General features: G+C 64.2%; 45 protein-coding genes and 1 riboswitch (1 of these 46 running past the window's edge). Of the genes, 22 read left to right on the top strand and 23 right to left on the bottom strand.

Annotated elements, in window-relative coordinates:
- The 3 genes in view from EDF58_RS11100 to EDF58_RS11090 are tightly spaced (at most 27 nt apart) and all read left to right on the top strand, a layout consistent with a single transcriptional unit that may run on beyond the window.
- Positions 1-909: the 3' portion of an MFS transporter gene (locus EDF58_RS11100; protein WP_243654190.1), read on the top strand. The gene continues 447 nt to the left of window position 1, outside the view; the window shows 909 of its 1,356 coding nt (coding positions 448-1,356); its start codon lies off the left edge, out of view; its stop codon occupies positions 907-909.
- The gene (locus EDF58_RS11095; RefSeq protein ID WP_132265446.1) at positions 906-2,534 is read left to right on the top strand and encodes a GMC family oxidoreductase N-terminal domain-containing protein; all 1,629 of its coding nucleotides are present in this window, start codon (positions 906-908) and stop codon (positions 2,532-2,534) included. The genes EDF58_RS11100 and EDF58_RS11095 overlap by 4 nt, the downstream gene beginning before the upstream one ends.
- Before the next feature lie 27 nt (positions 2,535-2,561).
- Positions 2,562-4,046 (top strand): aldehyde dehydrogenase family protein, encoded by a 1,485-nt coding sequence (locus EDF58_RS11090; RefSeq protein WP_132265444.1) that lies wholly within the window; start codon positions 2,562-2,564, stop codon positions 4,044-4,046.
- Positions 4,047-4,052: 6 nt separating this feature from the next.
- Here EDF58_RS11090 and EDF58_RS11085 read toward each other — a convergent pair whose 3' ends face one another.
- Positions 4,053-5,285: a LysR family transcriptional regulator gene (locus tag EDF58_RS11085; RefSeq protein ID WP_132265442.1), complete on the bottom strand. Its 1,233-nt coding sequence runs from the start codon at positions 5,283-5,285 to the stop codon at positions 4,053-4,055.
- A 145-nt stretch (positions 5,286-5,430) separates the two neighbouring features.
- Here EDF58_RS11085 and EDF58_RS11080 point away from each other — a divergent pair, with 145 nt between their 5' ends.
- Positions 5,431-6,570, top strand: coding sequence for an acyl-CoA dehydrogenase family protein (locus EDF58_RS11080; RefSeq protein ID WP_132265440.1), 1,140 nt, complete (start codon positions 5,431-5,433; stop codon positions 6,568-6,570).
- Positions 6,571-6,612: 42 nt separating this feature from the next.
- On the opposite strand, the gene EDF58_RS11075 is transcribed toward EDF58_RS11080, so the two are convergent.
- Both EDF58_RS11075 and EDF58_RS11070 read right to left on the bottom strand, forming a co-directional pair.
- Positions 6,613-7,476, bottom strand: coding sequence for a shikimate 5-dehydrogenase (locus EDF58_RS11075; RefSeq protein ID WP_132265438.1), 864 nt, complete (start codon positions 7,474-7,476; stop codon positions 6,613-6,615).
- Between the two features lie 5 nt (positions 7,477-7,481).
- The gene (locus tag EDF58_RS11070) at positions 7,482-8,489 is read right to left on the bottom strand and encodes a LacI family DNA-binding transcriptional regulator (RefSeq protein WP_132265436.1); all 1,008 of its coding nucleotides are present in this window, start codon (positions 8,487-8,489) and stop codon (positions 7,482-7,484) included.
- A gap of 177 nt (positions 8,490-8,666) precedes the next feature.
- Between EDF58_RS11070 and ptsP the strand changes: the two genes are divergently transcribed.
- Genes ptsP through EDF58_RS11050 form a run of 4 tightly spaced genes read left to right on the top strand, consistent with a single transcriptional unit; the run spans position 8,667 to position 15,274 of the window.
- Positions 8,667-11,189, top strand: a complete 2,523-nt coding sequence (gene ptsP / locus EDF58_RS11065) for a phosphoenolpyruvate--protein phosphotransferase (protein WP_132265434.1) — start codon at positions 8,667-8,669, stop codon at positions 11,187-11,189.
- The gene (pfkB, locus tag EDF58_RS11060) at positions 11,189-12,169 is read left to right on the top strand and encodes a 1-phosphofructokinase (RefSeq protein ID WP_132265432.1); all 981 of its coding nucleotides are present in this window, start codon (positions 11,189-11,191) and stop codon (positions 12,167-12,169) included. The genes ptsP and pfkB overlap by 1 nt, the downstream gene beginning before the upstream one ends.
- Positions 12,169-13,860 carry a fructose-specific PTS transporter subunit EIIC gene (locus EDF58_RS11055; protein ID WP_132265430.1) on the top strand — a complete coding sequence of 564 codons (1,692 nt, stop codon included), beginning with the start codon at positions 12,169-12,171 and terminating at the stop codon, positions 13,858-13,860. The genes pfkB and EDF58_RS11055 overlap by 1 nt, the downstream gene beginning before the upstream one ends.
- A 52-nt stretch (positions 13,861-13,912) precedes the next feature.
- Complete coding sequence (locus tag EDF58_RS11050; RefSeq protein WP_132265428.1) at positions 13,913-15,274, top strand: carbohydrate porin; 1,362 nt, start codon at positions 13,913-13,915, stop codon at positions 15,272-15,274.
- Between the two features lie 55 nt (positions 15,275-15,329).
- Here EDF58_RS11050 and EDF58_RS11045 read toward each other — a convergent pair whose 3' ends face one another.
- Together EDF58_RS11045 and EDF58_RS11040 are read right to left on the bottom strand one after the other, a co-directional pair.
- Positions 15,330-16,520, bottom strand: a complete 1,191-nt coding sequence (locus EDF58_RS11045) for a CoA transferase (RefSeq protein WP_243654189.1) — start codon at positions 16,518-16,520, stop codon at positions 15,330-15,332.
- Between the two features lie 81 nt (positions 16,521-16,601).
- Positions 16,602-17,354, bottom strand: coding sequence for a GntR family transcriptional regulator (locus tag EDF58_RS11040; RefSeq protein WP_132265424.1), 753 nt, complete (start codon positions 17,352-17,354; stop codon positions 16,602-16,604).
- A 127-nt stretch (positions 17,355-17,481) separates the two neighbouring features.
- Between EDF58_RS11040 and EDF58_RS11035 the strand changes: the two genes are divergently transcribed.
- The 3 genes from EDF58_RS11035 to EDF58_RS11025 are packed head-to-tail and all read left to right on the top strand — an operon-like array spanning position 17,482 to position 20,844.
- Complete coding sequence (locus EDF58_RS11035) at positions 17,482-18,228, top strand: electron transfer flavoprotein subunit beta/FixA family protein (RefSeq protein ID WP_132265422.1); 747 nt, start codon at positions 17,482-17,484, stop codon at positions 18,226-18,228.
- A complete protein-coding gene (locus EDF58_RS11030; protein WP_132265420.1) occupies positions 18,228-19,157 on the top strand; it encodes an electron transfer flavoprotein subunit alpha/FixB family protein in 930 nt (309 codons plus the stop codon). Before EDF58_RS11035 ends, EDF58_RS11030 begins: the two co-directional genes overlap by 1 nt.
- 37 nt (positions 19,158-19,194) lie before the next feature.
- Entirely contained in the window at positions 19,195-20,844 is a 1,650-nt protein-coding gene (locus EDF58_RS11025) for an electron transfer flavoprotein-ubiquinone oxidoreductase (protein ID WP_132265418.1), read from the top strand.
- A gap of 119 nt (positions 20,845-20,963) precedes the next feature.
- Here EDF58_RS11025 and EDF58_RS11020 read toward each other — a convergent pair whose 3' ends face one another.
- The 4 genes from EDF58_RS11020 to EDF58_RS11005 form a co-directional block, all read right to left on the bottom strand.
- Positions 20,964-22,538 carry a glycoside hydrolase 43 family protein gene (locus EDF58_RS11020; protein WP_132266143.1) on the bottom strand — a complete coding sequence of 525 codons (1,575 nt, stop codon included), beginning with the start codon at positions 22,536-22,538 and terminating at the stop codon, positions 20,964-20,966.
- A gap of 65 nt (positions 22,539-22,603) precedes the next feature.
- Complete coding sequence (locus tag EDF58_RS11015) at positions 22,604-23,359, bottom strand: FadR/GntR family transcriptional regulator (RefSeq protein WP_132265417.1); 756 nt, start codon at positions 23,357-23,359, stop codon at positions 22,604-22,606.
- Between the two features lie 53 nt (positions 23,360-23,412).
- The gene (locus EDF58_RS11010) at positions 23,413-25,905 is read right to left on the bottom strand and encodes a glycoside hydrolase family 2 TIM barrel-domain containing protein (RefSeq protein WP_132265415.1); all 2,493 of its coding nucleotides are present in this window, start codon (positions 25,903-25,905) and stop codon (positions 23,413-23,415) included.
- Positions 25,902-26,189: a hypothetical protein gene (locus EDF58_RS11005; protein ID WP_132265414.1), complete on the bottom strand. Its 288-nt coding sequence runs from the start codon at positions 26,187-26,189 to the stop codon at positions 25,902-25,904. Before EDF58_RS11005 ends, EDF58_RS11010 begins: the two co-directional genes overlap by 4 nt.
- 417 nt (positions 26,190-26,606) lie before the next feature.
- On the opposite strand from EDF58_RS11005, the gene EDF58_RS11000 reads away from it, so the two are divergent.
- From EDF58_RS11000 to EDF58_RS10990, 3 genes are all read left to right on the top strand, one after another.
- A complete protein-coding gene (locus tag EDF58_RS11000; RefSeq protein WP_132265412.1) occupies positions 26,607-29,036 on the top strand; it encodes a TonB-dependent receptor in 2,430 nt (809 codons plus the stop codon).
- Between the two features lie 120 nt (positions 29,037-29,156).
- The gene (locus EDF58_RS10995) at positions 29,157-31,469 is read left to right on the top strand and encodes a glycoside hydrolase family 3 N-terminal domain-containing protein (protein ID WP_132265410.1); all 2,313 of its coding nucleotides are present in this window, start codon (positions 29,157-29,159) and stop codon (positions 31,467-31,469) included.
- A gap of 12 nt (positions 31,470-31,481) precedes the next feature.
- On the top strand, positions 31,482-34,823 hold the full coding sequence (locus EDF58_RS10990; protein ID WP_132265409.1) for a glycosyl hydrolase: 3,342 nt from the start codon (positions 31,482-31,484) through the stop codon (positions 34,821-34,823).
- 157 nt (positions 34,824-34,980) lie between these two features.
- Here the strand turns inward: EDF58_RS10990 and EDF58_RS10985 are convergent, their stop codons facing one another.
- Positions 34,981-35,298, bottom strand: a complete 318-nt coding sequence (locus EDF58_RS10985) for a hypothetical protein (RefSeq protein WP_132265407.1) — start codon at positions 35,296-35,298, stop codon at positions 34,981-34,983.
- 172 nt (positions 35,299-35,470) lie between these two features.
- Positions 35,471-36,181 (bottom strand): TetR/AcrR family transcriptional regulator, encoded by a 711-nt coding sequence (locus tag EDF58_RS10980; protein ID WP_132265405.1) that lies wholly within the window; start codon positions 36,179-36,181, stop codon positions 35,471-35,473.
- Between the two features lie 89 nt (positions 36,182-36,270).
- On the opposite strand from EDF58_RS10980, the gene EDF58_RS10975 reads away from it, so the two are divergent.
- Positions 36,271-36,681, top strand: coding sequence for a DUF1905 domain-containing protein (locus EDF58_RS10975; RefSeq protein ID WP_243654188.1), 411 nt, complete (start codon positions 36,271-36,273; stop codon positions 36,679-36,681).
- A gap of 119 nt (positions 36,682-36,800) precedes the next feature.
- Here the strand turns inward: EDF58_RS10975 and EDF58_RS10970 are convergent, their stop codons facing one another.
- Complete coding sequence (locus EDF58_RS10970; protein ID WP_132265401.1) at positions 36,801-37,532, bottom strand: SDR family oxidoreductase; 732 nt, start codon at positions 37,530-37,532, stop codon at positions 36,801-36,803.
- A gap of 189 nt (positions 37,533-37,721) precedes the next feature.
- Here EDF58_RS10970 and EDF58_RS10965 point away from each other — a divergent pair, with 189 nt between their 5' ends.
- On the top strand, positions 37,722-38,618 hold the full coding sequence (locus EDF58_RS10965) for an AraC family transcriptional regulator (RefSeq protein ID WP_132266140.1): 897 nt from the start codon (positions 37,722-37,724) through the stop codon (positions 38,616-38,618).
- On the opposite strand, the gene EDF58_RS10960 is transcribed toward EDF58_RS10965, so the two are convergent.
- The 4 genes from EDF58_RS10960 to EDF58_RS26110 form a co-directional block, all read right to left on the bottom strand.
- Positions 38,583-38,846, bottom strand: coding sequence for a hypothetical protein (locus EDF58_RS10960; RefSeq protein WP_132265399.1), 264 nt, complete (start codon positions 38,844-38,846; stop codon positions 38,583-38,585). The genes EDF58_RS10965 and EDF58_RS10960 overlap by 36 nt on opposite strands.
- Before the next feature lie 169 nt (positions 38,847-39,015).
- Positions 39,016-39,183, bottom strand: a complete 168-nt coding sequence (locus tag EDF58_RS10955) for a DUF1328 domain-containing protein (RefSeq protein WP_132265397.1) — start codon at positions 39,181-39,183, stop codon at positions 39,016-39,018.
- A gap of 141 nt (positions 39,184-39,324) precedes the next feature.
- A complete protein-coding gene (locus EDF58_RS10950; protein ID WP_243654187.1) occupies positions 39,325-40,467 on the bottom strand; it encodes an MFS transporter in 1,143 nt (380 codons plus the stop codon).
- 76 nt (positions 40,468-40,543) lie between these two features.
- Positions 40,544-41,011 (bottom strand): alpha/beta hydrolase, encoded by a 468-nt coding sequence (locus tag EDF58_RS26110; RefSeq protein ID WP_207912921.1) that lies wholly within the window; start codon positions 41,009-41,011, stop codon positions 40,544-40,546.
- Positions 41,012-41,424: 413 nt separating this feature from the next.
- Positions 41,425-41,670: riboswitch (cobalamin riboswitch) on the top strand.
- A gap of 243 nt (positions 41,671-41,913) precedes the next feature.
- On the opposite strand from EDF58_RS26110, the gene EDF58_RS10940 reads away from it, so the two are divergent.
- The 4 genes from EDF58_RS10940 (at position 41,914) to EDF58_RS10925 (ending at position 46,372) form a co-directional block, all read left to right on the top strand.
- A complete protein-coding gene (locus EDF58_RS10940; RefSeq protein WP_132265393.1) occupies positions 41,914-43,947 on the top strand; it encodes a TonB-dependent siderophore receptor in 2,034 nt (677 codons plus the stop codon).
- A 50-nt stretch (positions 43,948-43,997) separates the two neighbouring features.
- On the top strand, positions 43,998-44,732 hold the full coding sequence (locus EDF58_RS10935; RefSeq protein ID WP_132266139.1) for a DUF4198 domain-containing protein: 735 nt from the start codon (positions 43,998-44,000) through the stop codon (positions 44,730-44,732).
- Between the two features lie 405 nt (positions 44,733-45,137).
- Positions 45,138-45,572 carry a MarR family winged helix-turn-helix transcriptional regulator gene (locus EDF58_RS10930; protein ID WP_207912920.1) on the top strand — a complete coding sequence of 145 codons (435 nt, stop codon included), beginning with the start codon at positions 45,138-45,140 and terminating at the stop codon, positions 45,570-45,572.
- An 80-nt stretch (positions 45,573-45,652) separates the two neighbouring features.
- On the top strand, positions 45,653-46,372 hold the full coding sequence (locus EDF58_RS10925) for an SDR family oxidoreductase (RefSeq protein ID WP_207912918.1): 720 nt from the start codon (positions 45,653-45,655) through the stop codon (positions 46,370-46,372).
- A 157-nt stretch (positions 46,373-46,529) separates the two neighbouring features.
- Here EDF58_RS10925 and EDF58_RS10920 read toward each other — a convergent pair whose 3' ends face one another.
- Entirely contained in the window at positions 46,530-48,914 is a 2,385-nt protein-coding gene (locus tag EDF58_RS10920) for a DUF5695 domain-containing protein (RefSeq protein ID WP_132265388.1), read from the bottom strand.
- 632 nt (positions 48,915-49,546) lie between these two features.
- Here EDF58_RS10920 and EDF58_RS10915 point away from each other — a divergent pair.
- Positions 49,547-52,435, top strand: a complete 2,889-nt coding sequence (locus EDF58_RS10915) for a TonB-dependent receptor (RefSeq protein ID WP_132265386.1) — start codon at positions 49,547-49,549, stop codon at positions 52,433-52,435.
- A 79-nt stretch (positions 52,436-52,514) separates the two neighbouring features.
- Here the strand turns inward: EDF58_RS10915 and EDF58_RS10910 are convergent, their stop codons facing one another.
- From EDF58_RS10910 to EDF58_RS10890, 5 genes are all read right to left on the bottom strand, one after another.
- Complete coding sequence (locus EDF58_RS10910) at positions 52,515-52,952, bottom strand: FAD-dependent oxidoreductase (RefSeq protein ID WP_243654186.1); 438 nt, start codon at positions 52,950-52,952, stop codon at positions 52,515-52,517.
- 198 nt (positions 52,953-53,150) lie between these two features.
- The gene (locus EDF58_RS10905; protein WP_207912913.1) at positions 53,151-53,645 is read right to left on the bottom strand and encodes a DUF2938 domain-containing protein; all 495 of its coding nucleotides are present in this window, start codon (positions 53,643-53,645) and stop codon (positions 53,151-53,153) included.
- A gap of 12 nt (positions 53,646-53,657) precedes the next feature.
- Positions 53,658-54,359 (bottom strand): cupin domain-containing protein, encoded by a 702-nt coding sequence (locus EDF58_RS10900; RefSeq protein WP_132265385.1) that lies wholly within the window; start codon positions 54,357-54,359, stop codon positions 53,658-53,660.
- Positions 54,360-54,362: 3 nt separating this feature from the next.
- Positions 54,363-55,109, bottom strand: a complete 747-nt coding sequence (locus EDF58_RS10895) for an SDR family oxidoreductase (protein WP_207912911.1) — start codon at positions 55,107-55,109, stop codon at positions 54,363-54,365.
- Entirely contained in the window at positions 55,109-55,672 is a 564-nt protein-coding gene (locus tag EDF58_RS10890) for a carboxymuconolactone decarboxylase family protein (protein WP_243654185.1), read from the bottom strand. Before EDF58_RS10890 ends, EDF58_RS10895 begins: the two co-directional genes overlap by 1 nt.
- An 85-nt stretch (positions 55,673-55,757) precedes the next feature.
- On the opposite strand from EDF58_RS10890, the gene EDF58_RS10885 reads away from it, so the two are divergent.
- Entirely contained in the window at positions 55,758-56,678 is a 921-nt protein-coding gene (locus tag EDF58_RS10885; protein ID WP_132265383.1) for a LysR substrate-binding domain-containing protein, read from the top strand.
- Positions 56,679-56,771: 93 nt separating this feature from the next.
- Here EDF58_RS10885 and EDF58_RS10880 read toward each other — a convergent pair.
- Positions 56,772-57,671, bottom strand: a 900-nt coding sequence (locus tag EDF58_RS10880) for an AraC family transcriptional regulator (protein ID WP_207912910.1), incomplete at its 5' end; no start/stop codon positions are given.

The following is a 57,671-nucleotide window of genomic DNA, read 5'->3' as shown; positions in this document are numbered from 1 at the left end:
GCGGTGACGTTCGGGGTCGTCTGCGTCTCGATCGGCGGCATCCTCGGCGGGATCGCGGCAGCGGCGGTGCTGCCGGTACTCGGCTGGCGCTGGCTGTTCTATCTGGCGGGCGCCGCGACCATCGCCTTCACCGTGCTGCTCCACTTCATACTGCCCGAATCCCCGCGTTTCCTCGAAAGCCGTCCCGAGCGCCGCGCGCAGTACGAACGGCTGATGCGCCGGATCGGCCATGCACCGCTGCGCAGCGGCCCCGGCACCGCGGAAGCGGGCGAAGCCGCGGGGTTCGGCGCGCTTCTGCAAGGAAAGCTGCTGCGGGACAGCCTCGCGCTTTCGCTGGCGATGTTCTCCGGCATGTTCATGATCTACCTCATGTTCAACTGGTCGCCGACGCTGCTGTTCTCCTCCGGCTTCAGTCTCGCCTCGGCGAGCCTCGGGCTTACCAGCTTCAACATCGGCGGCACGCTGGGCGCCATCGGCGCTTCGCTGTCGATCATGCGCTTCGGCTCACGCCCCACGCTCATCCTGATGGCGCTGGTCGGCGCTGCAGCATGCCTGTTCCTCGCCTTCCTGAAGACGAGCGGGGGCAGCAACGAGATAGCCGTGCTGGCAGGCCTGGGCGCGCTGGGCCTCTTCGCCAGCGCCGCCCAGTCGGCGATGTTCGCCGTGGGCGCCCATGCGTTCCCGACAGCGGTGCGCGCACGCGGTCTGGGCCTTATGGGCGCCGCCGGACGCGCCGGGGCCATCGTCAGCTCGGTCGCGGGCGCAGGCCTTATCGGCGGCGGCAATTTCCTGTTCTTCGGGGTCCTGGCCGCGCTCATGCTCGTCAATGCCCTGGGTTTCATCGCCGTGCGCGGACATGTACCGCCGCTCGGCCGCTCCTCATTCGCTCGCAAGGAAATGACCGCGTGAACGACAGCTTCGACTATATCGTGATCGGCTCCGGTTCGGCGGGCAGCCTGATGGCCAACCGCCTCTCCGCCGATCCCGCCAACCGCGTTGCGCTGATCGAAGCGGGACCGTCCGACCGGAAGTGGCCGGTAAATCTCAAGACCGTCATGCCGGTGGGCAACATCTTCCTGCTGCCGAGCGACCAGACCAACTGGAAGCAGGCGCTGAAAGGCAACGCCGCGGTCGGCAACCGCACGATCAACTTCCCGCGCGGCAAGCTGCTGGGCGGATGCAGCGCGATCAACGGCGGCGTCTACATTCGCGGCCAGAAGGAGGACTACGAGGCCTGGGAAGCCGCCGGCAACGCAGGCTGGTCCTACGATGACGTGCTGCCGGCGTTCAAGGCAGTCGAGAACTATGCAGGCCCCGACAAGCCGTGGCACGGTAAAGGCGGCGAACTCGACGTGCAGAAGCCACGCTCCTTCAACCCGGTGACGGGCGCCATTCTCGATGCCGCCGAACAGGCCGGGCACTATCGCAACGACGATTTCGCCGGAGAGCGCAAGGACGGCTTCGGCCGCTACGACCTCAACCAGCGCAAGGGCACCCGCCTGTCGAGCGCCCGCGCGTTCCTGCATCCTGTGCTGAAGCGCCCCAACCTGACCGTGCTCGACGAGACTCTGGTGCGCAAGATCGTGTTCGATCGTGGCCGCGCGATCGGGATCGAGATCGAGCGTCAAGGCGCACGCAGCATCGTGGGAGCCCGGCGTGAAATCGTTCTTTGCGCGGGCGCGACCAATTCCCCGCAATTGCTGATGCTCTCCGGCATTGGCCCGGCAGACCATCTTCGGGACGTGGGCATCGAGACGCTCCATGACCTTCCGGGCGTCGGCGCGCATCTCCAGGACCACCCCACCGTCCATGTCGCGATGGAAAACCCGAGCGGGGAATCCTACGCTGTCTCAGCCAAGTCGCTGCCGCGCATTCTCGCCAGCCCGCTGCAATATCTCGTCAACCGCACCGGCATGCTTGCCTCGAACGTCGCGGAATGCGGGGGCTTCCTTTGCACAGACGGCAGCGGACGACCGGATATCCAGATCACCTTCCTCGTCGGCCTGAAGCTCGACGCGCGCTCCATTCCGCGCCGTCACGGCTACATGGGGCTGGTCCAGTTGCTGCGCCCGCGCAGCGCCGGATCGGTGCGCCTTGCCAGCAACCGGCCCGAGGACAAGCCGGTGATCGATCCCAACTTCTTCGCCGATCCCTACGACATGAAGACGCTGATCGCCGGCTTCCGCGAAGCGCGGCGCATCTTTGCCCAACCCGCACTCGCGCCCCTCACCGGCGCGGAGATAGAGCCCGGCGCGCAGCTCCAGAGCGACGCCGAGATCGATGCCGCGCTCCGCAGGATCGTCAACACCGCCTACCACCCCACCGGGACTTGCAAGATGGGACCGGATTCCGATCCGATGGCCGTAGTCGACGGCCGCCTGCGGGTGCGCGGCGTCTCGGGCCTGCGTGTGGTCGATGCCTCCGTCATGCCCGAGATCATCAGCGGCAACACCAGCGCCCCCACCATGATGATCGCCGAACGCGCCGCGCGCTTCATTCTCGAAGACGCCGCCCGCTCCAACATCGCCGCCTGACCGGCGCTCCATTCCAAGGAAACCGACATGGAACTGACCTCTATCGCCCGCCCTGCCCTGCTCGAAACGATGGAGCAGGACATGCTGATCGGCGGCCGCCGCGTGGCCGCCGCCTCGGGCAAGCGGTTCGAGACCCGCAACCCGGCGACCGGCGAACTGCTCGCGATGGTCGCGCAGGGCGATGCCGAGGATGTCGACCGCGCGGTCAAAGCCGCGCGCGCGGCGCTGGAGGGGCCATGGCGCCGCATGAAGCCTGCCGAGCGCCAGCGTGTCATGCTGCGCCTCGCCGACCTCGTCGAAGCGCATTACGACGAACTGGCGATGCTCGACACGCTCGACCTCGGCGCGCCGCTGTCCCGTACCGTGCTCGGCAAGACGCGCGCCGCCGCGCTGCTGCGCTACTATGCCGGGCAGGCAACGCTGATCGCAGGCGATACGCTGAACAATTCCGCGCCCGGCGACGTGCTGTCCCACACCCTGAAGGAGCCGGTTGGCGTTGTCGCCGCGATCAATCCGTGGAACGGTCCGGTCGGCATGGCCGTGTGGAAGACCGGCCCGGTCCTGGCGAGCGGCTGCACGCTGGTGATGAAGCCCGCCGAGCAGACCCCGCTTTCGGCGCTGCGCTTTGCCGAACTCTGCCTGGAAGCGGGCGTACCGGAAGGCGTCATCAACGTGGTCACCGGCCTCGGCGATACAGGCGCGGCGCTCTCGGCCCATCCCGGCGTCGACAAGATCGCCTTCACCGGATCGACCGGCGTGGGCGAGAAGATCATCAAGGCCGCCGCGCCGACCATGAAGCGCGTGACGGTCGAACTGGGCGGCAAGTCGCCCAACATCGTCTTCGCCGATGCCGATCTCGACAAGGCGGTACCGGCCGCCGCCATGGCCGTCTTTGCAAATTCCGGCCAGATCTGCAGCGCCGGCACGCGCCTTTTCGTCCAGTCCTCGATCCGCGAGGAATTCATGGAGCGCCTTGCCGCCTTCACCCGCACGATCCGGGTCGGCGATCCGCTCGATCCCCAGACGCAGATCGGCCCGGTCGTCTCGGCCCCGCAGATGGACAAGATCCTGGGCTATATCGAAGGTGCCCGCGGCGAAGGCGCGCAAGCCTTGGTCGGCGGCTCTCGTCTTGCAGGGCCCGGCTACGACGATGGCTTCTTCGTCGCACCGACGATCTTCACTGACGTGCAGGACGGCATGACCATCGCGCAGGAGGAGATCTTCGGCCCGGTACTTTCGGCATTCTCCTTCGACACCGCCGAGGAAGTTCTGGAACGCGCCAATGCCACGCCGTTCGGCCTTGGCAGCGGCGTCTGGACGCGCGATCTTTCGACGGCCCACCGCATGGCGCGGGGCATCCGCGCCGGTTCGGTCTGGGTGAACTGCTACCAGATGCTCGATCCGGGCGTGCCGTTCGGCGGCTTCGGGGTCAGCGGCTTCGGCCGCGAGTCCGGCCCGCATCACATCGAGGAATATCTCGAAACCAAGGCCGTGTGGATCAACCTCGACTGATCGAGACTAGACCCAGCCCGACGCGCGCAAGTCGGGCTGGGTGAAGTCCGAACGGATCTGCCCCGCGCTTTCCTTCAGCAGGTCGAGGAAACGCCGCTGGATCGCGGTGGGCCGCCAACTCCGCCGCGTGGTGATGCCGACGACGCGGCGACTGTGTTCGAGCGGCGCGCCGATCTGGGTAAGAAGCCCGCTGCGTATCTGCAACGCAACCTGATCGGGCGAGAGCAGCGTCAGGAAATCGCCGTCAGTCAACAGGCGGCCGATTATCATCACCGATCCGCATTCGATGGGAGTGGGCGGCAGAGCGCGGCCTTCGAACAGTTCCTGCCACTGCTCGCGCAAGGGCGAGTTGGCCGGCGCGACGATCCAGGGAAATGCCGAAAGCTGCTCCATCGTCGGCCGCTCCACGCCCGAAAGCGGATGCTGGCTTCCGGCCGCGATCACGAGACGGTCCTCCACCAGCGGCATCTGGTAAAGGTCAGCGATCTCGTAAGGCCGCAGCGCGCCGACCACCATGTCGATCACGCCGTCGCGCAGCGGCTCCACCAATTCGCGCCAACTGCCTTCCAGCACCTTGAATGCGGCACGCGGTTCTTCTCGCGCAAGCCCCGCCATGGCGGCAGGCGCAAGATAGGGTCGCGCCAGAGGCAGCGCGCCGAACGCGATCAACTCGCTCCCGCTGCGGCTGTCGAGGCCCAGATCGGCAATGGCGGCGGCGATCTCGGCACTGGCGAGGCGCGCCCCGCGCGCCAGTTTCTTGCCCGCCGGATTGAGCCAGACCACCCGGCCCCGCCGTTCGAGCAGCTTGCCGCCGATCATGTGTTCCAGATCGCCGACCGCGCGGTGCACGGCCGTCTGCGACAGACCGGTGGACTGGGCGGCGGCGGAGAAACTTCCCGCCTCGGCCAGCGCCATGAAAGCGCGAAGCTGCGTCATCGTCATCAACCGTTCGGGATGGGCGAAGACCGCCGAAAGCCCCTTCGCCGCCGTGGAGAGATGTTCGAGCGCCAGGGTCGCGCGTTCGATGACGATCTCCCCCATCGGGGTCATCACCATCCCGCCCGAACGCCGTTCGAACAGCGTGTAACCGAACTGCTGCTCCAGCTTGGCAAGGCCCTGCGTCAGCGCCGGTTGCGAGAGGCTGACGACATCGGCTGCGGCCGTGATGCTGCCATGCTCGCGGATCGCGAGAAGCGCGCGCAAGTGCCGCAGGTTCAGGTCGAACGGATCGGTCGTCATGGACTCCAATGCTCTACGCCATGGGGACTTGCCCACCAAGCCCGTAAAAAATCGCGTGGACGGCCTATATATTGAATGGTACGACCATTAGGTCAATGACTCGTGACGGGCGATGGCCCGTCCAGGCGAAAAGGAGAGGCTTTCCGTGGATTTCGAACTTCCCGAAGACGTCCGGAACATCTGTGACGTCACCCGCGACATCGTCCGCGACCTGCTGCCGCTGGAACAGCAGTTCGTGGAGACCGGCGAAGTTCCGCCGATCGTGCGTCAGACTCTGGTGGAGAACGGCTACTTCGGCATGGCCCTGCCGGAAGAATACGGCGGCCTCGGCCTCGGCGCGCTGGCGCAGGCGGCGGTGCAGATCGAACTGGCCCACCTGCCCCCCCAGTTCTGGACCGAGCTGCGTCCGCTGATGGGCCCAGGCGCCAAGAACATCATCTACCACGCCAGCCAGGCCCAGCGCGAACAGCTCCTGCCCGGCATGGCCAGCGGCGAAATCGGCATCGCCTTCGCGCTGACCGAACCCAACTCCGGTTCCGATCCCGGTTCCATGCGCACGACCGCCGTTCGCAATGCTGACGGCTGGGTCATCAACGGCAGCAAGACCTTCATTTCCAACGGGAAGAAGGCCAAGTACGTGATCGTCTATGCCTATACCGACAAGTCGGCCGGCACGCGGGGCGGTATCTCCGCCTTCCTCATGCCGGCGGACACCCCCGGCTTCTCGGTGACCGGCACCATCGAACTGATGGGCACGGCCACGCCGGGCGTGTTCGAACTGAGCTTCGACAATTGCCAGGTTTCCGCCGACGCTCTGCTCGGCGAAGAGGGACAGGGTTTCCGCTATGCGCTGGAAGGGCTTAACGAGGGCCGCATGAACGTCGGCGCGACGGCGGTGGGCATGGGCGAATTCGCGCTCCAGCTTGCCATCGAAGAATCGAAGCAGCGCCCCGCTTTCGGCGGCGTGATCTCGGACTTCCAGGCAATCCGCCACTACATCGCCACCATGGCGACCGACATGCGCGCGGCGCGGCTGATCCTGCTCGACGCTGCCTGGCGCTATGACCAGGGCGACAAGCGCCGCGAACTTGCCTCGATGGCGAAGCTCTTCGCGACGGAGGCGGGCAGCCGCACGGTCGATACGGCCGTCCAGATCTTCGGCGGCACCGGCTACTGCCGCGGCTTCGCGGTGGAGCGCCTCTATCGCGACATCCGCATCACCCGGATCTACGAGGGCTCCTCGGAAATCCAGCGCAACACGATCGCGAAGGAACTGCTTCGCTGACGATCGGGATGGAACTTCGGAACCGGTGACCTGGTCGCCGCATCAAACGGCGTCGCGCAGCCGCGCGGCGACGTTTGAGCCGTGAGCGAAAGTGGCTGCTTCGATCACCGCATCGGCGTCCGGACGGATGCCGGTGTAGAGCACGAATTGCTCGACGGCCTGAAGCACGATCACTTCGGCCCCCGAGATGACGATTTTCCCTGCCGCGAGCGCCGCCTTGATAAACGGTGTTTCCGCCGGCTGCGCCACGACATCGAATGCCACCTCGCAAGCCGCGATCTGCCCGGCGGTGAAGGCCAGTTCGCTTTCCTGAGCGCCTTCCATGCCGAGCGGGGTCACGTTGATCAACATCGCCGCGCCCTGTTCAGGCAGTTCGGGAAGCCAGCCAAACCCGTATTGCCGGGCAAGCGCCTGTCCTGCCTCGGCATTGCGCGCGACGATCGTGCCGTCCCGGAAGCCGAGATCGCGCAGCGCCGCGGCCACTGCCTTCGCCATGCCGCCGCTGCCGCGCAGCAGGAACGGCGTCGCCGGATCGATGCCGCGCCGGGACACGAGGTCGCGCACGGCGGTATAGTCGGTGTTGTAGCCGGTCAGCACCCCGCCGTCGTTGACGATGGTGTTCACGCTGTCGATGGCGCGAGCGGAATCCTCAAGGCCGTCAAGCAAGGGAATGACAGCTTCCTTGAACGGCATCGAGATCGCGCAGCCGCGAATGCCCAGGGCCCGGATACCGCCGATCGCGGCGGGAAGGTCGGTCGTGGTGAAAGACTTGTAGATATAGTCCAGCCCCAGCAGCCCGTAGAGCGTATTGTGCAGGCGCGAGCCGGCGTTGCCGGGGCGACCGGACAGCGACATGCACAGCTGCGTGTCGCGGCCGATCGATTGTTTTTCGCGGAAGGCAGTCATTGGGATCAGGCTCCGATGGTCTGGTCGGCGGAAGCGCGAGGGCCGCTCGATCCGCGCGTGATCAGGCGTCCGGCCAGCACGACCCTGCGTGCCGGGGCGTCGGGATGTTCCAGCCGGTCGAGCAGCATCGTCATCGCCGTGCGGCCGATTTCCTCGACCGGCTGCTCGATGACGCTGAGGCCGCCGCCGACGAACTCCATCCAGTCGTTGTTGTCGAAACCGGCAAGGGCAATGTCGCCCGGAACGCCGAGTTGCAGGCCGCGCAAGGCACGCAGCACGCTGAGCAGCATGACGCCGTTGCTGGCAACGAGCGCGTCGGGGCGGATGGGACCTGCAAGCAGCTCCTTCACGGCGCGCTCCGCGGCACCGGCGTCGTGCGGCATCTCGAGAGTGGAGGCGTCCATCCCGAGTGCGCGCGCCGCCTGTTCGAAACCGGCACGCCGCTCGGTCCCGGTGCTGCTGGCGCCGAACAGCCCGGCGACCCGGCGATGGCCCTGCGCGTGGAGGTGCGCGACAAGCTCGGCGGCCATGTTGCCATTGTCGAGCAGGACGCTGTCGAGCCCGGCGCTGGGCAGGTTGCGGTCGATCAGGACGACCGGATAACCGGGCTCCAGCCGCTCGCCTTTTTCGATCCACTGGCGGCACGGGGCGAATATCACGCCGGTGACGCGTTCTTCGTGCATGAGTTCGAGGTAGGCCGCTTCCCTGGCCGGGTCCTCGTCCGTGTTGCACAGGATCACGCGCATGCCGCGGGCCGTGGCAAGGCCTTCCACCGCGCGGGAAACGGCCGTGAAGAAAGGGTTGCGGATATCGGCCACGATCAGGCCGATCGTGTTCGTATGCTGCGAGCGCAGGCGCCGTGCGGCAAGGTTGGGCCGGTATCCGGTGGATTTGACCGCCGCCAGCACCCGTTCGTGCATGGCGGGATCGACGCTGCGGCCCGACAGCACCCGCGAGACGGTTGCGGGCGAGACTTCGGCAACCCTGGCCACGTCCTTGATTCCGATAGTCATCAGCGCATCGCCATTTGAGAAATCGTTCTCACATTTCAGGGCGTCTCGCCCTCTCCGGTGACAGACTATGCATCACTCCATCCAAGTCTCGCAAGCCTTCTCTTGACAAACGGCCGGAGAAAACGTTTTCTACAGGAGGTACAGACCCGTCGTCAAAACGGTCAGGAGAGGCCTGAAATGCTCGCAAATGCGCCCGCCTCGAGGATCGAGGATCTTGTTCGAATCGATGCCAGCGCGGCCGACAAGGTCGATGCGATTCGCCAGGTCGGCCAGCTTCTGGTCGCTGCCGGCTGCGTCGCTCCGGGATACGAGGACAGCATGGTCCGCCGTGAGGGCCTGGCGAACACGTTCCTGGGCGCCGGTGTTGCGATCCCGCACGGCCTCGGCGAGGACAAGGGCCTCGTGCGCAAGGACGGGGTGGCAATCCTCCAGCTGCGCGACGCGGTGGAATGGAACCCCGGCCAGCGCGCCCATCTGGTGGTCGGCATCGCCGCCAATTCAGACAGCCACATTGCCATCCTGCGCCGACTGACCCGCCTCATTCAGGACGAGCCGCGCCTTGCCGCGCTTGTCACCACCGACGATCCGGCTGCGTTTTCCCGCGCTCTCTGGGAAGACGGCGAGGCCGCCGCCTCCACCGAGCCGGTCGCCGACTATGCCGAAACCACCGAATGGACGGTCGATTACCCAACCGGCCTCCATGCCCGCCCCGCCTCGGCCTGGGTCGAAGCGGCGCGTGCCTCTGGCGTGCGCTTGCGCGTGCGCCACGGCGGGGAGAGCGCCGATCCTCGCAGCCTCGTTTCCCTCCTCCAAATGGGGCTGCGTGCTGGTGATCGGGTGACTCTCTCCGCCGAAGGGGCAGGCGCGCGTGCGGCGCTGGACAGTTTCGCCGCGGCCGTCCGCCGCCTGACCGCGCGCGAGAAGGAAGACGCCGCGCGCGCCGCGGAAAAGGCCGCCGCGCCGATCCGGGGCTGGAAGCCGGAAGGCGAAGCCCAGATGATCGCGGGCGTGGCCGCCAGTCCGGGCCTCGCCATCGGCAGGGTCCATGTCCTCGCCGCGCAGGCGCTGGAGGTGCCCGACCGGCCGACCGACCTTGCCGGTGGTGGCACCCTGCTCAACGATGCGCTCACCCGTACCCGCGCGCAAATGAAGGTGCTGATCGACGATACCACCCGCCGGCTGGGCGCGGGGGATGCGGCAATCTTCAAGGCGCAAGCCGAACTGCTCGACGATACCGACCTCATCACGCTCACCTGCCAGTTGATGGTGGAGGGGCACGGCGTGGCATGGGCCTGGCATCAGGCGGTCGACCGTATCGCCGGGCAACTTTCCGCGCTGGGCAATCCGGTGCTGGCTGCCCGCGCCGCCGACCTCCACGACATCGGCCGGCGCGTATTGGCCGAGATCGACCCGGCACTGGCGGCCGGATCGCTGACCGATCTGCCCGAGGAGCCCTGCGTCCTGGTCGCGGCGGACCTTTCGCCTTCCGACACGGCCACGCTCGATACCGCGCGCGTGGCCGGGATCGCGACCGCGCTGGGCGGTCCGACGTCGCATAGCGCCATCCTGGCCCGCACGCTGGGCCTGCCCTCCGTGGTCGCGGGCGGCGCGGATCTGCTGAGCCTCGCCGCCGGAGCGACGGCCATCGTCGATGGCGACAGCGGCCGCGTCTGGCTCAACCCGTCCGCGGCCGACCTGGCCTCCGCGCGAAACTGGATCGCGGCGCTGGCCGAAAAACGCGCCGCCGAAGAGGCGGAACGCAGCCAGCCCGCCCAAACGCGCGACGGTCACCGAGTGGAAATCGCCGCCAACGTCAACCGTCCCGATCAGGTCGCTTACGCGCTCTCCCAGGGCGGCGAAGGCGTGGGCCTGATGCGCACCGAGTTCCTGTTCCTCGAACGCAGGGACAGCCCGGGCGAGGAAGAGCAGGCCGCCATCTACCGCGCCATGGCCGAGGCACTGGATAATCGTCCGCTGATCGTGCGCGCACTCGATATCGGCGGGGACAAGCAAGTGCCGCATCTGGACCTGCCGCTTGAGGAAAACCCGTTCCTCGGCGTGCGCGGCGCGCGGCTGCTGCTGCGCCGCCCCGACTTGCTCGAACCGCAGCTTCGCGCGCTCTACCGCGCCGCGAAGGCAGGCGCGGATCTTTCCATCATGTTCCCGATGATAACCTCGGTCCACGAACTGATCGCCTTGCGCGCACGGTGCGAGGACATCCGGCTGGAACTCGATGCACCGACGGTTCCCGTCGGCATCATGATCGAGGTGCCCGCCGCCGCGATCCAGGCTCGCTCCTTGGCCGCTCATGCCGACTTCTTCTCGATCGGCACGAACGATCTCACCCAATATGTCCTCGCCATCGACAGGCAGAACCCTGAGCTGGCGGGCGATGCCGAGAGCCTGCACCCAGCCGTTCTGCGCATGATAGCGGCAACCGTGGAAGGCGCGCAGGCGCACGGTCGCTGGGTCGGTGTTTGCGGCGGCATTGCCGGCGATCCGTTCGGCGCGGCTCTGCTTGTGGGCCTGGGCGTCAGCGAATTGTCGATGACCCCGCGCGACATTCCCGGGGTGAAAGCCCGTATTCGCAGCGCGAGCTTCGATGGCCTGCGCGCGCTGGCCGCCAAGGCGCTCGACATGGAAAGCGCCGCCGAGATCCGCGCTCTGGACGGGTGCGATTTCAGCGGAAGGGAAGACTGATGCGCACGTTCACGGTCACCTTCAACCCGGCCATAGACCAGACCGTCACGCTTGATCGTCTGGTCCCAGGCGACGTTCACCGCGCCCGTAGCGTGCGCCAGAACGCGGGCGGCAAAGGCGTGAACGTCGCCAGTTGCCTGGCCGACTGGGGCATGCCGGTCGCCGCCTTTGGCTTGCTGGGCCGCGACAACGCCGCTCCATTCGACGCGCTGTTCGCCGCCAAGCCGATCGAGGACCGCTTCACCCGCATCGCCGGAGCCACCCGGGTCAACCTCAAGCTGGTCGACGTCGCGGGCACCACCGACATCAATCTCGACGGGATCGCGGTGGACGCGGGCCAGGCCGAGATGGCCGTGGCAAACCTCTGCCAGGCCGTGCGGGAAGGCGATCTGGTCGTTCTGGCCGGGAGCCTGCCACCGGGATGCGCGCCCGACACTTACGCCTCGTTGATCGCCCGCCTGCGCGCCGCCGGATGCCGCGTCGTGCTGGACACCAGCGGCCTGCCGCTCAAGTGCGCGCTCGCAGCCGACGTGCTTCCCGATGTCGTCAAGCCCAACCGTGAAGAACTGGCGCAACTCCTGGGCCGTCCCCTGCCCGATCTGGCTACGCTTGCCGAAGCCGCCGCCGCGCTTCACGCGCGCGGGGTCTCGCTGGTCGCCGTCTCGATGGGAGAGGACGGCGCACTGTTCCTGTCCGAAACGGGCGCGGTAACCGCCCGCCTCGCCGTCGGGCAGATCGCCAGCACCGTCGGCGCCGGAGACGCCATGGTTGCCGGCATCGTCGCCGCCCTGGGCGAGAACGCCGACCTCGAACGCACCGCCCGGCTCGCCACCGCTTTCGCGGTCGCCAAGCTGGGCATGGCCGGGCCGAACCTTCCGGACCTGCCGACAGTCCACGCGCTGGCCGAAGACGTCAGCATTACGCCCGTGATCTCGCGAAGCGGGGCGATAGAGAACAAGATCGAGGCCGGAGAGGAATGATGGGCAAGCTCTACGCAGTTATCGAAGCGGCCGATTCCGCCGTCCAGGGCGTGCTTGCCGGTGAAGCGCTGCGCAAGGCCGCGCGCGCCGGCGGCCGCGATATCGAGATCGAAGTCCGCACCGGGCAAGGCGTGCTCAATCCCTTGCCCGAGGATTTGCAGCCGGGCGACACGCTGCTGCTGGTCGCCGCCAATGACGATGCGGCGGCCTCGCTTCCCCTCGCCCCACATCGCCGGGTGACGCTGGAAGCCGTGCTGGCCGATCCGGAAGCTGCACTTGGGCAGGCCCCGCAAGCGGCAGCGGATACGCCGCGCGTGGTGGCGATCACCTCATGCCCCACCGGCATCGCGCATACGTTCATGGCCGCCGAGGGACTCCAGGAAGGCGCGAAACAGCTCGGCTACCCGATCCGCGTGGAGACGCAGGGTTCGGTCGGTGCCGGTTCGCCGCTGACGCCCGAAGAAATCGCGGCAGCCGACGTGGTGATCATCGCCGCGGACCGTGAGGTGGACCGCGCGCGCTTCGCCGGCAAGCGGGTCTTTGCCTCCAGCACCAAGCCTGCCATCTCCGGCGGCAGGGCGCTGATCGAACGGGCGCTGACCGAGGCGAAAACGCAAGGCGGCAGCCTCTCCACCGAGGCAGGCGCCGCCAGCACCGAACGCGCCGGTCCCTACAAGCACCTGATGACCGGCGTCTCCTTCATGCTGCCCTTCGTGGTCGCGGGCGGCCTGTTGATTGCCATGGCTTTCGCTCTGGGTGGCATCGATGCCAACAGCGCGGCGGCCGAGGGCACGCTGGCGAATGCGCTGTTCCGCATCGGCGCGCAGGGCGGCTTCGCGCTGATCGTGCCGGCGCTCGCGGGCTATATCGCCTATTCCATCGCCGACCGTCCGGGTATCGCGCCGGGCATGATCGGCGGCATGCTGGCCGCCAATCTCGGCGCGGGCTTCCTGGGCGGGATCGTCGCCGGTTTCATCGCCGGTTACGGCGTCGAGTGGCTCAATCGGCTTATCAAGCTCCCGAAGAACCTCGCGGGCCTTAAGCCGGTGCTGTTCCTGCCGCTGCTGGGCACGCTGCTGACCGGCTTGCTGATGATCTACGCAGTGGGCACGCCGGTTGCCGCCGCCCTCGCCTTCCTCACCGAGTGGCTGCGCTCCATGCAGGGATCGAGCGCGATCCTGCTGGGGGTGATCCTGGGCGCGATGTCGGCCTTCGACATGGGCGGGCCGGTCAACAAGGCGGGTTATGCCTTCTCGGTCGGCCTGATCGCCAGCCAGGTCTATACGCCGATGGCCGCGACGATGGCGGCGGGCATGGTGCCGCCGCTGGCCGTGGCTCTTGCCACCCGCCTGTTCCGCGACCGCTTCACCACCGAAGAGCGGGAAGCCGGAGGCGCCGCCGCCGTCCTGGGCCTTGCCTTCATCACCGAAGGCGCGATCCCCTTCGCGGCGCGCGATCCGTTCCGGGTGATCCCGGCGCTGATGGCGGGTTCCGCGATCACCGGAGCGATCTCGATGGCGGCGGGCGTCGAACTCAAGGTGCCGCATGGCGGCGTGTTCGTCCTGCCGATCCCCGGCGCAGTCACGCATCTGGCAGTCTACGGCCTGGCCATCGTGGCGGGTGTACTGGTGAGCGGCGTCCTCGTCGGCCTGCTCAAGCCGCGCCCCGTACCGGCAGACGCTGCCGCCTGAACGACAGCGGCCCGGCACAAGATCGGGCTGCCTCAAGAGAGGATTTCATTCGATGCGGTTCGCACTGCTCAAGGGCGCCTGCTGCGCAGGCGTCGCCGCCCTTTCCTTGTCCGCTGCCACGGCGCAGGAGGTCACGTCCGAAGACCCGCCCGCCGAAGACCGGCCCGCCGAAACCGCGAAGCCTTGGCAGCCGCTCGCGGATGACGGGATCACCCTCGCGCTCAGCTATACCGGAGAGGCGGCCACGAACGTCAGCGGCGGCCTGCGCCGCGATGCCGCTTTCGCGGGGCAGGTCTATGTCGGCGCAGATCTCGACATGGATCGCATCGCCGGCATCGCCGGCGGCACGCTCCACGCCGCGATCACCAACCGCCACGGAGAGAGCCTTTCGGCGCTGGCGCTAGGCAACAACACCTCGGTTCAGGAGATCTGGGGCACCCAGAACACGCACCTCGCTATCCTGACTTGGGAGCAGAAGCTGCTGAACGACCGCCTCATGATCGAGGCTGGCCGCAGCCAGGCGAACATCCACTTCCTGAACTCGCCGATCTACTGCAATTTCCAGGGAAATTCAGGCTGCGGCAATCCGACGTTCGTCTTCAAGAACAGCAATTTCACCTATTTTCCGGCATCGAGCTGGATGATCCGCGCCAAGGCCGAAGTCGTGCCGCATGTGACCGTCCACGTCGGCGCCTATGAGGTCAATCCCGACCGCAAGCGCGCCAATGACCATGGCTTCAACTTCAGCACGAAGAACGCCACCGGCGTGATCGTGCCGTGGGAACTGGGCTATGCGCGCGAGGGCGAACGCGGGGGCGGTGGCGTGCGTCTTCCCGGCCACTACATTGTCGGCGGTTGGTTCGACCGCGGCGACTATGCCGATCCCCTGCGCGACGATCAGGGCGGCATCGCCATCCTCTCCGGGCGCGATCCAGCGGTACACAAGGGCCGCTCGGGCCTTTACTTCCGTTTCGACCAGCGCCTGACGCGCCCCGATCCCCATTCCGAGCGCGGCCTCAGCGTGTTCGGCGTGGCGATGACCAACCTGTCGGGCCGGGTGGAAGAAAGCCGCTTCTTCGATATGGGCGCGGTGCAGACCGGCACTTTCGCCGGTCGCGATGCCGATACCATCGGCTTCATGATCAGCGACCAGCGCTTCAGCGACCTCGCCATGGAGCGCATGCGCGCAGCACGGCTCTCGGCCGGCGGGAACGGCAACATCCACCGGCACGAATACATGATGGAACTGGCTTACGGTGCCCAGCTTGGCCCGGCGATCCGGATTTCGCCGAACATTCAGTACATCCTCCATCCCGACCAGACCGGCGCCCCGTTCCGCACCCGCGACATCAAGGACGCGCTGATCCTCGGCTTCAAGTTCACGATCGACGCCCCGACGCTGCTGTCGCACTAGCTCCTGACCCGGGGGCTTCAGAACGAGAGAAATACCCAGCGCCTTTCCAGCCCGCTCAGAGCAACTGGTTCGATCCGCGCAGGGCGGCCACCGTTTCCTCGCTCAGGCCGAGTTCCTCCTGCAAGACGGCCGCGCCGTGTTCTCCAAGTTCGGATACGAACGGGCGCACCTGCACCCGGCTTCCGCTCATGGTGAACGGCGGGTTCGGCACCAGATAGCTCCCGGCCGCGTCATTGACGTGCGACATCGCCCCGCGCGCCGCAAGTTGCGGATCGGCCAGCACCTCGTCCATCTCGCGGTAGCGTCCGCAAGGCACGCCGTGCCGGGACAGGATCTCCTCCGCCTCCGCGGACGAACGCTGGCTGGTCCACTCCTCCACCAGGCAGAGCATGGTCGCCCAGTTCGCATTGCGGTCGGCATTGGTGAGGAAACGGGGGTCTTCCCGCCATTCCGGATGGCCCACCGCTTCGGTAAGCTGCTCGAAGTTCTTCGGGCTGGTGGGCGCGACCATGACGAAGCCGTCCTGCGTCCTGAGCGGCGTATAGAGCGGCCGCCGCGGGCCGCCGGGGAACTGCGCCTCCTGCGTTTCGAACACCAGCATCCCCACCATCGCTTCCAGCATGGACAGATCGATGTACTGTCCCTTGCCGGTGCGCTCGCGCTGGTAAAGGGCGGTCTGGATAGCGCCGAAGGCGTGGGTACCGCCCAGCACATCGGCCACGAAAATGCCCGAAGTTGCGGGCCGGCTGGCATCGTCCTGGTAATGCAGGTTGACCATGTCGAAGCCGCTGGCGGCATGGATCACCGGGGCATAGGCGGGGAAGTGCGCCTTGGGGCCTTGCTGGCCATAACCGGAGATCGAGCAATAGATCAGGCGCGGATTGATGGCGGCAAGCGTCTCGTAATCGAGCCCGAAGCGCTTCATCACGCCGGGACGGAAATTCTCGACCACGACGTCGTGGCTTGCCGCCAGCCTCTGGATGAGGTCACGCATTTCAGGCGACTTGAGGTTGCAGGCAAGGCTTCGCTTGCCCGCATTGAGATGGCCGAAATAGGCCGAATGACCATCGCGAACCGGCGGACGCGCGCGGACCTGATCGCCTTCCAGCGACTCGATCTTCAGAACGTCCGCGCCAAGGTCCGCCAGCATTCGCGTGGCGAAGGGCCCGGCCATGACCGATGTGAAGTCCAGCACTCGCACGCCTGCCAGAGCGTCTCCGGGCCCGCGTTCCGCCTGTTCGTCCACCCTCACCGCTCCCATAGGTCTATATGTATAATGGTCCTACCTATTGCACCGTTGGGAGTTGCGGTCAATGACCGCCCTGGATCAGGCCTTGCGCGCGCCTCCCGATCCGGCCTGCGCCTTGATGTTCTTGCGGACGTGGCGATAGACACGCTCCAGATGCTTGCGCATTTCCTCCGCGGCGGCCTCGGCATCGCGGGCACGCAGGAAGCGGATCAGCTTGAAGCGGGAGTCGATCAGCGTTTCCTGCAAGGTCTCGTAACCCGGCCCCTGCACGAATTCGTGAAGGACGCCGGACAGGGAATCGACGAAGATCCCGAACATGCGGTTCCCGGTCGCGCGCGCAAGCACGTCGTAATAGGCCGCCGCGCATTCGTAGCGCGCTTCCACCGAGGTCTCCGCGCGCGTACGTTCGGCGATCTGTTCGAGTTCGGCGAAATGCGCCTCGGTCCCCCGCTCGCAGGCCAGGCGCACGACGATGTCCTGGATTGCGATGCGCGCTTCGGTGAGTTCGTCGAGAGTGACATCCCCGAGGTGGACGTAGTCCTGCATGGCCTGGACGATCCGGTCCGGCTCGGCCGACTGGATCACCGCCCCGCCCTTCACGCCCTTCAGGTTGCGGATGATTCCCGCCACTTCCAGACTGCGCAGCGCCTCGCGAAGGGCGCTTCGGCTGACCTGGAACTGCGCGGCAAGTTCTCGCTCGGCAGGCAGCTTGTCGCCTGCCTTCAGCGTACCGGCCGCAAGCTGGGCACGGATCTGCTCGCAGATGACTTCGAACGCGCGCTGCGTCTTGATCGGCGCGAACGCGGGTTTTTCGGTATTTGCTGTGGCCACGGCTGTTCTCTCTTAGACGATGCCCCAAGGTATCCCGATCCCACCCGCTTGAGCAATGCCCCGACCACTGAGTTGACAGACAGATACAAAACTATAATGGTCGGACCATTCAAGATGGAGTGGAGAGATGAAGATCCTCGTGCCCGTAAAGCGGGTGATCGACTATAACGTGAAGCCCCGCGTGAAGGCGGATGGCACGGGTGTTGACCTAGCCAACGTCAAGATGAGCATGAACCCGTTCGACGAGATCGCGGTGGAAGAAGCCATCCGCATCAAGGAAGCGGGCAAGGCGGAAGAGATCGTCGCCGTCTCGGTCGGCCCGGCCAAGGCGCAGGACACGCTGCGCACCGCGCTCGCGATGGGCGCCGACCGCGCGATCCTGATCGAAACCGATACGGAAGTGGAACCGCTCGCGGTCGCCAAGATCCTCAAGGCGATCGTCGCCGAAGAGAATCCGGGCCTCGTGATCCTGGGCAAGCAGGCGATCGACGACGATTCGAACCAGACCGGTCAGATGCTCGCCGCTTTGCTGGGCCGCCCGCAGGGCACTTTCGCCAGCAAGGTCGAGATCGACGGTGACCACGTTGCCGTGACCCGCGAAGTCGATGGCGGTCTGGAGACCGTCAAGCTCGCGCTTCCCGCGATCGTCACCACCGACTTGCGTCTCAACGAGCCGCGCTACGCTTCGCTGCCCAACATCATGAAGGCGAAGAAGAAGCAGCTCGATGTGAAGACCGCCGCCGACTACGGCGTCGACATCGCCCCGCGCCTCAAGACCCTGAAGGTCTCGGAGCCGCCGGTGCGTGTCGCCGGCGTCAAGGTCGCCGACGTCGACGCGCTGGTTACGAAGCTCAAGGAACTGGGAGTCGCCTGATGAAGACGCTCGTTTGGGTCGAACACGACAACGCATCGGTCAAGGACGCGACGCTCCACACCGTCACTGCTGCTGCCAAGCTGGGTGAAGTGCACCTGCTGGTCGCCGGCTCGGGCTGCCGCGCCGCTGCCGAAGCGGCCGCGAAGATCGCCGGCGTCGCCAAGGTGCATCTGGCCGACAACGCCGCTTACGAACACGCGCTGGCCGAGAACGTCGCGCCGCTGATCGTGGACCTCATGGGCCACCACGACGCGTTCCTGGCGCCCGCCACCACCACCGGCAAGAACGTCGCCCCGCGCGTGGCCGCGCTGCTCGACGTGATGCAGCTATCGGACATCCTCTCGGTCGAGGGCGAGAAGACCTTCACGCGCCCGATCTATGCCGGCAACGCCATCGCCACCGTCGAATCGAGCGATGCCAAGCTGGTCATCACCGTGCGCGGCACCGCTTTCGAGAAGGCCGCTGCCGAGGGTGGTTCGGCTGCGATCGAAGACGTCGCCGGTGCCGGTGACGCAGGGCTTTCGAGCTTCGTGGGTGCCGAACTCGCGAAGTCCGAGCGTCCGGAACTGACCAGCGCCAAGGTGATCGTCTCGGGCGGCCGCGCGCTGAAGGATTCGGAAACCTTCGAGCAGGTGATCATGCCGCTGGCCGACAAGCTCGGCGCCGCCGTTGGCGCCAGCCGCGCTGCGGTCGATGCGGGCTACGTGCCCAACGACTACCAGGTCGGCCAGACCGGCAAGATCGTGGCGCCCGAAGTCTACATCGCGGTCGGCATCTCGGGCGCGATCCAGCACCTTGCGGGCATGAAGGACTCCAAGACCATCATCGCCATCAACAAGGACGAAGACGCCCCGATCTTCCAGGTCGCCGACGTCGGCCTGGTGGCGGACCTGTTCACCGCCGTGCCGGAACTCACCGGCAAGCTCTGAGCCTTCTTTTCCGACCCTTCTTCGAGATGCAAAGACCATGATTGAACGCGAAGAGATGCCGTATGACGTCGTCATCGTCGGCGGTGGGCCTGCCGGCCTTGCCACGGCGATCCGGCTGAAGCAGGTCGATCCGGCGCTGTCGGTCTGCGTGCTGGAGAAGGGCTCGGAGATCGGCGCGCACATTCTGTCGGGCGCGACGATCGATCCCAAGGCGCTCGACGAACTGCTGCCCACCTGGCGCGAGGACGGCTGTCCGCTGGCGGAAACGCCGGTGACCGACAACTGGCACTGGCATCTCACGAAGAAGAAGAAGTTCGGTCTGCCGCACCTGGTCATGCCGCCGTTCATGTCGAACGAGGGCAATTACACCGGCTCGCTGGGCAATCTCTGCCGCTGGCTGGCCGAACAGGCCGAGGCGCTGGAGATCGAGATCTTCCCGGGCTTCCCGGCCGCCGAGATCCTCTATGACGAGAGCGGTGCCGTGATCGGCGTGCAGACCGGCGACATGGGCGTCGACCGCGAGGGCAATCCCAAGGCCGACTTCCAGCCGGGCATGAACCTGCTGGGCAAGTACACCGTGTTCTGCGAAGGCGCGCGCGGCCACCTGACCAAGCGGCTCAAGGCCAGGTACGACCTCGAAGCGGATTGCCAGCCGCAGATCTACGGCATCGGCATCAAGGAACTCTGGGACATTCCGGCCGACAAGCACGTCCCCGGCCGGGTCATCCACACCCAGGGCTGGCCGATGAGCGAGACTGACAGCTGGGGCGGCGGCTTCCTCTACCACCAGGCGAACAACCAGGTGGCGCTCGGCTTCGTGACCGCGCTCGATTACAAGAATCCCTACGTCTACCCGTTCGAGGAATTCCAGCGCTGGAAGCAGCACCCGGATATCCGCGCGATCCTGGAGGGCGGCAAGCGCGTGGCTTACGGTGCGCGCGCGATCAACGAGGGCGGCTGGCAGTCAGTGCCGATGCTGGTCTTCCCGGGCGGCGTGCTGGCGGGTTGCTCGGCCGGTTTCGTCAACGTGCCGCGCATCAAGGGCACGCATACCGCGATGAAGAGCGGCATGCTGGCGGCCGAGGCGATGGCCGCGGCGATCAACGCGGGCCGCGCGCAGGACACGCTGGGCGAGTACGATACCGCCGTGCGCGAAAGCTGGATCGCCAAGGAACTGAAGCTCGTCCAGAATGCCGAGCCGATGGTCGCCAAGTGGGGCGGGGAAATCGGCACGGTGCTGGCCGGCGCGGACATGTGGCTGCGCACGCTGTTCGGCTTCGGCCTTGCCAAGCCGATGAAGCATCACACCGACGCCTCGACGCTCCAGCGCGCCGATCTCTACCAGCCGATCGCCTATCCCAAGCCCGACGGCGTCATCAGCTTCGACCGCCTGACCAGCGTGTCCTACTCGTTCACCAATCACGAGGAAGACCAGCCGGTCCACCTGAAGCTCAAGGATGCCAGCGTCCCGACCGCGATCAACCTGCCGTTCTATGCCGGGCCGGAAGCGCGCTATTGCCCGGCCGGCGTCTACGAGTTCGTCGATCCGGACGGTGCGGGTGCAAAGCTCCAGATCAACGCGCAGAACTGCGTCCACTGCAAGACCTGCGACATCAAGGACCCCACCCAGAACATCGAGTGGGTGACGCCGGAAGGCGGCGGCGGTCCGAACTATCCGAATATGTGATCGAGAGGTCTCTCGCGGAAAGGACGAAGCGTCGGAGGTTCCTCCGAGGCACCCAAATCGGTGCTGGCAGTCGTGAAAGCAGCAGCTTGAGCGCGACGAAGCAAGCGACATCATTATCGCTACCTGTCTTGCCCCGCTCGGAACCAGTCGAAATCGGCGACACCGCCTTGCGCCAGGGTATTAAACGAGAAAAGTCCCGGGCGAGTGCCCTTCCACCAGCCATACCACGCGAGTTTAAGAGGTTCGCCAGCGACGGCAAAGTTTCGTCCATCGTCGAGACTGTAACGATAAGTGGCTATGCCGTCTTTGGTCACATTCGCCGCAAGCACCACGCTGCGAACCGAGCCAGGGACGTCGGCGATCGCCGTTTCCTCGCCTGCTCGGGAAAGCACGATCCGATTGGCACCTTCATCGCGCACCACGCCAAGCCAGGACGGCTGCGCATTGAACAGCGTCAGGCCAGCCCTTTGGCCATTGGCCATTCGCCCGATCTCCAGCCGGGTCACATAGCCTGGCGCCGGTCCTTGCATGACCTGCGTAAGGGTGTTTCGCGAGGTGACGATCTGGGACGCCGGAAGCGCCGTGAGGCGGAGGAAACCGGGCCGGCCACGCAGGCTCCATGCGCTATCGTCGGGGTTGTGATTCCACTGCCACTGGATGGAGAGCCGCCCGGTCCCGAATTGATCGGAACCTTGCAGGCGATCCGAACCTCCCGATTTCCGGGTATTCGGCATGGGCCAACGCGCGACGGGCAGACCGGCATCCTGTCCGGAAATCGACGCTCCCACGATCGGCCAATCCTGCTGCCAGGTGAGCGGCTGCAAATGCACAATGCGGCCGAAGGCTCCCGTAAGATTGAAGTGGAGGAACCAGCTCTTCCCGTCCGGTGTCTCCACCCAGCCACCCTGATGCGGTCCCTTGAGCTTCAGGTCGCCGCCGGGAAGCAGCACGTCGCGCCATTCATAAGGCCCCCCGAGGCGGCGCGATCGACCGACAGCCTGCGGCCCGGTCCCGACCCCGCCGATGGGGGCGAAGATATAATACCAGCCATCGCGCTTGTAGAGCTTGGGGCCTTCAAGGACCGGAAGCCTCTTCTTGTCCTCGGCAATGAGCTGGCCCTCATCGAGAACGCCGGTACCGTCGGCACGCATGCGGTGCAGAATGAGCGGCCCTGCACCGACTTTGCTGTGAACGAGCCAAGCGGTCCCGTCCTCATCCCAGAAAGGGCAGGGGTCCTCAAAGCCGGGGCCGGAAATTACCGTGGTCGGGGCGCTCCAGGGACCTTCGGGCCGGCGTGCGGTGGCCATGAAGATGCCTTCATCCGGGGTAGCCCAATAGACGAAGAAGCGGCCGCCGTGCTCCCGGATCGACGGCGCCCAGGGGCCGCTGCCGTACTTCGTGCCGGCCGTGTCCCGCGGATTAGCGTCCGTGATCTTGAACTCCCCCACCAGATTGTAGGCCGGCGTGTCAGGAAGCCGGGCAAGAACGTGCGAGACGAGGGTCCAGTGCACGAGATCGTGGGAGCGCAGCACCGGCAAACCTGGCGACATGTGGAAGCTGGACGCCACCAGATAATAGGCGTCCCCGCTGCGGATCACGTCGGGGTCGGAGTAGTCGGCGTAAAGGACCGGGTTCTGGTAAGTGACGGGTAAATTTTCGGCGCCAACCTTCGCTCCGGCCGTTCCGAAGCCCATCAGCAAGCCGGCAGCCACGGCCGGCAGGAAAGCACGGACCGAAACGCGGAGAAGTGAGCGCATAGTCACAAAGCTTCCACCGCGTTTCTGGTGTCTTCGAGGGCCTGCTCGATCAAACGGTTCATGCTTTCCGAGGCGCGCCTGGAGTCCCGGGCAGCGATGGCCTCGCACACTTCGACGTGCTCGGGGATGGCATTGCGCGGCAATGTTCGCGCCTGCTGCTTGAACTGGGTCGTCCACCTGACGGCTGCTCCAACGCTGGCGGTCAGGACCATCAGCGCCCCGTTACCGGTGGCCTTCAGGATCGTCTGGTGAAAATCGCGGTCCGCGTGGCGACCTGGTTCGCTCGCCAGAGTATGGCCGCGCATCGCGTCGATCGATCGACGCAGAGCCTGTACATCTTCGCGCGAACGCCGCTGGGCGGCAAGACCGGCGGCCGCGGGTTCGATCAGCCCGCGGAGTTCGAAGATGTCGCGGATGAACCCGAAATCGGGCTTGCCGGTAAAGGCCCATTCCAGAACATCGGGATCGAGAACATTCCAGCATTCTCGCGGAAGAACGCGCGTACCCGCCTTGGGCCTGCTTTCGATGAGACCCTTGGCCGACAATACCCGCAAGGACTCGCGATAGGCGCTGCGCGACACGTCGAGTTCCTGCGCGAAAACGACCTCCCCGTAGAGTATGGAGCCGGGCGGATAGTAGCCGGACACGATGTCCCGGCCGATCTTCTGTACGACCGATCCATTGAGCCGGCGCCCGGAACTTCTGATATTCGCGCCGCCGGATATTTCCGCGTCAGCACTTCGTGCGATGGCATTCATGGCGTGGTTCCCTCTCCCTCACGGCGTTCCGACGTGTCCGGCGTTTGCCGGGCCTATTCGAAGGCGACCCTTGCATTGGCCGCGCGAAGCCCCGGCGAATGGGCTGTGATCCGGAGCGCTCCCTTGCCTCGGCCTCGCAGGATCGCGAGCGCCTTCCCCCTGAAGGTCGTGGTGTGGCTGGCTTTCAGCGAGCCCACGGCCTGCGGATTGGCGCTGCCAAAGGCGGCGAGTTCGCCGGAGCCTTCCAGCGCGAGGGTCACCGGCCGCATGTCGTCAGGCAGAACCCGTCCCTTGGCATCCACCACCTCGATCTTGAGATAGGCGAGCGCATCGCGGCCACGGCGCTGGGACGGCGGCTCGGCCGACACCCGCAAGGATACTGCCTCGCCTACGGTTTCCAGGTGCGTTCGGCCAATGACCTTGCCGTTTTTCCAGGCGACGGCTTCGAGTGTGCCGGCCGCGTAGGGCACGGGCAGTTCCGCCGTCATCTTGTCGCCGGCTGCCAGCGCTTTCTCACCGACCACCTGACCGTTGAGGATCACCTGGACTTTGTCGCCGGCCGTATAGACGCGCACCTTGAGGGGTTTGTCTTTGTGGTCGTCCCAGTTCCAGCTCGCCAGCTCGTCCGGCCAGCCCCAGTTGGCGGTCCAGGGGAAGGTTCCATCAGGTGCGGGCCGCTGCACCGTCATGGTGACAGGAGCCAGGCCCCATGCAACGTCGCGCGCCAGCGAAGAGGCTTTCTGGCATCCGATCAGGTCGAGATCGCCGCACCAGGCGTTCACCCAGGGCCACGCCGCGAAGTAATAAGGCAGGCTGCCATTCTTCAGGAATGCCGTCGCGCCGATCCCCGCCTCGCCGATGTAGTCCATCGCTGTCCACAGGAACTCGCCGAGGAAATAGGGCGCGCGGTCCATCAGCGCAGCGTAGTCGAAGACCTCGCGCGCGAAAGTCTCGGAGCCATAGACGACCCGCTCGGGGTGGCTGGAATGCTCGCGTTCGATGTCATCGAGCCGGTAGTTGTACCCCGGCACGTCGAGGAACATCGTGGAGGCGTTATCGACCTTTCCGGCAAATCCCGGACGCGCTGTATCGGCTCCGGCGATCATCTCCTGCCCCAGGACGCCATTGAGCCCGGCGGTCACCGGCCGGGTCGGATCCAGCGTTTTCACCGCATTGGCAAGTTTCCATTCCCATTCGACGCCTTCGTCGCTGGCACGGAAAGGGATTTCGTTACCGATGCTCCACATGATGACCGAGGCGCTGTTCCGGGCGGGCAGAACCATGCCCCGGATCACCTCTTCCCAGTGCTCCCGGAAATGAACCGAGAAGTCCTGGGGCTCCTTGTGCTCGTGCCAGGCGTCGAAGGCCTCCTCGATCATCAGCATGCCCAGACGATCGCAAGTTTCCCTGAGGCTGCGCGAGGCAGGATTGTGCGAACTGCGGATGGCGTTGAAACCGCGCTGCTTCAGCAGGCGGATCCGCCGCTCGTCGGCATCGCGAAACGCGCAGGCGCCCAGCAGTCCGTTGTCATGATGGACACAGCCGCCCCGCAGCTTGATGACCTCGCCGTTGATCGCCATCCCGCGTGCGGGATCGAAAGTCACGATACGGACACCGAAGGGCTGCTCCAACCTGTCGACGACCTTGTCACCGCGGCGCAGCTCGGTTTCGAGCCGATAGAGGTTCGGATGATCGGGCGACCAAAGCCGGGGGCCCTGAAGCGTGAGCGTCTGGCGTACTTCGCTTCCCGCAGCCACACGACCTTGCGCGGCAGTACGACCTTCGGCATCGATGAGGCGGGTGATGATTTCGTAGCCCGCCGCCTCGCCTTCGAGCGATGTCGTCAGATCGACCTCGGCCCGTCCGTCTGCGAACCGGCGAGTCCAGGCCGCAACGCCCCATCGCGCGATCCGGCACAGGCTTGGCAGCACATCGAGCGTCACCTGCCGATAGATGCCCGACCCGGCGTACCAGCGGGTGTTGCGCCCTTCGTTGCGAACCCGAACCGCCACGACATTGTCGCCCTTGCGGTCGAGATAGGGCGTGAGATCGATGGCGAACGGGATATAGCCATTCACGTTGCTGGAGACCGGATGGCCGTTCAGGAACACGTCGCTTTCGAGATAGATCCCATCGAACGTCAGTTCGATGCGCGCATCGGGAGCATAGCCGGCAACGCTGAAACGCTTGCGATACCAACCCTCACCGCCAACGGTGAAGCCGGTCGCGCCTTTGCCAACGGCTGTCTTGTCGAACGGGCCGATCTGGGCCGGCTCGGCGCCGCCAAGCACATCCTCGACACCCCAGTCATGCGGCAGGTCAACGACGCGCCATGTACTGTCATCGAGGCCGGCCTGTTCGAAACCATCCCCGCCACCGCGATGGAATTTCCAGCCATCGTCGAACGGAATATCCCGCAGCGGCCAGCTTGCTCGCTGTGATAAAACAGGTGGTTTTGCCGCAGCCGCGCCGACCATGGGAAAGACGGCACCGGCTCCTGCGACCATGAGCGCCTGGCGCCGATTGGTGTCGAATTCGAAGCTCACATGACCTCTCCCAGCCTGGCCAGTTCGGCATCGATCCGTGCCAGAGGCTCCCGCTGCACAACCCCGAAGACGAGCAGCGATTCGAGCGAGAAGTTGCCAAGGTGCGGCTTGATCATCTCATTGCCGATGCGCCGATCCATTCCCGGAATCTGCTTGTTGACGATCGCCCAGGCGGCCGGGTTCGACTGCAGGATAGCGATCGGCGTCTCTCGCGAACTGAGTATCCGGGGAAGCCTGCGCGGCGGATCGTAGGCCTTCGCAGGCGGATAAAGTGGCGCGTCCAAATTGGTCATCCTCTCATGGAATTGGCTTGAAACGGCAGTGCGAGCGTCGCTTCAACGAGCGGTGGCCGCAGCGCATGGCGCTGCGCAACCAGGCCTGCGCGCCATGTGCGCTGATCCATCGGTGCTCTCCTGCTTTCTCGGTCGCCGCGATCATCGCCCCCCCGATGGGCTCGGGCTTATTTTGTGCCTTGTCTAAATAGCAACGGTGTGTTGTTTTAAGTGGCAAGGACGGCATGTCAAGCCAGCTCCGGGACGGGAAGAGGACGATGGAACCATCGGATTTGCCGCAGCCATTGCGAAGATCGATCGCGCCCGGTCCCAAGCTGAGGCGGGCATCCGGAGCGAGGACCTTCGCCTTTGACCGCGGTCCTGCGTGAGCGCTTGCTGCGAGCAAGAAAACAAAAAACGGGAGGGAATATGATCAAGACAGGATGCAACCTGCTGCTGGCGTCCACCAGCTTGTTCGCCGTGGCGACGCCTGCATGGGCGCAATCGGCGCCGGCCGCCGAAAACGCCGCGGACGTCATCATCGTCCAGGCGCGCCGCCGCGACGAGGACGTTCAGGATGTCCCCGCAGTCATCGATACCGTGACGTCCGAAGAGATCGCGAAGCTCAATATCCGCGACTTCAAGGAAGTTCAGACACTCGTTCCCGGCCTGGAACTGACAACGGAATCCAACGGCGTCGGCGGCAGCGCCAAGATGCGCGGCGTCAATTTCGACGTGAATGCCAGCGGCTTCAACTCCACTGTCGAATTCTACATGAACGACGCGCCGATCGTGGCGGGCATCGTTCTCCAGCAGATGTTCGATATCGGCCAGATCGAAGTCCAGCGCGGTCCCCAGGGCACGCTGCGCGGACGCGCCTCGCCCTCGGGATCGATCACGGTCGCCAGTCGCAAGCCCGATCTCTATACCGTTGGCGGCACGGTCGACATGACGGCCAACGACATCGGCACGCAGAATATCAAGGCCGCGCTCAACCTGCCCGTCATCGAGGGCATCGCCGCCATTCGTGTCGCCGGCGTCTGGGACGAGAACGAGGACAACCGCGTCAAGCCGCTCGACACCAGCTATGGCGGCCGCGATCCCTTCGCCCGTACCCGCGCCGGACGCGTCAGCGGCCTGATCCAGCCCACCGACTGGCTGAGGTTCGAAGGCGTCTATCAGCATATGCAGCGCAATGCGGTGGGATACGATCAGGTCGCCTCCTTCAGCGAGGTCAATCCCGATGCCGCACCAAGCCCGGTCTACATCGATACGAGCGACCGGCGCACCGATCAGGTCGAGCCGCGCCGGATCAAGCAGGTCTACAACATCTACAACTGGCGTGCCGAAGCGAACCTGGCCGGCCAGACCCTGATCTATCAGGGCCAGCACTATACCCAGAACGTCCACGCCAGCACTTCCCTCGATTCCGCAGTGGTGTTCCCCGGCGATACGATCTTCCAGGCGACCCACACCCGCACCAAGTCGACGTCCCATGAAGTCCGCCTGCAGAACCAGGAACGCCTGTTCGGCATGGTCGACTACGTTGTCGGCTTCTTCGACCAGAAAAACGACGCGCCGACGGATCTCCTGCGCAGCACGGCGGTTCGCCTGCCGCTCCTGTTCGGCGGCGGCCTTGCGACTGCTGTCACGACACCGATCGGCCGCTTCGGCGGCAATCACGAGCAATCGATTTTCGGTAATCTGACGCTTCACGTAACCGATTCCACCGAAGTATCCGGCGGCCTCAGGCATATCGACTACAATTCGGAAAATACGCTGGTTGTGGGCGGCAATACCGTCTCCACCGATGGGCAGGATGCCAAGAAGTGGATCTATACCGGTTCCATCAAGCAAAACATCACGCCCAATCTCATGGTCTACGCCAGCACCGGCAGTTCCTGGCGGCCGGGCATCAACGTGGTCGGCGATTTCAACATCCTGCCCTCGGCTACCGAAAAGAGCTTCACCAACCTTCCTGCCGAAACCTCGAAGTCTTATGAAGTCGGTTTCAAGAGCACGCTCATGGGCGGTCGGATGCGTTTCAACGTCACCGGTTACCATCAGAAGTTCAAGAACTACCCCTACCGCGTGTCCAACGGCGTCTACTACGTCAATACCGTGGCGGACAGGAACAGCGCCGGACAGGTTACCGGCATCCATCAGGAAGTCGGCCAGTTCAACTTCGTGGGCGCTGTCCCTGTCGAAGTGAACGGCGTGGAAGGCGATCTCTCCTTCGATATCTCCGATCGCTGGACGATGGGCCTGCTCGCCAGCTATTCGCTCGGCAAGATCAAGAACGGCACGGTTCCCTGCAACGACCTCAATGGCGACGGTGTGCCCGACAACGTCCTGTCGGCACCATCACTTGCGCAGCTTCAGGCCGCAGTCGGCTCCGAGAACCTGGCCACCTGCCAGGTGACGCAGCGTTCCGCTTTCCAGCCCCCCTTCTCGGCCACGCTCCAGAGCGAATACAGCCTTCCGATTTCCAATAGGTTTGATGGCTACCTTCGCGGTTTGGTGACCTACAACGGCAAATCCCAGAGCGATCCCACCAACATCTACGACAACGTCGGCGACTATGCCCTGGTCAATCTCTACGCGGGAATTCGCGATCCCAAGGGAATGTGGGAGGTTTCGCTCTACGCCAAGAACCTGTTCGAAGTGGAAAAGGCGCTTTCCCGCACCAGCCCGCTTTCGACCAGCTACCAGCAACTCGGCTTCGGCGGGTTCGGACCGAACGGCCCGATCCTCACCGGGCCAACCGCCGCGACGACGACCAGCACTTACACCGGCATCACCATGACGCCGCCGCGCGAGTTCGGCCTCAATGTAAGGTTCTCGTTCGGTTCGCGCTGATTGGCGCGAACCGAACCTCCGACCTGGGCGGGTGATCCAAGATCACCCGCCCTCTTGTCGTTCACAGCCAGACGCAAAAATCACGGGCGCGCTTCGACGCCCTATCAGGAGGATCTCGAAATGCGCCGTATTGCAGCAAAGTTCGCGGCCAGCCTGCTGCTGGGCAGCGCGCTTATTCACCCGGCTGACGCGCAAGCGGCGCCCAAGCCCTCATCCTCCCAGCTTCCGGCAAACGACGCCGCCATCGACGCCCGCGTCGAGGCGCTCCTGGCAAAGATGACCGCCGAGGAGAAGGCCGGCCAGCTCAGTCAGTTCTTCTATTTTGCCCAGATTCCGGCAATGGCCAAAGGCGTGGACGATCAGATTGCCGCCGGCAAGGCTGGCTCGATCCTTTTCACGACCGATCCCAAACTGCTCAATCGCGCGCAGAAGATGGCCGTCGAGCAGACCCGCCTGAAGATCCCTCTGCTGGTGGGCTTCGATGTCATTCATGGCCTTCACACGATCTTTCCCGTGCCCCTCGCAATGGCGGCATCGTGGGATCCGAAGCTGGTCGAACGATCGCAGGCAGTAGCGGCGCAGGAGGCGCGGGCGGTAGGCATTCATTGGACTTTCGCGCCCAATGTCGACGTGGCCCTCGATGCCCGCTGGGGCCGCATCGTCGAGGGCGCGGGCGAGGATCCGTACCTGGGATCGGCCATGGCCGCCGCGCAAGTCCGGGGATTCCAGGGGTCGTACATCGGCGCGCCCAGTCACATCATTGCCGGACCAAAGCATTTCGCAGGCTATGGCGCTGCCATGGGCGGGCGTGACTACGACCAGTCGGAAATCTCGGAAAACCAGCTTCACAACTTCTACCTGCCACCATTCAAGGCCGCGATAGACGCGGGCGCGGGCAACATCATGGCCGCCTACATGGCGCTCAACGGCGTGCCCGCAGCCGGGAACCACCGGCTGCTGACCGACACACTGCGCACCGAGTGGGGCTTCAGGGGCTGGGTGGTCAGCGATGCCGGCGGCGTCGATGCCCTCAGGACACATGGCATTGCAAAGGATGGAACCGAGGCTGCCGTCAAGGCGATCTCGGCCGGCACGAACATGGAAATGGTGCCGCCGGGGCAGAAGGCGCACATGCCTTCGCTCGCGGCCGCCATCACCGAGGGCAAGCTGACCACCGCTGAACTCGATGCCATGGTACGACCGGTCCTCGCCGCGAAGTTCCGCATGGGCTTGTTCGAAAACCCCTATGTCGATGAAGCACGCGCTGCCAAAGTCCTCGCCGATCCGGCCCACGCCGACGCCGCCCGCGCGGCTGCCGAGCGGTCGGCCGTACTGCTGCGCAACGAAGGCGGTCTGTTGCCGCTCGACCGCAAGAAAGTCCGGTCGCTCGCCGTGATCGGGCCGCTTGCGGATTCCCAGCGTGACATGCTCGGCCCGTGGATTTTCTCGATGAACAACCCCAGCGCCGAAAGCCTGCTGGCCGGTATCCGCGCGAAAGTCGGGCAAGGCGTCACCGTGTCTTATTCCGAAGGTGTCCGCATTCCCGCACGCGTGAACCCCTCGCCTTTCGACATGATGGACGGCAAGCGGACCAAGCCCGAACCCATCGACGAAGACGCGGAGATTGCAAAGTCGGTCGCCTTGGCTCGCCAGTCGGACGCCGCCATTCTGGTGCTCGGCGAGGCGCAGAACATGAGCGGCGAGAAGGCCTCGCGGGCGAGTTTCGACTTGCCCGGACGCCAGAAGGAGTTGCTGGACGCGGTGGTGGCCACCGGCAAGCCGGTGATCGTCGTCCTGATGAGCGCCCGTCCGCTCGCAGTGCAGGACAGCAAGGCCGCGGCGATCCTCGACATCTGGTATCCCGGCAGCCAGGGAGCAGCTGCCGCCGCAAACCTGCTGTTCGGCGATGCCGTGCCCGGCGGCAAATTGCCGATCAGCTGGGTCCGCAGCGCCGCCCAGGCCCCTATGACTTACGCGCGCCTGCCCTCCCACGATCCGACCGATGCCGCCAAGCGCTATCAGGAAGGGAGCAACGAACCTGCCTGGCCCTTCGGCTTCGGGCTCAGCTACACGAGCTTCGCCTACTCCAACCTGAAGGTGCTTACGCCCAAGGTAGCGCCCGGCAGTCCGGTGAACATCACTGTCGATGTCGCCAATAGCGGTCCGCGAAGCGGCGATGAAGTGGCGCAGCTCTACATTCATCAAAAGCACGGCACCTCCTCCCGGCCGGTCCGCCAACTCAAGGGCTTCGAGCGCGTGACCCTGAAGCCGGGCGAGAAGCGGACGCTCACCTTCACGCTCAGTCCGGAAGACCTGCGCTACTGGAGCGACGCCACGCGGAGCTGGATCGAGGACAGCTCGGACTTCGAGGTCTGGGTTGGCGGCGATTCCACGGCATCGCTCGGTGGATCGTTCGAGGTAGGTGGAAGATAAGGGACTTTTGACATGAACCGCAGCGTCCCACGAAGCTCGCTACTCGCCGCCAGCGCGCTTGGAGCGATCTGGTTTGCCTCGGTAGCCCATGCCGAGGCGCCGGTCACCGCAGCGGCCTCGGCATCTGCTGACACCATGGAAACGGAGTTCCGCGCGCCACCCGTTTCTGCGCGCCCCCGCGTATGGTGGCACTGGATGAACGGCAACATCACCGAGGAGGGGATTCGCAAGGAGCTCGAGTGGATGAGCCGGATCGGCCTTGGCGGCGTCCAGAATTTCGATGCAAACCAGGATACGCCGCAAGTCGTCGCCAAACGTCTCCCTTACATGAGCCCGGATTGGCAACGCGCTTTCAGGGTGGCCGCTTCAACGGCCGACAAGCTCGGCCTTGAACTCGGCATCGCCTCGTCGCCGGGCTGGTCGGAAACTGGCGGGCCATGGGTTCGCCCGGAAGACGGCATGAAAAAGCTCTCCTGGAGCGAAACAGTGGTCACAGGACGTCCGCGCGGCCCGCTTATGGCTCCCGCTCCACGCAACACGACCGGACCCTACCGTGATCTTCCTGGTGAGCTTGCCAATGCGCCGGCGCACTACGAGGACATCGCGACCTTTGCCTATCGCCTTGGCAACACGCGGGGTCTTTCTCCCGCGCATTATCGAGGGTCCGACGGATCGGATATCGACGCCGCGGCCTTGTCCGATGACCGGCTCACCACATCTGCGACGATAAAGACCGGCAGCCGGGACAATCCAGCGATCGTCTCGCTCGCTTTCGACAAACCGCAGACCGTTCGCTCGCTGACGTTGTTTGTGCCCGGTATCGCACCCAATCCCCGCGGGCCAGGCCTTCTTCCTCGCCTTGAATCTAGCACCGATGGGCAGTCCTGGACCAAGGTTATCGATATCCCGGTCAGTGACGCCCCCAGCACGGTCGGCTTCGCTGCCACGACTGCGACCCATTTCCGCGTGGTGTTTGCCCAGCGCGAAGGCGCGCGCGCGGCTTTCGGTAGCGGCGTTCCGCCTAAACTTGAGATCCGCGAACTGAGCCTCTCGTCCGAGGACCGGGTCAATATGTTCGAGGCGAAAGCGGGCTTCTCGACAGTATCCGACTTCTATGCCCTCGATACGGGCGTAAACGCGGATGCTTCGGCGTTGAAATCGCGCGACGTGATCGATCTGACGGACAACATCCGTCCCGATGGTACGATTGACTGGAAGCCGCCTGCCGGGACATGGCGAATCGTTCGGCTTGGTTGGTCCCTGATCGGCAAGGCCAACCATCCCGCGAGCGCGGAAGCCACCGGACTTGAGGTGGACAAGATGGATGCCGGCGCGGTGCGCCGCTATCTTGAGCACTATTTTGAAACCTATCGCACCGCTGCCGGTGCTTCGCTGTTTGGCGAGGCCGGTGTGCGGGCGCTGGTCAACGACTCCACCGAGGTCGGTCCATTCAATTGGACCGGCGACATGGCCGCCCAATTTCGCCGCCTGCGCGGCTATGAACTGACGCCGTGGCTTCCGGTACTCACCGGCGCCATCGTCGGCTCACGCCAGCAAAGCGATGCTTTCCTTTACGACTTTCGCCGGACGATCGGCGAGCTTCATGCAACCGAGCACTATGGAACGATTGCCAAGGTCGCCCGGGAAAACGGCCTGACGACATATGGCGAAGCCGTGGAGAATGCCCGCAGCACGCTCGGCGACGATATGCAGATGCGTAGCTTCGCAAGTTATCCCATGGCGGCAATGTGGTATGTCCCGCGTAATGCAACAATGCCCGGCGCCTTCGTCGCCGATGTCAAAGGCGCCGCTTCGGTTGCGCATGTCTACGGGCAGAACATCGCCGCAGCTGAATCGCTGACCTCGATCATGATGCCCTGGGCCACCGGCCCCAACGAGCTGAAGTCGATCATCGACTATGAATTCGCGCTCGGGATCAACCGCCCCGTCATCCACACGTCAGTGCACCAACCCGTCGACGATAAAGTCCCAGGCCTTTCGCTCGGCATGTTCGGGCAATACTTCACGCGCCATGAAACCTGGGCCGAACTGGCAAAGCCATGGATCGATTACATCGCCCGCAGTGCCTACATGCTACAGCAGGGGCATGGCGTTGCCGATGTCGCCTACTTCTATGGTGAGGAAGCCCCTCTGACGAGCCTCTTTGCCGGCGGGCTGCCCAGCGAAGTGCCGCGGCAATACGGCTACGATTTCCTCAACACCGACGCTCTCCTCCGCCTCGCCTCGGTCGACGGATCCGATCTCGTGATGCCCAGCGGAGCGCGCTATCGAGTGCTCTTCCTCGGCGGATCGAGCCGGTTCATGACGCTGCCCGTGCTTCAGCGCCTTGCCGATCTGGCGGAACAGGGCGCGACGATCGTCGGTGAAGCACCGGTCGCTTCACCCAGCCTCGCCGACGATCCCGCAGCCTTCGATGCCCTCGTGAAGAAGTTGTGGCTCGGCAGCGCTGTCACCCGGATCGGTCGCGGCAAGGTTGTTGCAGGTCAAGACTTGGCCTCGGCTCTGGGCTCGATCGGCGCTGTTCCTGATTTCGATTACCCAGGCGAGGAAGGCCGTTCGCTCCTCTTCCAGCATCGTCGGCTTGCCGATGGGGATGTTTACTTCGTCAGCAACCGCAAGGACCGCGCTGAGAATGTGGAAGCACGCTTTCGGATCACCGGGAAGCTGCCCGAGCTCTGGCGCGCAACCACCGGAAAAAGCGAACCGGTTTCCTACCGGATCGAAGGCGATCATACGATTGTTCCGCTCCAGCTCGCAAGCGAGGATGCGGTGTTCGTCGTCTTCCGCAAACCCGCCCAGGCAAACGCCGCAACGGTGTCATCTCCAACGCTACATACGGCCGAACAGCTCGACAAGGGATGGCGTATCCACTTCGAGCCTGATCGCGGGGCACCGGCAGGCCTGGCGATAGACACCCTTTCATCGCTGAGCGAAGACGCGGATCCCGGAGTACGCTATTTTTCCGGGGTGGCCACTTACTCGGTAGCGATGCCCGCGCCAAAAGGATGGCGCCCTGGTCAGAAGGTATGGATCGATCTCGGTGATGCACGCGACGTGGCGGAAATCTCGATCAATGGGAAACGCGTGGGCTGCGTCTGGCATGCGCCTTTCAGGATCGAGGCCACGCCGTTCCTGCAGTCAGGGACCAACCGGCTTGAGGTCAAGGTCGCCAATCTATGGGTGAACCGCCTGATCGGTGACCAGCAGCCGGGTGCCACAAAAGTCGCCTGGACCGCGTTTCCGGCCTACAGCAAGACGTCGAAGCTTCGGCCTTCCGGGCTCTTGGGACCCGTGCGTATTCTGACCGAGAGCGCTGGGGAACCGGGCAAGTAGCACAAAAAACAAGGTCCTCTATCTGCTGACGGGCGAGAAAGAGGTCCCCTACCCCCTCGATCGGGCACGAATTGTGCGGGCGGCCACCGAATTGCACGAGGACCGCCCTTGTTGCGGGGCCAGCTTGCTGGCTCCTACCGATCTGAAACCGGCAGCTTCAGTTGGGCTTTACCGCGTCGAGTTCGGTCTGGATGGTCGCCAGCTTCTCATCGGTGAGCTGATCGCCGGCAAACTGCTGGAGCTGGGCAAGCGTCATTCCGCGGCCCATCTCGATCTGCGGGCTATTGACGATCTCGGGAATATGCTTGAGCAGAATGGCCTTCGATGCCGGATCATCCAGCATCGTGCCGAGGTCGGTTTCCTGGACCTTGTAGGCAGCTTTGGTTTTGGCAGCTGCAGGCGGGGTTTCGGCATAGGCCGTCACGGATCCCGTCATGGCCAGAGCCAAAAATACCGCCGAGAGAAGTGCGCGCATTGATAATCCTTTCCCGAACAGGAGCTGGGATCGATGCGCGTGGCGGCTCCAGCGCCGTCATCTCGATGCATCTATCCGCTGTTCAGACAGACTATCGGATCGAGCCACGATCAAGTCAATATAGCTACACATTGTATTATTTCGTCACGGCGATCATGAATTCGATCTCAGATCACCAGGACCCCGCCCCGCCGACAATGCGCTCGACGAGGGATCTCGCGACAACTTTCGCCTCATCGTCTTTGAAAGGTTCCGCTTCGGGACGTACGGCGATCGTTCCCCCCGTCACGGCCATCACCAGGTCTGCCGCGCCCTCCGGATCGCGCATTTCGAACCCTCTGGCAGGGCCATACTCGCGAATTGAAGTCGCTATGAGCGCATGGAGGCTGCGGTAGCCCTTCTGGTTGTGGCCGCTGAACCCCGATCCGGCCGTTCCTGTCAGATTGCCTGCAAGCCTGGTAATGGCGCGAACTTCGGGCTTTGTCCCCCAAAGCAGCATCGCTTCGACATAGCTGATCAGCTGCTCGACAAGATCGTGCGACAGCGCCGGATCGCGTTTGGTGTTGAGTTCGGACCACGATGCAATCTTTGCATCGATCACGGATTGGAGAAGGTCCGCCTTGTCTGAAAAGCGCTTGTAGAGGGTAGTGCGCGGAATGCGCAGGTTGGTGGCAACGGCATCCATTGAGGTGCCTTCATACCCCAACTCCAGGAACATTCGCGTGGCTTCGGTCAGGATGTCCTGTGTGATCTTGGCGGAATCGGCGGCTACCGGACGCCCTCTTCTTCTCACCGGCTTCTGATCTGCCTTCGCCGCCACTGATTGCCGCACCTTGTCCTGCACTTTTGCCGTGATCCGCGCTTTGGAATATCGATTGCCCATGTGGTAACCGATTTGGGACGACGCACAACCGGCACGTCAATGCTTCGCCGCTCCCGTGGAAGCCCCCCTTTCCGATAAATGACGCTCGGGTGCCGACTATCGTTCGTGCCGGCGAGGCTATCGCCCGTACCTTAGTTGCCATAGTCTGGTTCGTCATGCCGTTCGATACTTCCCCTCTCGCGCGCTTCGCCTTCGTGGGCGAAGTCTTCGAATGGCGCGGGCCCGCGCCCTTCTTCTTCGTTGCCGTGCCCACCGATTGCGTGGATGAGGTGCGCTATGCCGCCCGGATAGCCAGCTATGGCTGGGGCGTGGTGCCCGTGCATGCAGTCGTAAATGAAATCCCGTTCACGACCTCTCTTTTTCCGAAGGGAGACAGCTATCTTTTGCCAGTCAAGGCAGCGGTCAGGAAGACCGGCTCGATCAATCTCGCCGACAGAGTGACGGTTGAAATCCAAATCACTGCAAAACGCGATTTCGATGAGCAGCGTCCAACGATCTAAGGCGAGGGGTGGCTCGCTGCGGCCCCGGCGGATTCCGCAAGCTGCCGCACTGGCCGCCTGGGCAGGACTTTGGCTGCAGCGAGTTACGGGGGGCAATATGCAGATGCCCCCCATCCCGGTCAGATCGTTGAGCGAACCGGCCGCACGATCAAGGTATTGACGTCCACATCCGCAGGCTGCTCCACCGCATAGGCGATGGCGCGCGCGATCGCGTCCGGGGTGAGCGCGATGGAGCGGAAATCGACCATCGCCTGCGCCGCGACCGGATCGGTGATCGTGTGGGCAAGTTCCGACTCCACCACGCCCGGCGCGATGGTGGTGACGCGAATGTCGTCATGCTCCATGCGCAGCGCTTCGGAGATCGCGCGCACGGCATATTTGGTTGCGCTGTAGACACCGCAGGTCGGCCACACGGCATAGCCGCCGATCGAGGAAATGTTGACGAACTGGCCGCTGCCCTGGCCTTTGAAGCGAGGGAGGGCGGCGGCTATGCCGTGCAGGACGCCGCGGATGTTGACGTCGATCATCCGGTCCCATTCATCGACCTTCAGGCTGTCGAAGCGCGACAGCGGCATCAGGCCCGCATTGTTGACCAGCACATCGACGCGGCCATATTCGGCCTCCGTCGCGGCGATGAACGCCTCGAAATCGGCGCGGTCGGTGACGTCGAGCGACCGGAAGGCTACCGCGCCTCCCGCTGCGTTCAATTCCTCCGCCAGCGCGGCGAGCCGGTCGGTGCGGCGCGCTCCCAGCATCAGCTTCGCGCCGCGCGCCGCCAGCAGCCGCGCCGTGCCTTCGCCGATGCCGCTGCTGGCGCCGGTAATCGCGATGACCTTGTCCTCGATAGCCATGATAGTCACTCCTGTTCGGGCGGACCGAACCATCGATCCGATGCCCTCTACATGGCGCTATCTGGTCGGGAGGCGGTAGAACGGTCATCCGGGATGATTGCACGATATTCCAGATTGCCCGCATCGGGGTGGATCGGCCGTGGCCAGCCGTGTAGGCTGATCTTACCGACCTCTGAGGAAGTAGCGTTGATGGCGCATCAGGAACTGGCTGAGCAGATTGCCCGATACGCCGAGCGCGACGGCATCATGGATACGCCCATCGCTCGACTGGCGCTGGTCCGCTCGGCCCAGCGCGGCGAGCCGGTGCATATGGTGCAGCGCCCGGCGCTGTGCATCATCGCGCAGGGGGGCAAGCGCGTGCTGCTGGGCGATGCGGTGATAGACTATGGCCCCGCCAGCTATCTCGTCGCCTCGCTCGACTTGCCCATCACGGGCGCGGTGACGCAGGCGAGCGCGGACGCGCCTTATCTCTGTTTTTGCCTCTATCTCGACCCCGCCCTGCTGTCGGAGATCGCGCTGACCCTGCCGCCCCTGCCGGCGGGCGCGGATGAGAGCAGCGGGATGACGTTACACCCGATGACGCCTGAACTGATCGACGCGGCGACGCGGCTGACGGCATTGCTCAGCGATCCAGTGAATGCGCCGCTGCTCGCACCGCTGATCGAGCGGGAATTGCTGGTGCGGCTGATGACCGGGCCGGGCGGAAGCGTGCTGCGAGCCATCGCCAGCGGCGAAAGCCGCACCGGCCAGATCGCGCAGGCGATCGCCTGGCTCAAGACCCATTTCCGCGAGCCGTTCAGCGGTGCGCACCTTGCCGCTTTGGCCGGCATGAGCCTGTCGAGCTTCCATGACCACTTCCGCCGCGCCACCGCCATGACCCCGCTGCAATATCAAAAGCAGCTGCGGTTGCAGGAAGCGCGGGCGCTGATGCTGGCCGACCGGCTCGACGCGGCAGAGGCGGGCTTCCGCGTCGGCTATGACAGTCCTTCTCAGTTCAGCCGCGAATATCGTCGACTCTTCGGCGCCCCGCCCGTCCGCGACATGGGACGGCTAAGGGCGAAGCCGCAGATGGCGATGGTGATCTGAAAGGGCCGGGGCGGAATTGCTCAGTTTCAAGTTCGGTTCTGACGTCGGAACGACCAGGGAACCGGCGAGCTGTTCGAAAAGCCGGCGCTCAGCCTGGATACGATGCGCGGCAAGAACCTGGCAGAGTATTCCCTCGTCACCAGGGCAGTGCCAGAAGTCGGATACTTCGGCCAGCGCCTCACGCAGCGTTTTCGCCGCTTCCCGGTCTGCAGCCGTGATTGCAAGCATAGTCAACTCATGTTCCTCTGAATGCTGGATTCCAGCAAAACAGCTGGCCTAGAAGTGATACCGGACAGCCGTGCGGCAGAAGCGCTGCTATGAGCGCTTCTGCCGCACGGCCTTTACCAGGACCCAAACAAACGTCTCTACACAGAGCGTTTCATCGAGCCGAAAAGCTTCAGGGTACCCTTGTGCCGCGACCAAAGAAGAAGCCGAGAACCAGGATTACGGCCGCCACCAGCAGGAAGACCTTTGCGAGACTGGCCGAGAGGCCTGCAACGCCGCCAAAACCCAGAAGCGCAGCGATCAATGCGACGACAGCAAAAATTATTGCCCAGCGAAACATGAGTGCTCTCCCTTAGACTAACTACACCAACGCTGCGCCGACATGTTCGGAGCAGCTCGTTCTTTAGAACTTTCAAGCTGTCCCGATGTTCCACGAAACCTCGGCAGTGATATCGCGCATGTAGATGTCCTTGTTGATCGGTCAGGAGACTGGCGAGAGTTCGGATCGTTGCCCGGCTCGACGCGCAGCCATTGCGGCAAGGAATGCGGCAAGGACCAGCAGAGCCGCGCTGACTTCGAAAGTGGCCCGCACGCCGGTGGCATCGAAGATGGCGCCGCCCATGGTCGCGCCGAGCGTGATGGCCAGTTGAATGACAGCGACCATCAATCCGCCGCCGGCCTCGGCATCATCGGGAAGCACCTGAGAGAGCCAGGTAAACCATCCTACCGGCGCCGGTGTGGCAATCAGGCCCCATGCCGCAAGCAGCAGGACGGTCGGCCAGAACGAGCCACCGAAGCTTGCCAATGCAAGGGCAACGCCAGCCATCAAGGCCGGTATGACCACGAGCACCCTGCGCAGGTTCATTGCGACGAGCGGCCCTATGGCGGCCGTTCCGGCAAGACCCGACAGGCCGATCAACAGCAGGATGATCGATAGCCAGGATATGTCGACATGGGTGACGGTTTCGAGAAACGGGCGCAGGTAGGTGAAGAGGGCGAACTGCCCCATGAATAGGACAGCTACGGCGATCAGTCCGATGAAAATGCCGGGCTTGCTCAAAAGGGTGATGACGCTCGGTTGCCGCGATCCGTGCTGGGCAGGAAGCTTGGGAAGGCTGACTGCCTGCCATATCAGCGCGAGCGCCGCGAGCGGGACAAGACAGAAAAATGCGCCGCGCCAGCCCACGACAGAGCCGAGCAAACTGCCCATCGGCGCCGCCACGGCCGTCGCCAATGCACTTCCGCCCTGAAGCGTCGCGATGGCCCGTGGAAGAAACGCTCCATTCGAGATGCGCATGAGCACTGCCGTCGACATAGACCAGCAACCGCCGATTGCGATTCCGAGAACGGCCCGCCCAGCCAGCAGCACCGGATAACTCGGGGCGAAGGCGACGATGGCGCCGGATACGATCATAAGCCCCGTCAACCACAGGATCACAAGCTTGCGATCGAGCTTGCGCGTGAGCGACGATATCGAAAGGCTGGTCAGAACAGCGAACAGACCGGACGCGGCAATGGCCTGTCCGGCCTGCCCTTCGCTGATGATCATGTCGCGCGCCATCGGGGTAAGGAGGCTGACCGGAAGAAACTCCGACGACACCAGCGCGAAAGCACACAGTGTCATTGCCAGAACTGCACTCCATGGTGCAGCGCCGGGCCCCGCGTCATCCGCGGTCGTGGTTATCGGAACATGCATGCTTTTACCTTGAATGCGCGGATCTGCTGCCGCGTGCCATGTCGATGCTCGGCAACACGGCAGAGGCACCGTTCGCTGGGGCGCCTGACCAATTGGTGACGAAGCCCTGCTCCGCCATCCTGGTGGCATAGAAGTTCGCGCTCTGCTCCTTCACCGCGCCCATTAGATGGCCTACGACAAGGGCGCCGTGGCGGCGGCCTCGATCCAGATCGTCGGCCATGAAGAGATTGCCGGCGACGGTCATGCCGTATTGGTTTCTGAAGGTGACTTTCTCGATCGTGACGCGGTCACTCACGTAGAAATTATCTGTGCCGTTGGACATGTCTTGTGCCTCCGCGAATGGGATGGTGAAGGGAAGGAAGCCAAGTGCAACTGCGCTGGCAGAGAGTTGCAGAATGGAGCGCCGGGGGGTTCCTGAAGACGCCCAGGCCTGGTGCCAGGCCTGGTGTCCGAACGGCTCGTGTCTGGGCATGGGATGTCTCCATTGGAAAGCGAGCCCCTCCACCGCGAGCTTTGTCTTTGAGAAGGCTATTGGCTTCAGGCGCCATGCGTCTGCCTGGCAGAGCGCCAATTTGCGCATCGAGGCGGCGCAAGGCCGGTGGGTGTGGCAACGAAAATCGTCATGGCCACCATCTAGGCGCGGGCGCCATCATGCATTAGCCTGAAAGATGAACATGCAGCACTGAGTGAAATTCAATAATGCAACGTGAGACCATGGCTGAAGCGCTACGCTACCGCGAGCAGTGAGTTGGAAACCCCTCGTTCGCCCAGACGATCATTCCCGAAAGCATCGCCGCCGACGGATACCGACATTCCAGGCAGCGTTTATGCTATTGCGAATTGAGATCATCACGGATATCGCCAACCGGGCCTGGGCGCTTCAGCTCCCGGGCTGATCGCGTCGGTGCCTTGGAAAAGGCTTAAAAGGGAACACGGTGAAAGGGCTCTGCGCCTTTGAATCCGAGGCTGTCCCTGCAACTGTGAGCGGCGAGCGCGATGCACATGTGCGGACGGGAAATGCCCGAGCCGCCAGCCACTGGGCCGGACGCTAAATCCTGCGAGGCCTGGGAAGGCCGTGCATCAAGCTATGACCCGCAAGCCAGGAGACCTGCCGTCGCACCGGTCGCTCTTGCCTGACCCAGGGGATGGTCTTGGCACGGTCAGTTTTCTCCGTCTGAGCGACGAGAATGCGGCGGAGGCCGCATCGGTGTCGTGCGTCAGCCGCCTTTTGGGGTGTCCGGCCACCGCGCGCGCCGACCGTTCGCGCGGACGCCTCCTGCCCGGTGTTGCTCGACGCCCCGGGGGATTGCATTGAGACAAAATACCAAGACCGCGCTGCTTTCAGGAAGCCTCGCATTATCGTCGGTTCCCACGATGGCGGCTGCTGCCGAGACCGAGCCCGCCGACAATACGATCGTCGTCACGGGCAAGACCGGGGCTTACAACGTAACCCGCTCCAGCAGCGCGACGCGCACGGACACGCCCTTACTCGAAGTGCCGCAGTCCGTGACCGTGCTGACGCGGCAGGTGGTCGACGATCTGCAAGCGAACCGTGTCGAGGACGTGCTAGCCTATGCCGGCGGCATCACGCGCGGCAACAACTTCGGGGGCACCGGTCTCACCGACTACAACTTGCGTGGTTTCACAACCTCGGAATACTTCCGCAACGGTTTTCCGATGAACCGCGGCTATCCGCCGGCACCGGACTCCATCGCCGTCGAGCGCGTGGAGGTGCTGCGTGGCCCCGCTGCCCTGCTGTATGGTCGCGGAGATCCGGGCGGCACGTTCAACATCGTTTCGCGCGGACCTGCCGACAGGATGGCCCAGACCGTCAGCGGCCGGATCGACAGCTTCGGCGGTTGGCGCGGAACGGTCGATGCCACCGGTCCCATCGATAGCGCAAAGACCGTGCGTTACCGCCTCGGCGCGGCCGTGGAAGGTGGCGACAGCTTCCGCGATCATGTCCAGTCCGACCGCATCGTGGTTGCGCCGGTCGTCGCCTGGGATGCCTCGCCGGACCTGACGTTCACTCTCAGCAGCGAGTTCGTGCAGGTGAAGACCCCGCTGGACCGCGGCAATCCCGCCTTCAGCAACCAGCTCGACATCGCCATTCCCGCTTCACGGTTCTTCGGCGAGCCGTCCGTAGGCCGGTGGCGCGTGCGCAATGGCCTTGGCAGCCTCGTCGCGGAATACAAGCTGGCGCCCGACTGGAAGCTGCGGGCGGGAGCCCAGTATTACAATGGCGAGTTGGGCGGCCCCGGCATCCAGGCCTCCAGTCTGCGCGCAGATGGCCGCACCCTGGTGCGCACTTATAGCGAGCGTACCTTGCGGTGGCGCGATCTGGATGCACAGGTGAACCTGACCGGCCAGTTCGCCACCGGCAGCGTCGAGCACGAAGTGCTGCTGGGCGCCGAGTTCGAAGCCTTCCACTATACCGAGGTCATCCGCAATTCGAGCCCGACGCTGTCGCCCTTCACGCTGGACATCTTCGCGCCTGTCTATGGCTCCGCAATCCCGCCGCTGAACGGCACGTTCACCAGCATCCGCACCCAGACGCGCACATTCGCGGGCTACGCCCAGGACCAGGTGTCATTGCTGCCCTGGCTGAAGCTGCTGGTCGGCGGACGACTGGAGCGATACGAGAGCGACAACCTGAACTTGCGCAACGGGGTCACTTCTGCGTTCAAGCAGACGGTATTTACGCCGCGCCTTGGGACCGTCTTCGTGCTGGCTCCGCAAGTTTCGGTCTACGGCAGCTATGCCCGCTCCAACAAGCCGAACACCGCAGCGGACGTGAACGGCAACGTCATCGCGCCGGAACGCGGCACCAGCTACGAGGCCGGTGTGAAGCTGGAACTGCTGGACGGCAGGCTGAGCGCAACGGCGGCGCTGTTCCACACCACCAAGCAGAACGTCGCGACCACTGACCTGGACAATCTGGATTACAGTATCGCCGCCGGCGAAGTGCGCAGCCGGGGCATCGACTTCTCGATCACGGGCAACCTGACCAGGGCATGGCGGATCGTGGGCGGCTATGTCTTCGCCGATACCGAAGTGACCAGGGACAATCGCCTGCGGCTGGGCCAACGCCTGCCCAACACGCCGCGCCATTCGGCCAGCCTGCTCAACGTCTACGAAGTGCAGGAAGGCGCCCTCAAGGGGCTCGGCGCGGGTGCTGGCGTCACTTACGTCGGTGGGCGCATCGCCGGCACTGCGGCGACCGCGCCTTACATCCGCTCTTACGCAACGGTGAACCTGCTGGCCTACTATCCGCTGGCCGAGAACGTGAAGCTGCAGGTCAACGTCAACAACCTGTTCGACAAGAAATACGCCGAGCGCGGCTTCGGCAGCAATCTGTATCCCGGCGCTCCGCTCAGCGCGATCGCCAGCATCACGGTCGGCCTGTGATGGCCGGCAAGACCCGTCTCGTCCGCCGAACTCAAGCAAGGATGTGCATGATGAAGACTGCCATGAAAGCCGCGATCCTCACCGCTCTGCTGCTCGCGCCCGCACTGCCCGCCCAGGCGCACGGCATCTACATTACCGAACGCTCGAAGCAGATCGTGCTGATCTACGGCGAAGGCGCCGACGATCTCGACATGGTGAAGCGGGAGCCGTTGATCGATACGGTTGCCGCCTACGATGCCGAGGTCAAGCCGATCAAGGCGCAGCACCGGATCTCGGGGCTCGCGATGCTCGTCGAAACCGAAACCAGGCCCAGGTTCGTGACTGCGATCCTGCAGAACGGCGTTTGGTCGCGGATGAAGGGCGGCGAGTACGAGAAGAAGGGCCTGGACGAGATGCCCGGCGCCGACATCTCCACCAAGAACATCAAGTATGCCGTCCGGATTCAGGGCCCGTCCGCCGGCACCGTCCCTGCGCTTCCCGGCCAGACCCTGCAGATCGTCCCCGCCGGCCCGATCCCGGCGATGCTGGGCCAGAAGCTGACGTACAAGGTGCTGTATAAAGGCCGGCCGGTGGCGGGCGCGCGCCTTATCAACGACTTCGTCAACGATCCGGACGCCAAGGAAACCGTCACCGGCTCCGACGGCACCGTCACCTTTGCCGTTCGCAATCAGGGGCTCAACGTCATCCATGCCGTCTACGACGGCCCCAGCGACAATCCCGCCAAGTATCGTAATGTCGAGCACACCGCGACGCTCAGCTTCACGCTGGAACACAGGCCGGAGTAACCCGAACGTCGCGCCGCGGCGCCATACTGGTCCGGCGGCGCGGCCAAGGCATTACAGCGAAACACGCGCGCTGGCGTAGACTTCGCCGACGGAGCGTAGCTACCGCTCGCAATCGTCACCGAGCGCGGCCGCTCTGGGCAAAACCCGCCTCCGTCAAAACCATTATCCGAAGATCCAGCCCCATACCCAGCGCACCCTGCGCCACCGCGGTCCCGATTGCCTGGTGCGACAGCGCATACTATTGTGACCATCGATCCGCGAGTTCACCCTTATGGCCATGACCTGATTGACGTTTGAGGCGAGCCGCGTCAGAGGACCCAGGCACTTTCGGGAAGCTGCCGCTTAATGTGATGGACCTGACGCACCGGGGTTTACCCGCCGGCCCCAAAGATGCTTCAAGGGTGCATGATCGCTCCTCCTGCCGAACAACTGAGACAACTCACCCTCGCCTTTGAGCGGTTCACCCGTCGTTTCAAAGTGGCTGAAGCGACTGCGGCGATCGCCAATTCGCTCAATGCCCTTGATGTGCAGGCGCTGCTCTTCATCGACGACAATCCGGACTGCAAACTGGGTGATGTCGCGAGGCATCTTCAGGTTGCGCTCACCACGATGTCGTCCTCGATCGACCGCCTCGTGCGTCGCGGCATGATCGAGCGGCACCGGCCCGAGACGAACCGCAGATCGGTGGCTCTGAACCTGACCCAAGGGGGCAAGGATACCGTGGCAGGCTACATGGAGGGCTATCAGGACGCCTGTAACGCCATGCTGGAGCCGCTCGACCCGGCAGAGCGCGCCGATTTCGTTCGCCTCACCCTGAAGATCGCGCAACACGAAACTTGAATAATACGAATATCGTACTATCCTAGCCTGATTGATGGTCAGGATGAGATAGTATGTCGAGCACGAACCGCATTGCCCTCGTGACGGGCGCCAACAAGGGCATCGGCTTTGCCATTGCGCGCCAGTTGGGCGCGCGCGGTTACAGTGTCTGGCTGGGATGCCGGGACCTGAAGCGCGGTGAAGCTGCCGCCGATACCTTGCGGAAGGCAGGCATCGATGCCCATGCCGTGCAACTCGATGTCACCGATGCCATCAGTGTCGCCGGCGCAGCAGCGACGGTCGAGCGCGAGGCTGGCTGGCTGGATGCGCTGGTGAACAACGCGGGCCTCATGTTCGCCCCGCCGCCATCCGTAGCCGAGGAATCGATCGACGAGATGGCGCAGATGTTCGAGACAAATGTTTTCGGCGTCATGCGGGTAACGCAGGCCTTTCTGCCCCTGCTCCGCAAGTCCGGTTCTGCCCGGATTGTGATGATGAGCAGTGGATTGAGTTCCCTTGGCGAGGCACTGGACATGCGCAGTGAGACCTGGCCGGTGGGCTTTGCCGGATATTGCGCGTCGAAGACAGCGCTCAACATGCTGACCGTCAAGTTGGCCAAGGAACTGGCGAGTGACGGGATCAAGGTGAATGCGGTCGATCCCGGCCTTACCTCCACGGACATGACGGGCAATGGTCCCGGCCATTCGCCCGACGAGGGCGCTCGTCCCGCGGTCGCCTTGGCAACGACGCACGCTTATGGTCCCACAGCGGGCCTTTATGCGTGCACGGATTCCGGCGATCTGCTTTTAAAGCAATGGTAATGATCGACCGCCTCCAGGGCATGGGCGATCAATGCCCAGTGACCGGTTCCGGCGTCAGCGGATAAACCAGCCGCCGCGCCGGATCAGCGGATCCGTCTTGCAAGGGTCGCTACCATGGCAAGGGTTGACGGGCTGTTGAAGCTGCGAGAACCTCAGCTTATTCGGCTCGGGCCCTTAGGCTGGTGCGCTGAGTGCCTTCCTTCACGACGATGGTGTGCACGCCCGCAACCGGAGGCCGGTCCGATTCTGCCAGCTTCCAGCGCCGCCCGTTCCTGCCCGCGATGTGTATCCTCAGGGTGCGGGCCGGACCGGCGGAGTGGTCGATCTCGAACGCGCATCGTTCGAGCCGAGGGCTCACCCGGATCGGCGTGTCAGATGCGAACCGGCCGTCATCCAGCAACTGGATATCAAGGCCAAGCTCTCCGAGGCGTGCATGGAAGCGCCGTCGCACACCGTCGCGAGGATGGATCAGAAGTTGGTCATCGCGCTCTTCAAGCACACCGGAAAGAGCGATGCGGCCGAACAGATCGTCATCGACCAGCGAGGTGGCGGCTGCGCGCAGAGCGCCGCAGAAGCCGAGGTCGATTTCGCAGGAATAGTACCACGAGCCATGCCGATGGGGCTGGTCCAGCCACGTCTCGCCGAGGGCGGCAGGCTCAAAACCGCCTCCCGCGCCGCCGTCGTTGGCCTTTCCGGGATACCAGTAGCCATAGCCGCTTTCCGGCGTCCCGCTGTTCAGCAGCGCCCAACTGCTCAACGCCGAGGCATGGCCGAGCCGCAGCAGCGGACGATAATCGGGGGTATCGTTCAAGGCATGATCGAGGATGGCCCAGCCGCCCATTTGCGCCATGTAGCTGAGCGTATAGGCATCGCCCGCCTGTCCGCGATAATCGCTGCCGAGAGTGTAGTACGAGGGCTGCAGCCATCCCCGGCAGAACAGGTTTGCATCCATCTGGCGTTTCGCGAAAGCGCGCGCCTGTTCGGGCGGGAAGCGCTCCGGTCGGTCGAGCGCATAGCGGGCAATCGCCTGCGTGGATTCAAAGCCGGTGGAATCGAATGCATATTCCGAGGCAAAGAGATCATCGACTTCGTTCACGAAGTGAGCGACTTTGCGCTCCCAGTACCCGGCCAGTTCATCTGCCTGCGCCATACGGCCTTCTAGGCGCAAGGCCTCGATCACCTCGGGTATGACCAGTTCATTGTAGAAACCGGTCGAATCCGCTTCCCAACCGATGATCTCCTTGGGGATCACGAACATGGCCCGCGCAGTGCCGAAGGCGCGTTCGAGATAGTCGGTTGCGGTAAGGCGCGTGTGGAAGCCGTGCCGGTCGCGCGCGATGCGATAGAGCGCGAAATAGAGGAGCGCGATGTGGGGGTAGTCATAGGGCCGCCAGAAGTGCTTGCGGCCCTTGTCGCCCGGATCGACACTGTCGCGGTTCCGCTTCCAGTCTGGAATGCCGTAAAGCGCGTAAGGCCATTGCTCCTCGGTCGTGCGCTGGAGGCCGCCCCAGACGAAGTGCTCGACGTAGTCGTCCAGGGCGTCGATTTCGGCCTGCACCGGGTATTCCGCGTTTTTGGCGGCAAGGAAGGCGGGCTTGGAGAGGCCCGGGTCATCGCAGGTCACCTCGTAGATGCGCCAGCCCTTGATCCGGTCGTAATTGTCCGGCCCGAGCAGGGTTTCGCTCTCCATGTTCCATTCGGCCAGCAGACCATCGTACCATTTCGCCGGATCGCGATGACGGTGCGCGGCAATGAAGGCCCCGCGCTTGGCGATCATCGTCTCGACCGGTTCGGTCACGAAGAATTCCAGCGTGGTCCGCCCCCCGTCCGCCTGATGCAGCGTGACGTGGTTTTCGCCGAGCCGGGCGAAGCGCAGGCGAAAGAGCTTCCGTCCGGCCCGTTCGCCAAGCGGCGTCCATTCGGTCTGCGCAGGATGTTCGGGCTCCAGCCGGACGACCGACACACTCGAACCCAGTGAAAGAGTTACGTCCAGATCGATGGGTACGGTCATGCCGGGCACGACTTCGACGTCGATCAGCCCGTGCTCGGCGATGGTCCGGCGCATCGCGGCGTAGCCATCCACGAGCAGGAAACGAACGCCTCTCCGGGCTGTCTCCCCCGGTGCGAGCGTGAGGCTGGTCGCAGGCAGGCGCCAGCGCGAGCCTGCCGCCTGCACGGCGGCGACTTCGGCGGCGGCGTGGAAAAAGACCCGATAGAGGTCTGGCAACCCCTTGGGCGCATCCCAGTATTCAAGCGCAGCGCCCTCTTCCGGAAGCATGGCAAGCCAAGGCGTAAGACTGTCTTTGCGCTGCCAGAAAATGTGCGAACTGCGTCCGGAAATGAAGCTGTGCTTGAGAACGGCGTCAGGATCGTCCTTTGCCGCGTGGATCATGTTGATCGGCAGCGGAAGGGCAAGATCGCCGAATTCCATCGGCAGGGCCGTTTCGTTGGAAAGCGTCAGGTTGAGGCGCAGCCCATCGGCTTCAAGCGCGAAACTGCATGTGACGAAAATGCCCGGAGCCAGGCGATATCGCGCCTCCAACCCATTCGCCGTCTGTTTGACATCCTCAGGTTCTTGCGTGCGCGTTTCAAAGCGTTGCCATGGGCCATCGGCGATGCGGTAATTCCCGGCGGCATTTCCCATCGCGGCGCCCGCATGGATGAAATCTCCCGGTATAGCCTTCGAGGCGGCAGAGAGACTGGTGACGCGCCCTCCGTCGAAGCCCAGCCTGAAGGGCTTTCCGGGGGACGCAAATAAGGCAGTCACCTTTCGCGGCACGAGCGGAGGCGACGATGATGCGGCCTGCAGCGGCGCCTGAAGCGCGGGCATGAATACGCCCGCCAGTCCGGCGCGGATCAGCCCCCGTCGGTCAAGCGGGCCATACGGCGTGAAGCGAAGCTGGCGGCGAGGGATGGAGCGGCTGCCAGGCGATCGGTTGAATGCATCATCGTCAGCGCTTTCCAAGGCTCACCTCCGTCAAAGTGACGGTACGTATATCGTATATTATGAGCCAGGCAACGGCGATGATCGCCCTGGCCGAGCGTGAAGCAACTTGACAAATTTGTATGAAAAATATCGTATACGAATCGTTCGTGACAAATTGTTGCGGATCAGGGAGCGATAACCAAATGATAAATCATCGGATCTCCGTAGCAGGGCTACGGACGCTACTCATGCTCAGCTGTCTTGCGCCTTCGGCAAATGCCTATGCGCAGACGGCCCCGGTTTCTGCCGATCAATCCGCGACCGAGCGACCTGCCCAGGACATCGTCGTCACGGGATCGCGCATCCGGCGCGCCGCTGCCGACAGTCCTTCGCCGCTGGCGGTAGTCGACGCCGACCAGATCAAGGCGACCGGCACGCAGAATATCGCCGACGTCGTCAACCAGCTCCCCGCCCTTGCAGTCACCCAAACGAACCAGACGAGCAATCTCGCCGGTAACGCAGGCGTCAATGCGCTCGACTTGCGCGGCATGGGCACGCAGCGCACGCTGGTGCTGGTCGACGGGCGCCGCCAGGTGGCTGCCATTCCCGGCACATCAGCGGTGGACCTGAGCAATATCCCTTCCAGCCTCGTGCAGCGGGTCGAAGTGATTACCGGCGGCGCCTCCGCGCTTTACGGCGCCGATGCGGTCGCGGGCGTTGCCAACTTCATCCTCAAGAAGGACTTCCAGGGGATCGAGGCCAATACCCGCTACAACGCCTCGACGCGCGGCGACATGGACACGTACGGGTTCGACCTGCTCGCGGGCACGAACTTTGCAGACCATCGCGGCAATGTGACGGTCTACGGCTTCTACGAGAATACGCCCGGCACCGTGAGCGGCTCCGATCGCCCCTGGACGGCCGACGGTTATCCGATCTACGCCCGCACCAGCAGCTCCAGTCCCTATTTCATCCAGGACCACGTCCGCAACATCAACACGGCCGATGCCGCGCAAGTGGTGCTGGGCGGCAAGCTCTATTCGGTCAACCGCGACAGCGGCACCTTGCGCGATCCCATCCTCGGACCCGGCGGCCTGGTCAACGTCGTGCCGGTCAACCTCGGCACTTCCACCGACCCGCTGGGCACTTTGCTGACCGATGGCGGCGAATACAACGGCCGCTACGACGGCTGGTACCTCTCAGTTCCGTCCGAGCGCTTCAACACCCGCGCCTCGGCCAGCTTCGAGGTGAGCGACGCGCTGAAGCTCTTCGCCAACGCCACGTTCGCGCACAATACCTCGAAGGCGGGCTTCCTTCAGATGACCGCATTCGGCACCGATGTGGTTCCCGCCGACAGCCCCTATATCACTGACGAGATGCGCGCAGCCAACGGCGGCGCGGTGCCCGCCGGCGGCGTCCAGTTCGCGCGGCGCTTCATGGAACTGCCGGCTCCGGTCACGGAATACGATCGCAAGCTGTTCCAGGCCGTGGCCGGGGCGGAAGGCGATTTCACGCTTTTCGCCCAGCCCTGGAACTATTCGACCTACTACAGTTACGGCAAGACCACCCAGCGGGTGCGCGATGTCAACTCGACCGCCTACGATCGCTGGTACATGGGCATCGACAGCACGACAGGTGCCAATGGCGAAGCCGTCTGCCGCAGTACGCTCGACGATCCTGGCAACGGATGCGTGGCGATCAACCCGCTGCGCACGCTGACCCCGGAGATGATCGACTACATCACCTATACCTCGCACTGGTCGAAATCGTCACTGACGCAGCAGGTGCTCTCAGGCTATGTCTCGGGCGGCCTGTTCAACCTGCCGGGCGGTGCGGTACAGGTCGTGCTCGGCGGCGAATACCGCAGGGAGCGCAACGATATCGGCGCCATCCCCGAGTACAATCCGGACAGTCCGCTCTACGATCCGACGATCGGCACCATGCAGGGCACTCTCGTCGGCAAATATTCGGTCAAGGAAATCTACGGCGAAGTCCATGTTCCGATCCTGAAGGACACACCGTTCTTCGACACGCTGTCGCTCGACGGTGCCTTGCGCCTGTCGGACTACAGCACCGCCGGCTCGACCACGACGTGGAAATTCGGCGGCGAATGGGCGCCGATACCCGATATCCGCTTCCGCGCCACTTACGGCCAGGCGGTACGCGCGCCGAACATCGGCGAACTCTACACGGCGGACAGCGTTTCGGGCCTCTGGATCACCGATCCGTGCAATGCCTATAATCTCGCCAACCGCGCGACCCGCACGCAGTACACGGCAGCCAACTGCGCGGCGATCAACCCGGCCGATACCGTAAGCTACTGGCTCTACCGCGACATCATTTCGAGCGGTAATCTCGACCTGAAGCCGGAGACCGCGAAGACCCTGACGCTCGGCGCCGTGCTGCAACCGCGCTTCGTGCCGGGGCTGTCGCTCACGGTCGATTACTACAACATCGACCTGCGTAACGCGATCGACGCCTTCGGCGCCCAGATGCTGATCGACAAGTGCGTGGACCAGCCCTCGCTGGACAACATCTTCTGCCCACTCATCCAGCGTGACGCCAACGGCAATCTCGAATCCGTGATGACGCAGAAGCTGAACCTGTCCCAGTACCTCACCCGGGGGATCGACTTCGGACTGAGCTACAGCCTGGCGCTCTCGCGGCTGGGCCTCGCCGACGATGCGGGCAAGCTGTCGATCGACGCCAACTACACCCGTCTCCTCAACCGCCGCTATACGCTCGACCCCACCGATCCGGGCTCGATCACCGAGTACGCGGGCATCTTCGGATCGCCCAAGTGGAAGGGCGTGGTCCGCACGACCTACTCGCGCGAGGGTATGGGCTTTACCTGGAGCCTGCGCCACTTCTCGCCGATGAAGGCGGCCACCACGATCACGCCGGACAAGTACAGCAAAGTCTGGACACCGAACGTGTTCTATAACGACTTCTCGGCCTTCGTGGCATTGACCGATAACATCGAGCTGTCGGGCGGTCTCAACAATGCCTTCGACCGCAAGCCCCCGCGTATACCGGGTGCCGAAGCCGGCGGCGCCAACTTCGAACTGAGCTACCAGTCGGGCGTCTACGACGTGATCGGGCGTACGTTCTTCCTCAGCCTGCGCTTCCACCGCTGACCATCGGGCAGGCCCGGCTCCGTCTCGCCGGATCCGGGCCTGCCTTCAAAACCGGAGCAGATCGATGATCCTGCCCCTCCTATTTCGCTTTGCCCCCACCCTCGCGCTTGCGCTCCCGCTCCCTACTGCCGCCTTCATGGATAAAGCGCGTCGTCGCTTCAAGGAGGCGGGGAGGCAGAGCGGCGATCACATGGCCGACAGTCAGGGATTCCGCGTCGCCGATGGTCAGCTCGACGCCCTTCGGCAAGAGAGCCATCGCCGTCACGCGGGCTTTGAGCCTGATCCGCTCGGCCGGCAGATCGCGGGCCAGCGCACGGACAAGGGATGACGTTCCCCCGACCAGCCGCATGCTCTGCTGATCCTGCACGACGCCCCGATAGCGCTGGGCAGCTTCGCGTGACATGCGCTCGAAGATCACATCGCCGTCGCTATTCTGGCAGAAAGCGGCAAGGCCCAGCTCCTCCACCAGTTCGGCGATGGCTGGCTGCATATGCGGCCAGTACCAGGACGGCCCCAAGTCGAACCCATCCTCGCTCGGCAGACCATCCGCGCCGACCGACAGGATGCGTCCCCCAAGCGTTCCCGGGCCTCGAGCAAGACGAAGTCCACGTCTGCGGCCTGCAACAGGCGGGCGACCGTCAGTCCCGCCAATCCACCACCGATGATCGCAACTTTGTCCGTCTTCACAGCTATTCCTCAATTTTGTTTGGCGACATCAGGTGGCTGGCCAGATTTCGGCGATCGCTCTGCCTGCCGCGTACATGCCAAAGCCAAAGACCGAATGGCCGATCACGCTTTTCATGCGGGTCACGTTTGGCCGGGGTGTCTTCGACCCCGCGATACCAGACCCCATGCCCGGCATCATGATGAAATAGGGCGCCGCGAGGAGAACCCATGAGACGATCATCGGCGGAAGCAATGTCGGGCGGGCAATCCATGGGGACCCCCAGAATATGAGCAACAACAGGCCGTAGCCGATACCGATGATATAGTGGGCGCCCCAGCCGATCATTGCCTCGCCGGCGATGGGCCCGACCTTGGCCATGTCGGCGTGGATGAACCGGCCGCGGGGCATATTGCCGATCCATCGGCCTACCATCCGCCAATTGACCGGCGGCACCTTGAACAGCCGGGCAAGCAGCAGCGCCCAGAGATCGATGGTAATCGTGCCTCCGACCCCCACCAGCATGAATTTGACCAGTTCCGCCACAGCCACCCTTTCCTAGATCACCGGATCGAAGGACTCGTCCTCGAATGGGCAGACATCGGCATGAAGCAGCGGCGCTGACTTGATCCACGCCGCCGCGCCGTCGGCACCCGCAATCGCGTGCAAGGGCTCGCCCTGCGGTATGCGGAGCCAGCCCCATTCGCCTAGTCTGGAGCCCTCGATCTCGATCGAGCCGGAGAGGACCAACAGCTCCAATCCTTCCGGATTGACCATGGCGATCTCAGCGCCGGGGTGCCATGTCTCGATCATCACATGCTCGGATGGGCTTTCGAACAACAGCCGGGTGGCTTCGACGCCGGGCGACTGCGCGGCGGCTTCCCTCTCGCCAGGCCGTCGAACGACCTGCTCGCTATCGGCGGCGCTGAACTGCCAGAGCTTGACGAAGATCGTGCAGCCCGGAGCGCTGGCGGGAGCATGGCTCGTCCCGGGGGGATTGCGGATATAGCTGCCCGCCGGGAAATCGCCGGTCTCGTCCTGAAAGACGCCATCGAGCACGAAGATCTCCTCGCCGCCAGGATGATCGTGACGCGAGAAGCTGCTCCCCGGCGCATAGCGCACAATGGAGGTGGCGCGCGCTTTCTCTCCGCCGATGCGGAACAGCATACGCCGATCGACGCCGGGCATGGGGCTCGGCACCCAGTCCATGTCCCCGGCATGAACGATAGTGCGGGTCGTAAGATCGTCATGGATCATCATGGCTCAAAGCTCCGACCGGCCGCCATCGACCACGATTTCCGCGCCGAGCATATAGCTGGAGGCATCGCTGGCGAAAAATGCGACCGCGCTCGCAATCTCCTCGGGCCGTCCCATCCGTCCAAGCGGCACTTGCGCGCCGACGCGCTCGGCATAGGCGCGGAAGTCCGCCTCGCTTTGACCATTACCGCGATGGATCGGCGTCTCGATCGAGCCGGGGCTGACTGCATTGACCCGGATTTTTCGGTCGAGCAGTTCGGCCGAGAGGGTGCGGGCAAAAGAGCGCACGGCCGCTTTGGAGGCGGACAATATCGCCCGCCCCGGCGAGCCGACCTGATTGAGCCAGGACGTGTTGAGGATGATCGAGCCGCCCTCGCGCATCAGCGGCAGAACCGCCTGCACGGTGAAGAAGACGCCTTTCACGTTCACATCCATCATCCGCGTGTAAGTCGCCTCGTCCGTGGTCGCGATCGGGGTGCCCAGGGCGATACCCGCATTGGCGAACAGGATATCGAGCTCACCAAAGGCGCGTTCGAGATCGCCGCGCATCCGGGCCAGATCCGCCAGCGATGCGACATCGCCCTGGATCGTGACGACATCGTTGCCCAACTCCTCCTGCGCGCGTTCGAGCCTGTCGCGCGAGCTACCCATGATGGCGACGCGGGCGCCCTGGCGGCTCAGCAGCTTGGCCGTAGCCAATCCTATGCCGCTCGATCCGCCCGTGATGAGCGCGGTCTTTCCCTTGAGCATCATCAGATCGCCAGCGCGACAAGGAAGCGGGACACCATGTTATAGGCGGCCACCGTTGCAACCGCTTCGACCGTCTGCTGCTCCCCGAAGAGAATCTTGAGCTTCTCGATGACCTCCTGGCCAACCTCCACATTGCGGGTCGACTGATCGGTCAGGGTGAGCAGCGCCGCCTCCCCCTCGTTAAAGACCGCATGGATCCCGTCGATGCGCAAGGCCTCGCATTTCGCTTCGGTGCCGCCGGCGTCGAGATAGGCAGGCTTGTGTACGCGCCATTCGAAGTCGGCGCGGTTGAGCACGGCCACCCGGCGCATGATGAGTTCGCGATATTCGAGTTCAAGCGAGAATTGCGAACGCACACGACCGAGCAGGCCGTTCCAGCCCGTCGCCAGCGGGAAGCTCTTCAACAGCACACGGTCAATGCCGATCAGTTCGCCATTTGGACGACGCGCCCGCATCTCGGCCAGAAGATCATCGGGGGCTGGATCGCCATCCCGCCAGGGCTTTACGCGGACATTGCTCATCATGGGGTCTTTCAGTTCGCTCGTTCGGTACGGATCATCGGGCATCGGCGCACGTCCGGCGAGGAAATCGAGCGATATCGAAAAGAAAGAAAATCTTTCTCGACAGACCAGGGCGCGCTATCGGACAGTCATGCGCAATCTGACCCGTCTCAAATCCCTTCAGGCACTCGAGGCCGCCGGCCGCCATGGCAGTTTCGTTGGCGCCGCCAGCGAACTCGACGTGACATCCGCCGCCGTGGGGCAGCTGGTTCGCTCGTTGGAAGATTGGGTGGGATATCCGCTTTTCCGTCGCACCCGCTCAGGCACCGAAAGGCTGACGCCAGTGGACGAGGCACAGGACGCGCTGGAGGACATCGCGCAAGGCCTGGACCGCCTTGAAGCGGGCCTCCGGAAGTTGCGCGGGCGAGCGGCGCGCTCGGTCGTCGTGGTCACCGCCTCGCAGGCGCTGGTCGCCAACTGGTTGCTGCCCCGGCTCAACGAATTCGCAGTGCTGTATCCCGCTATCGACGTCCGACTGGACGTATCGGATCGGGTAATCGATCTCGGCCAAGGCGAGGCGGACATCGGCATCCGCTGCGGCTTGGGATCGTGGAAGGGCGTGAAGGCGACATATCTGATGGGGGAGGAAATCATCCCGGTCTGTCATCATCGGCTGCTGCCGCAGGGCGAGCAGGCCACAGCGGGATGGATTGCCGAGCAAACGCTGATCTATGACGGCACCGCCCATCCCGGCGGCGGCTTCCCGACGTGGGCGGAATGGCTCGCCCGCGCTGGCGCCAACCAGGCTCCGTCCCATCGCGGGCTCAAGATCAACTCGACGGCGGCAGTGATCCATGCGGCGGTTGCTGCGCAAGGCGTCGCTCTGGTCCGCAAAGCCCTGGTCGCGCAGGAGCTTGAGAGCGGCCGTCTCGTGCAGCTGTTGCCGGAGCGGCGATGGCCGTTGAAATGGGCCTATTATGTCGCGGCTTCTCCGAAGGCGTTGCGCCGATCGGAAGTGGGCGCTTTTCACGACTGGCTCATATCGAAGGGTGTTGCTCAGACCGGCGAATAGCAGCGTGCAAATCTCGCCATGACCGTTTCGGGCGATAACGGTCGTTTACATGCTAGTCGCCAAATGGTGTCATCTAGTCGCAGTTTCCCATACCTACGAGGCCTCGCCGATGTGCTCACGCAGCCAGAGGGCCTCATCGCTTGGATTGCGATGGAAATGACGTTTGAAATCACGGCTGAACTGCGCCGGGCTAGCGTAGCCGACCTGCATCGCGACCGTCGCTATGGGAGCTTCGCGCCGCGCGATCATCATGCGCGCCTCGTGCAAGCGCATGGCCTTGATGTACTGCATGGGCGAACTTCCGGTGAGAGCCTTGAATCCGGAGTGGTACGAAGCAACGCTCATCCCCGCAGCCTTAGCCAGGGCGGGAACCGTAAGTTTCTCGTGATAGCGTTCGCGGATCTCTGACAGGCTCTTCACGACCCGGTCCGCCGTCCCTTCGTGGTGAAGTGCGGCCAATAGCGGCCGAGCTTGCGGCCCCATCATCACGCGAAAATGCAATTCACGGATAAGCCCGGGACCCAGGATAGCGCACTCCTGCGGGGAGTGCAGAGCCACCAGCAACCGTCGCAGCACATCGCGAATGGAGGGCTCCATTGGGCTCGAAACCAGGCTGCGTGCTTGCTCGCGGGCGTGCGACGCGTCCGGCCTAGCCATCACTGCGGCGATCTCGGCCGCGAGAGGAAGGTCGAAATCGAGATAGATGGCGAGCAAGGGCCTGCCTGCATCCGCCTGTGAGGCCATGCGGAATGGCACGGGCACCGAGATGGCGAGGTAATGATCGGCATCGTAGCGATACACATTGCCATCGAGAAAGCCCTGCTTTGATCCCTGTAAGACAAAAACGGCTCCAGGCCGGTAAAGCACCGGCACGTCCTCGAGCATGGCTTCCGAACGCAGGATGCGCAGGCCGGGAAGGCCAGTCGAATTGTACCCATGCCGCGGCGCGAGCTCGGCCGCAATTTCGACAAGATCAGTCATGTTCCGGGAATC

It is taken from the genome of Novosphingobium sp. PhB57 (genome assembly GCF_004342985.1).
Taxonomy (GTDB): Bacteria; Pseudomonadota; Alphaproteobacteria; order Sphingomonadales; family Sphingomonadaceae; genus Novosphingobium.
Note: the sequence above shows the minus strand (reverse complement) of the source record. Positions and strands in the feature narration are given on the sequence as shown.

Coding starts and splice junctions, on each gene's coding strand:
- EDF58_RS11090 (WP_132265444.1), top strand. CDS start 2,562: ATGGAACTGACCTCTATCGCCCGCCCTGCCCTGCTCGAAACGATGGAG.
- EDF58_RS11085 (WP_132265442.1), bottom strand. CDS start 5,285: ATGACGACCGATCCGTTCGACCTGAACCTGCGGCACTTGCGCGCGCTT.
- EDF58_RS11075 (WP_132265438.1), bottom strand. CDS start 7,476: ATGACTGCCTTCCGCGAAAAACAATCGATCGGCCGCGACACGCAGCTG.
- EDF58_RS11070 (WP_132265436.1), bottom strand. CDS start 8,489: ATGACTATCGGAATCAAGGACGTGGCCAGGGTTGCCGAAGTCTCGCCC.
- ptsP (WP_132265434.1), top strand. CDS start 8,667: ATGCTCGCAAATGCGCCCGCCTCGAGGATCGAGGATCTTGTTCGAATC.
- pfkB (WP_132265432.1), top strand. CDS start 11,189: ATGCGCACGTTCACGGTCACCTTCAACCCGGCCATAGACCAGACCGTC.
- EDF58_RS11055 (WP_132265430.1), top strand. CDS start 12,169: ATGGGCAAGCTCTACGCAGTTATCGAAGCGGCCGATTCCGCCGTCCAG.
- EDF58_RS11050 (WP_132265428.1), top strand. CDS start 13,913: ATGCGGTTCGCACTGCTCAAGGGCGCCTGCTGCGCAGGCGTCGCCGCC.
- EDF58_RS11035 (WP_132265422.1), top strand. CDS start 17,482: ATGAAGATCCTCGTGCCCGTAAAGCGGGTGATCGACTATAACGTGAAG.
- EDF58_RS11030 (WP_132265420.1), top strand. CDS start 18,228: ATGAAGACGCTCGTTTGGGTCGAACACGACAACGCATCGGTCAAGGAC.
- EDF58_RS11025 (WP_132265418.1), top strand. CDS start 19,195: ATGATTGAACGCGAAGAGATGCCGTATGACGTCGTCATCGTCGGCGGT.
- EDF58_RS11020 (WP_132266143.1), bottom strand. CDS start 22,538: ATGGGCTTCGGAACGGCCGGAGCGAAGGTTGGCGCCGAAAATTTACCC.
- EDF58_RS11015 (WP_132265417.1), bottom strand. CDS start 23,359: ATGAATGCCATCGCACGAAGTGCTGACGCGGAAATATCCGGCGGCGCG.
- EDF58_RS11000 (WP_132265412.1), top strand. CDS start 26,607: ATGATCAAGACAGGATGCAACCTGCTGCTGGCGTCCACCAGCTTGTTC.
- EDF58_RS10995 (WP_132265410.1), top strand. CDS start 29,157: ATGCGCCGTATTGCAGCAAAGTTCGCGGCCAGCCTGCTGCTGGGCAGC.
- EDF58_RS10990 (WP_132265409.1), top strand. CDS start 31,482: ATGAACCGCAGCGTCCCACGAAGCTCGCTACTCGCCGCCAGCGCGCTT.
- EDF58_RS10985 (WP_132265407.1), bottom strand. CDS start 35,298: ATGCGCGCACTTCTCTCGGCGGTATTTTTGGCTCTGGCCATGACGGGA.
- EDF58_RS10980 (WP_132265405.1), bottom strand. CDS start 36,181: ATGGGCAATCGATATTCCAAAGCGCGGATCACGGCAAAAGTGCAGGAC.
- EDF58_RS10970 (WP_132265401.1), bottom strand. CDS start 37,532: ATGGCTATCGAGGACAAGGTCATCGCGATTACCGGCGCCAGCAGCGGC.
- EDF58_RS10965 (WP_132266140.1), top strand. CDS start 37,722: ATGGCGCATCAGGAACTGGCTGAGCAGATTGCCCGATACGCCGAGCGC.
- EDF58_RS10960 (WP_132265399.1), bottom strand. CDS start 38,846: ATGCTTGCAATCACGGCTGCAGACCGGGAAGCGGCGAAAACGCTGCGT.
- EDF58_RS10955 (WP_132265397.1), bottom strand. CDS start 39,183: ATGTTTCGCTGGGCAATAATTTTTGCTGTCGTCGCATTGATCGCTGCG.
- EDF58_RS10950 (WP_243654187.1), bottom strand. CDS start 40,467: ATGACACTGTGTGCTTTCGCGCTGGTGTCGTCGGAGTTTCTTCCGGTC.
- EDF58_RS26110 (WP_207912921.1), bottom strand. CDS start 41,011: ATGCCCAGACACGAGCCGTTCGGACACCAGGCCTGGCACCAGGCCTGG.
- EDF58_RS10940 (WP_132265393.1), top strand. CDS start 41,914: ATGGCGGCTGCTGCCGAGACCGAGCCCGCCGACAATACGATCGTCGTC.
- EDF58_RS10935 (WP_132266139.1), top strand. CDS start 43,998: ATGAAGACTGCCATGAAAGCCGCGATCCTCACCGCTCTGCTGCTCGCG.
- EDF58_RS10930 (WP_207912920.1), top strand. CDS start 45,138: ATGATCGCTCCTCCTGCCGAACAACTGAGACAACTCACCCTCGCCTTT.
- EDF58_RS10915 (WP_132265386.1), top strand. CDS start 49,547: ATGCTCAGCTGTCTTGCGCCTTCGGCAAATGCCTATGCGCAGACGGCC.
- EDF58_RS10900 (WP_132265385.1), bottom strand. CDS start 54,359: ATGATGATCCATGACGATCTTACGACCCGCACTATCGTTCATGCCGGG.
- EDF58_RS10895 (WP_207912911.1), bottom strand. CDS start 55,109: ATGATGCTCAAGGGAAAGACCGCGCTCATCACGGGCGGATCGAGCGGC.
- EDF58_RS10890 (WP_243654185.1), bottom strand. CDS start 55,672: ATGCCCGATGATCCGTACCGAACGAGCGAACTGAAAGACCCCATGATG.
- EDF58_RS10885 (WP_132265383.1), top strand. CDS start 55,758: ATGCGCAATCTGACCCGTCTCAAATCCCTTCAGGCACTCGAGGCCGCC.